The 57,671-nt window shown below is 56.8% G+C and carries 44 protein-coding genes and 1 riboswitch (1 of these 45 running past the window's edge); of the genes, 15 read left to right on the top strand and 29 right to left on the bottom strand.

Annotated elements, in window-relative coordinates; translation table 11 throughout:
• From wcaM to RTU33_RS12245, 20 genes are all read right to left on the bottom strand, one after another.
• A protein-coding gene (gene wcaM, locus RTU33_RS12340) for a colanic acid biosynthesis protein WcaM (RefSeq protein WP_312627701.1) crosses the window boundary here: on the bottom strand, positions 1-917 show its 5' portion. The gene continues 487 nt to the left of window position 1, outside the view; the window shows 917 of its 1,404 coding nt (coding positions 1-917); its start codon is at positions 915-917; its stop codon lies off the left edge, out of view.
• A gap of 10 nt (positions 918-927) precedes the next feature.
• Positions 928-2,148 (bottom strand): colanic acid biosynthesis glycosyltransferase WcaL, encoded by a 1,221-nt coding sequence (wcaL, locus tag RTU33_RS12335; RefSeq protein WP_312627698.1) that lies wholly within the window; start codon positions 2,146-2,148, stop codon positions 928-930.
• On the bottom strand, positions 2,145-3,425 hold the full coding sequence (wcaK, locus tag RTU33_RS12330; protein ID WP_312627696.1) for a colanic acid biosynthesis pyruvyl transferase WcaK: 1,281 nt from the start codon (positions 3,423-3,425) through the stop codon (positions 2,145-2,147). The genes wcaL and wcaK overlap by 4 nt, the downstream gene beginning before the upstream one ends.
• A gap of 146 nt (positions 3,426-3,571) precedes the next feature.
• Positions 3,572-5,050 carry a colanic acid undecaprenyl disphosphate flippase WzxC gene (wzxC, locus tag RTU33_RS12325; protein WP_312627694.1) on the bottom strand — a complete coding sequence of 493 codons (1,479 nt, stop codon included), beginning with the start codon at positions 5,048-5,050 and terminating at the stop codon, positions 3,572-3,574.
• A gap of 9 nt (positions 5,051-5,059) precedes the next feature.
• Positions 5,060-6,454, bottom strand: coding sequence for an undecaprenyl-phosphate glucose phosphotransferase (gene wcaJ / locus RTU33_RS12320; protein ID WP_312627692.1), 1,395 nt, complete (start codon positions 6,452-6,454; stop codon positions 5,060-5,062).
• A 182-nt stretch (positions 6,455-6,636) separates the two neighbouring features.
• Positions 6,637-8,007, bottom strand: a complete 1,371-nt coding sequence (gene cpsG / locus RTU33_RS12315) for a colanic acid biosynthesis phosphomannomutase CpsG (RefSeq protein ID WP_312627690.1) — start codon at positions 8,005-8,007, stop codon at positions 6,637-6,639.
• Positions 8,008-8,153: 146 nt separating this feature from the next.
• A complete protein-coding gene (gene cpsB / locus RTU33_RS12310; RefSeq protein ID WP_312627689.1) occupies positions 8,154-9,590 on the bottom strand; it encodes a mannose-1-phosphate guanyltransferase in 1,437 nt (478 codons plus the stop codon).
• A complete protein-coding gene (gene wcaI / locus RTU33_RS12305) occupies positions 9,587-10,831 on the bottom strand; it encodes a colanic acid biosynthesis fucosyltransferase WcaI (RefSeq protein WP_312627687.1) in 1,245 nt (414 codons plus the stop codon). The genes cpsB and wcaI overlap by 4 nt, the downstream gene beginning before the upstream one ends.
• The gene (locus RTU33_RS12300; RefSeq protein ID WP_312627686.1) at positions 10,828-11,307 is read right to left on the bottom strand and encodes a GDP-mannose mannosyl hydrolase; all 480 of its coding nucleotides are present in this window, start codon (positions 11,305-11,307) and stop codon (positions 10,828-10,830) included. The genes wcaI and RTU33_RS12300 overlap by 4 nt, the downstream gene beginning before the upstream one ends.
• 3 nt (positions 11,308-11,310) lie before the next feature.
• Complete coding sequence (locus RTU33_RS12295) at positions 11,311-12,276, bottom strand: GDP-L-fucose synthase (protein ID WP_312627685.1); 966 nt, start codon at positions 12,274-12,276, stop codon at positions 11,311-11,313.
• A gap of 3 nt (positions 12,277-12,279) precedes the next feature.
• Positions 12,280-13,401 (bottom strand): GDP-mannose 4,6-dehydratase, encoded by a 1,122-nt coding sequence (gene gmd, locus RTU33_RS12290; protein ID WP_312627683.1) that lies wholly within the window; start codon positions 13,399-13,401, stop codon positions 12,280-12,282.
• A gap of 121 nt (positions 13,402-13,522) precedes the next feature.
• Complete coding sequence (gene wcaF, locus RTU33_RS12285; protein WP_312627682.1) at positions 13,523-14,062, bottom strand: colanic acid biosynthesis acetyltransferase WcaF; 540 nt, start codon at positions 14,060-14,062, stop codon at positions 13,523-13,525.
• Between the two features lie 15 nt (positions 14,063-14,077).
• Positions 14,078-14,824 carry a colanic acid biosynthesis glycosyltransferase WcaE gene (gene wcaE, locus RTU33_RS12280; RefSeq protein WP_312627681.1) on the bottom strand — a complete coding sequence of 249 codons (747 nt, stop codon included), beginning with the start codon at positions 14,822-14,824 and terminating at the stop codon, positions 14,078-14,080.
• A gap of 14 nt (positions 14,825-14,838) precedes the next feature.
• Positions 14,839-16,059: a colanic acid polymerase WcaD gene (gene wcaD / locus RTU33_RS12275; RefSeq protein ID WP_312627680.1), complete on the bottom strand. Its 1,221-nt coding sequence runs from the start codon at positions 16,057-16,059 to the stop codon at positions 14,839-14,841.
• Entirely contained in the window at positions 16,034-17,251 is a 1,218-nt protein-coding gene (gene wcaC, locus RTU33_RS12270; RefSeq protein WP_312627678.1) for a colanic acid biosynthesis glycosyltransferase WcaC, read from the bottom strand. Before wcaC ends, wcaD begins: the two co-directional genes overlap by 26 nt.
• Positions 17,248-17,739, bottom strand: a complete 492-nt coding sequence (wcaB, locus tag RTU33_RS12265; RefSeq protein WP_312627789.1) for a colanic acid biosynthesis acetyltransferase WcaB — start codon at positions 17,737-17,739, stop codon at positions 17,248-17,250. Before wcaB ends, wcaC begins: the two co-directional genes overlap by 4 nt.
• Positions 17,739-18,581 (bottom strand): colanic acid biosynthesis glycosyltransferase WcaA, encoded by an 843-nt coding sequence (wcaA, locus tag RTU33_RS12260; RefSeq protein WP_312627676.1) that lies wholly within the window; start codon positions 18,579-18,581, stop codon positions 17,739-17,741. Before wcaA ends, wcaB begins: the two co-directional genes overlap by 1 nt.
• A gap of 146 nt (positions 18,582-18,727) precedes the next feature.
• Complete coding sequence (gene wzc / locus RTU33_RS12255) at positions 18,728-20,890, bottom strand: tyrosine-protein kinase Wzc (RefSeq protein ID WP_312627674.1); 2,163 nt, start codon at positions 20,888-20,890, stop codon at positions 18,728-18,730.
• A gap of 2 nt (positions 20,891-20,892) precedes the next feature.
• Positions 20,893-21,336 carry a low molecular weight protein-tyrosine-phosphatase Wzb gene (gene wzb, locus RTU33_RS12250; protein WP_312627673.1) on the bottom strand — a complete coding sequence of 148 codons (444 nt, stop codon included), beginning with the start codon at positions 21,334-21,336 and terminating at the stop codon, positions 20,893-20,895.
• Between the two features lie 5 nt (positions 21,337-21,341).
• Positions 21,342-22,475 (bottom strand): polysaccharide export protein, encoded by a 1,134-nt coding sequence (locus tag RTU33_RS12245; protein ID WP_312627671.1) that lies wholly within the window; start codon positions 22,473-22,475, stop codon positions 21,342-21,344.
• Positions 22,476-23,147: 672 nt separating this feature from the next.
• Here RTU33_RS12245 and RTU33_RS12240 point away from each other — a divergent pair.
• Positions 23,148-24,734: a TerC family protein gene (locus RTU33_RS12240; protein WP_312627670.1), complete on the top strand. Its 1,587-nt coding sequence runs from the start codon at positions 23,148-23,150 to the stop codon at positions 24,732-24,734.
• A 136-nt stretch (positions 24,735-24,870) separates the two neighbouring features.
• Here the strand turns inward: RTU33_RS12240 and asmA are convergent, their stop codons facing one another.
• The 3 genes from asmA to udk form a co-directional block, all read right to left on the bottom strand.
• Positions 24,871-26,718, bottom strand: a complete 1,848-nt coding sequence (asmA, locus tag RTU33_RS12235) for an outer membrane assembly protein AsmA (protein ID WP_312627668.1) — start codon at positions 26,716-26,718, stop codon at positions 24,871-24,873.
• 25 nt (positions 26,719-26,743) lie between these two features.
• Positions 26,744-27,325 carry a dCTP deaminase gene (gene dcd / locus RTU33_RS12230; RefSeq protein ID WP_312627667.1) on the bottom strand — a complete coding sequence of 194 codons (582 nt, stop codon included), beginning with the start codon at positions 27,323-27,325 and terminating at the stop codon, positions 26,744-26,746.
• Positions 27,326-27,396: 71 nt separating this feature from the next.
• Positions 27,397-28,038 carry a uridine kinase gene (gene udk, locus RTU33_RS12225; RefSeq protein ID WP_312627665.1) on the bottom strand — a complete coding sequence of 214 codons (642 nt, stop codon included), beginning with the start codon at positions 28,036-28,038 and terminating at the stop codon, positions 27,397-27,399.
• 343 nt (positions 28,039-28,381) lie between these two features.
• Between udk and RTU33_RS12220 the strand changes: the two genes are divergently transcribed.
• Entirely contained in the window at positions 28,382-31,705 is a 3,324-nt protein-coding gene (locus RTU33_RS12220; RefSeq protein WP_312627663.1) for a diguanylate cyclase, read from the top strand.
• 226 nt (positions 31,706-31,931) lie between these two features.
• Complete coding sequence (locus RTU33_RS12215; protein WP_312627661.1) at positions 31,932-33,179, top strand: MFS transporter; 1,248 nt, start codon at positions 31,932-31,934, stop codon at positions 33,177-33,179.
• Here the strand turns inward: RTU33_RS12215 and alkA are convergent.
• Complete coding sequence (gene alkA / locus RTU33_RS12210; RefSeq protein ID WP_312627660.1) at positions 33,176-34,018, bottom strand: DNA-3-methyladenine glycosylase 2; 843 nt, start codon at positions 34,016-34,018, stop codon at positions 33,176-33,178. The two genes, RTU33_RS12215 and alkA, sit on opposite strands and share 4 nt — an antisense overlap.
• Positions 34,019-34,154: 136 nt before the next feature.
• On the opposite strand from alkA, the gene yegD reads away from it, so the two are divergent.
• The 8 genes from yegD (at position 34,155) to yegQ (ending at position 48,420) form a co-directional block, all read left to right on the top strand.
• A complete protein-coding gene (gene yegD / locus RTU33_RS12205; RefSeq protein ID WP_312627787.1) occupies positions 34,155-35,507 on the top strand; it encodes a molecular chaperone in 1,353 nt (450 codons plus the stop codon).
• A 328-nt stretch (positions 35,508-35,835) separates the two neighbouring features.
• On the top strand, positions 35,836-37,080 hold the full coding sequence (locus RTU33_RS12200; protein ID WP_312627659.1) for an MdtA/MuxA family multidrug efflux RND transporter periplasmic adaptor subunit: 1,245 nt from the start codon (positions 35,836-35,838) through the stop codon (positions 37,078-37,080).
• Complete coding sequence (locus RTU33_RS12195; RefSeq protein ID WP_312627658.1) at positions 37,080-40,202, top strand: MdtB/MuxB family multidrug efflux RND transporter permease subunit; 3,123 nt, start codon at positions 37,080-37,082, stop codon at positions 40,200-40,202. Before RTU33_RS12200 ends, RTU33_RS12195 begins: the two co-directional genes overlap by 1 nt.
• Positions 40,203-43,280, top strand: a complete 3,078-nt coding sequence (mdtC, locus tag RTU33_RS12190; protein WP_312627657.1) for a multidrug efflux RND transporter permease subunit MdtC — start codon at positions 40,203-40,205, stop codon at positions 43,278-43,280.
• A 2-nt stretch (positions 43,281-43,282) separates the two neighbouring features.
• A complete protein-coding gene (locus RTU33_RS12185; protein WP_312627655.1) occupies positions 43,283-44,698 on the top strand; it encodes an MFS transporter in 1,416 nt (471 codons plus the stop codon).
• Entirely contained in the window at positions 44,695-46,134 is a 1,440-nt protein-coding gene (gene baeS, locus RTU33_RS12180; RefSeq protein WP_312627653.1) for a two-component system sensor histidine kinase BaeS, read from the top strand. Before RTU33_RS12185 ends, baeS begins: the two co-directional genes overlap by 4 nt.
• Positions 46,131-46,853, top strand: a complete 723-nt coding sequence (baeR, locus tag RTU33_RS12175; RefSeq protein ID WP_312627652.1) for a two-component system response regulator BaeR — start codon at positions 46,131-46,133, stop codon at positions 46,851-46,853. Before baeS ends, baeR begins: the two co-directional genes overlap by 4 nt.
• Before the next feature lie 202 nt (positions 46,854-47,055).
• Complete coding sequence (gene yegQ, locus RTU33_RS12170) at positions 47,056-48,420, top strand: tRNA 5-hydroxyuridine modification protein YegQ (RefSeq protein ID WP_312627651.1); 1,365 nt, start codon at positions 47,056-47,058, stop codon at positions 48,418-48,420.
• A gap of 201 nt (positions 48,421-48,621) precedes the next feature.
• On the opposite strand, the gene RTU33_RS12165 is transcribed toward yegQ, so the two are convergent.
• On the bottom strand, positions 48,622-49,263 hold the full coding sequence (locus tag RTU33_RS12165) for a dihydrofolate reductase family protein (RefSeq protein WP_312627650.1): 642 nt from the start codon (positions 49,261-49,263) through the stop codon (positions 48,622-48,624).
• 323 nt (positions 49,264-49,586) lie between these two features.
• Between RTU33_RS12165 and yegS the strand changes: the two genes are divergently transcribed.
• Positions 49,587-50,486 (top strand): lipid kinase YegS, encoded by a 900-nt coding sequence (gene yegS / locus RTU33_RS12160; protein WP_312627649.1) that lies wholly within the window; start codon positions 49,587-49,589, stop codon positions 50,484-50,486.
• A gap of 47 nt (positions 50,487-50,533) precedes the next feature.
• Here yegS and fbaB read toward each other — a convergent pair whose 3' ends face one another.
• Positions 50,534-51,583, bottom strand: coding sequence for a class I fructose-bisphosphate aldolase (gene fbaB, locus RTU33_RS12155; protein ID WP_312627648.1), 1,050 nt, complete (start codon positions 51,581-51,583; stop codon positions 50,534-50,536).
• Positions 51,584-51,832: 249 nt separating this feature from the next.
• Between fbaB and RTU33_RS12150 the strand changes: the two genes are divergently transcribed.
• From RTU33_RS12150 to RTU33_RS12140, 3 genes are read left to right on the top strand one after another with little or no spacing between them, the layout of a single operon-like run.
• Complete coding sequence (locus tag RTU33_RS12150) at positions 51,833-53,116, top strand: nucleoside permease (protein WP_312627647.1); 1,284 nt, start codon at positions 51,833-51,835, stop codon at positions 53,114-53,116.
• Positions 53,113-54,120: an ADP-ribosylglycohydrolase family protein gene (locus RTU33_RS12145; protein WP_312627646.1), complete on the top strand. Its 1,008-nt coding sequence runs from the start codon at positions 53,113-53,115 to the stop codon at positions 54,118-54,120. The genes RTU33_RS12150 and RTU33_RS12145 overlap by 4 nt, the downstream gene beginning before the upstream one ends.
• Complete coding sequence (locus RTU33_RS12140; RefSeq protein WP_312627645.1) at positions 54,114-55,067, top strand: PfkB family carbohydrate kinase; 954 nt, start codon at positions 54,114-54,116, stop codon at positions 55,065-55,067. The genes RTU33_RS12145 and RTU33_RS12140 overlap by 7 nt, the downstream gene beginning before the upstream one ends.
• Here the strand turns inward: RTU33_RS12140 and RTU33_RS12135 are convergent.
• From RTU33_RS12135 to thiM, 3 genes are read right to left on the bottom strand one after another with little or no spacing between them, the layout of a single operon-like run.
• Positions 55,041-55,787, bottom strand: a complete 747-nt coding sequence (locus RTU33_RS12135; protein WP_312627643.1) for a GntR family transcriptional regulator — start codon at positions 55,785-55,787, stop codon at positions 55,041-55,043. The two genes, RTU33_RS12140 and RTU33_RS12135, sit on opposite strands and share 27 nt — an antisense overlap.
• A gap of 36 nt (positions 55,788-55,823) precedes the next feature.
• Positions 55,824-56,624: a bifunctional hydroxymethylpyrimidine kinase/phosphomethylpyrimidine kinase gene (gene thiD / locus RTU33_RS12130; protein WP_312627641.1), complete on the bottom strand. Its 801-nt coding sequence runs from the start codon at positions 56,622-56,624 to the stop codon at positions 55,824-55,826.
• Complete coding sequence (gene thiM, locus RTU33_RS12125) at positions 56,621-57,400, bottom strand: hydroxyethylthiazole kinase (RefSeq protein WP_312627639.1); 780 nt, start codon at positions 57,398-57,400, stop codon at positions 56,621-56,623. Before thiM ends, thiD begins: the two co-directional genes overlap by 4 nt.
• A 35-nt stretch (positions 57,401-57,435) precedes the next feature.
• A riboswitch (TPP riboswitch) is annotated at positions 57,436-57,532 on the bottom strand.
• Positions 57,533-57,671 lie beyond the last annotated feature (139 nt).

Genomic DNA, 57,671 nt, shown 5'->3' with positions numbered 1-57,671 from the left:
TCACAGCCATAAATGGCTACCGTCGCATTATCAATCCCCGCCTTTTTACTGAACTCAGGAGTGATATTACGGGCTTTGACATTCCGGATAATAAAGTGTTTGCCGTTTTCCACATGCACCAGCTGACGGCAGTTGCTGCCGGTGATGTTGGCAACCACAAAGTTCTTCACCGTCTGTCCTTCGGGATAGCCGTTGTCATACGTGCTGCCCGCAAGTCCTATGCCGATGCCCCAGTTGATTTTACCGTTAGTACAGTTGATGTCATCGATGACGTGGTCAGAAATAAGGATGTTCTTGTCGTTGATCGCCACGTTCCATTCGATGGCGTCACCCTGCAACTTCGTGAAGCGTCCGTTGGTGATTCTTACGCCGTCGAATTGATTGTGGAATCCCTGGCGCAGGATGCCGTAATTAGCCTCGGTCACCGTGATGTTATCAATCAGCAAATTGCGCATGGTGCGTTTATCTTTGCCGCCGATAAAAATCTGCGCCAGCGGGCCGTATCCGCTCAGGGTCACCCCCTGAATCACGCAGTCGGACCCGCGAACGTCCAGGCAAAGGTTGTTCAGGCGTCCACCGTTACCGATGATTTTACAGCCGTCCTGGAGCGCAAATCGCCCGCGCCCGTTGCCTTTCAGCACGCCGTCAATTTGCAGGGTTTTGCCCGGTGGAATGATAATACCGGTATTGATGTTGTCGCAGACCACGCCTTGCGGGACCTGCACCACATCGCTCGCTGTGAACGCATCGTTGAAGGCACGAACCCAGTCGTTAGCGGAATTGAAACGACGAATATCCGCAGCAGACGTTTTCTCTACCGCCCGAACTGCACGACTATTGAGGAGTGGCAATACGGCCAGCGCGGAGCCGGAGCCAAGGAAGGCACGTCGTGAAAGGGAGTACTTTTTATCCGTCATGCGACCTCGCTTACAGCGTTTGCAGCAGGCTGGCTAACTGAGAGTTAATCACCTGCTGGTTAAAATCAGCTTCGACTTTGGCGCGCGCTTTGGCGACGACGGGCTGCAACGTATGATCTTCAACCTTACCCAGCACCTGAAGCCTGTCGGCCAGCGCGGCGGCATCATTCTCTGGCACCAGCCAGCCGGACTCCCCTGCATCTATCAGCTCAGGAATGCCGCTGTGTAGCGTTGAGACGACCGGAATGCCGACCGCCATCGCTTCCATCAGCGCCACCGGGATCCCTTCCATATCCCCGTCCGCACCGGTCACCGACGGCAGCAGGAATACATCAGCGTCGTCGAGCATAGCCTTCACCTCATGGCTTGGCTTGAAGCCCGGCATTTCAACCACATCTTCCAGCTGATACTGCTCAATGAGCGTGCGCAGACGGCGCTCCCAGGGCCCAATACCGAGGATCCTGTACTTAAAGCGCATGCCGCGCGATTTCAGCTGACGACAGGCCTCGATTGCCACATGCAGCCCTTTCTTCTCCGTCAGTCGTGCGACGGAAATGATCTGTAAAGTGTCATCCGGCGTTTTCACCGGCCGCAGCGTAAAACGTTCCATATTGACGCCCATGCGCGACACGACAATTTTCTCGTCCGGACAGCCCATCGTGCGCAGGCGTCTGGCCCACAAATCGCTGATTGGCAGCATCACGTCACCGCGATGAAACAGCTGTTGATACTCAGAGGTGTAATGGCTGAGCACATCACGGCTGGAGATATCAATTCCGTGAAAGACGGTGGCGATTTTTCCCCGCAGCACGCCCAGTTCCCTTAGCTTGGCGGCGGTCACGCCCGCCGGGCCAAAGTGGGCGATAAACACGTCAGCCTGAAAAGGTCGGGGATTTTGTGCCGTAATCGACGAAAGGATCAGATGGCGGGCTTCATGCCCGTAGCGGCTGGCGTTCAGCGCCTGCCAGGTGGCTGTACGATACAGCCCCTTCAGGGTGTTAAGCGCCCGGTAGCGTAATTTTGCCAGCTTCCCCACTGGCTCATCCTGCAGCCAGCGGGTTTTCTGCGCCAGGCCGTAGCGCGTAAATGCTTCATGGGTATTCGTCATATCGCCCTTCAGCAGCGCGACAATCTCCACTTCATATCCCATCTCAATGAACGCCACGATCTGGTTTAAAACGAAAGTTTCTGACGACAGCGGGAATTTTAGCAGGAAGAAACCAACCTTCATTTCTCCTCCCCGATTCGGTCAAGCACGGATTTCACCATCTGCATCCCGTTCGCACGTTCAGCCTTCACCGCAATGCGCAGGCGTTCGTTGATGGCCGGAAGCTGACCCAGCGTATCCGCCACCATCGCCTCCAGGCTGCCGTCAAGCAGATGACGAATGTCTATCGCCATTTCAGGCATGCCCAGCTGCTGCATAATCCCGGCGGATTTGTGCTCATAGTTGATGGCAATCGCCGGGGTATTGAAGTTCATCGAGATAATGGCCGAATGCAGGCGCGTACCAACGGTAAGCTCACAGGCCCCCAGGATTTTGCCCATCTCCAGATCGTTGAGTTCATCCATCACCACATGATATTTCGCCGGGTGACTGATGTGCTTTTGCAGGTTCAGCGCCACCATGCGGTCATCTTTGTTGTAGCTGTCAATCCCGGTGCAGGTGGAGAGCGCAATCACCTGATAGCCCGCATCGATAATACGATTAACCACGCCGGCAAACGCTTCTTCATAAGCCTGCTGCGTCGTGCCCAGACGTTTATCAAACGGGGCAAGCTCACGCAGCGTGACCGCAACCGCTTTCTGCTGACCAATTTTGTTCAGCCAGTGTTCAACGGCATAGCTGGCGGTGAAATCATCATCGTGGTGATCGACCAGCCAGGCCGTATCCACGCCCTGCTCAACTTTGGCCGTGGTGATGTCGCTGCGCTCCATCATATTCAGGCTGACGGACTCGCGCAGGATCAGCGCATCGCACTGGCCGAATACGTAGTTAGCCAGTTGGTTAAACTGCGGATCCTGGAACGGCCCGACGCTGTGCCCAATCATGTAGAGCGGTTTTTTCGCCATAAACGTGCAGAGCGCATGCTCAAACTGCGGTGCGCCATAGAGATCGACAAAGAATGAGCCGCCAACCTGAACGATCGCGTCATAGTTACCCAGCAGACGAACAAAATCGGTAAAGCCCTGGGCAATGGCAATATTGCGCAGCTTACCGCTGTCGGTCACCCGGGAAAGCAGCACCTGATGCTGATAACGGCGACGGAGCACTTTTTTCACGCGGCCCATCACGCCCGCGGCGCTGTTGTGCTGTTTCATCTGGGTATAGAGCGGATCGCCCATTACCGGGCGGTTCAGCAGCCACGAAGAGCTGACCGGGTAGCGGCTCATCACGTCCACTTCAGCGTCCGGATTGAGGGTGTGAATGGCATCCAGCAAACCCCTTAAAATAGCGCTGTCGCCGCGGTTACCGCAGGTATGGTTGCCAAGAATCAGTAATTTCATATGTGACCTCATCAAATATTCCCCTCACCCCGCCCTCTCCCCAAAGGGGCGAGGGAGAAAAGACGTTCCGGGCTGCAGGTTAAACGCGTTGCCGGACAGTTCCCTCTCCCCTTTGGGGAGAGGGTTAGGGTGAGGGGCAGAATGCATTAACCTGCACGAAGCAGCATTTTCATTTTTTCACTGCGGCACAGCTGGCGTTTCATCTCCAGCACCAGAGGATGCCGCGAGAAGACAATCATCAGTGCGAACGACGCCGCGCCCGCGGCAATCTGTACCGCCAGCAGCAACGGCAGCGGCAGTTCGCCGTTAAGCGCCACGCCAAGCCCGTAGCTCACCGCCAGCGTTGGCAGCGACAGGTAAAACGGCAGCCACAGGCTCAGGATGTACTCCCGGTAGCTCGATCCCAGCACCGGCTTGATCATCACGAAGTAGCTGAGAACGGTATTGATGATCTGCACCAGCAGAAAGCCGAGCGTCACGCCCAGCGCACCCGCCAGGTGGCCGCCGACGATAATCGCCGGAATAAACAGGAAGGTTTTAAAGACGTTGAACTTGAAGCTGATGTCCACGCGGGCTTTCGCCATCAGCAGCGAGCCAATCGGATTGCCGACCGAGCGCAGCAAGCCCACCACGCACAGCAGCTGAAGAATCGGAATGATGCTGACCCACTTCTCACCGAACACCAGCGGCACCACGTTATTGCTGACCACCATCAGGCCCAGCAACACCGGGAAGTTGATAATTCCCACCACCGACAGCAGCTTGTAAAAGTTCACGCGCAGCTTCGCGGTGTCGTCCTGAATCTTGGCGAACGCCGGGAAAAGCACGCGGGTGATAATCGGGTTGAGCTTCATCGGCGGCACAACGGCGACGTTGTAGGCGAGGTTGTATCCACCCGCCACGCTCGCACCAAGAATGCGCGCCAGCACCAGCGTCGAAAGGTTGGTGTTCACGTAGTTAATGATGCTGTCCGCCGTAAGCCATGCGCCAAAGCGCAGGTTAGACGACACGGAGGCCAGCGAAAAATGCAGCCCCGGACGGTAAATCCGACGCCCGAACCAGCCGAACAACAGCGTGCGCACGGCGCTGTTCACCAGATACCCCAGAATGGCCGTCATCGCCAGCGGCCAGAAATGGGCGCTCACCACGGTAAAGGTGAACCCCGCCAGCACGGCGGAGGTTTCAATCATGCCAATCTTGTTGAACTCCAGCTCCTTTTGCATCAGCGCGCGGAACTGCTGCCCGTGCGGGATCACCACAAAGGCAAACGACAGCGTGCGCATCAACGGCGCCAGATCCGGGTTGTGCAATACGTCTGCGATCGCACCGCTCAGGCTAAACACCAGCACAAACACCACAATGCCGAGCCCAACGTTAAGCCAGTAGAGCGTGGTCAGCTCGAGATGGCTGATTTCTTTGCGCTGGATAATCGAATTGGCGATACCAAAATCCGACAGCGTATCGGCCAGGGCGATGATCACCAGCGACACGGTCAGTAGCCCGAACTGGTGATTGTCGATGATGCGCGCCAGCACCGTCATCTGCACCAGCCCGAGGCCGATGATGATTACGGTCGCCATGGCGGACCACTTCGCCCCGCTGATGGTTTTCTCTCTCAGGCTCATGCCGCTACCTCAATACGCTGCTTTGTTAACAAAGCCTTTGAAAATAGTCAGGAAAACAATACGAATATCGAACCACAGGCTCCATTCGCGAATGTATTCGAGGTCGAATTCGATACGCTTTTCCATTTTCTCGAGGGTGTCAGTTTCCCCGCGCCAGCCGTTGATTTGCGCCCAGCCGGTAATACCTGGTTTCACCTTATGGCGCAGCATGTAGCCCTCAATCAGCTGGCGATACTCTTCGTTGTGCGCCACAGCATGCGGACGTGGGCCCACGATGGACATCCCGCCAGTCAGCACGTTGATAAACTGCGGCAGCTCATCAAGCGAGGTACGACGCAGGAAGTTCCCCACCGGCGTCACGCGCGGATCGTTTTGCGTGGCCTGGGTCACCACCGCATCGTTCTCCATTACTCGCATCGAACGGAACTTCCATACCTTGATCGGCTTGCCGTCCATGCCGTAGCGGGTCTGACGGAAGATAACCGGGCCCGGTGAGGTAAGCTTCACGGCCAGCGCGATGCAGGCCAGCACCGGGGAGATCAGCAGCAAAATCAGCGACGACAGCACGATATCTTCCACCCGCTTGAGCACGCGGTTCAGGCCGGAGAGCGGCGTGTCGTACAGCGGCACCACCGGCACGCCGTTCACTTCATCGATGCGGGAATGGAGAATGTTGAAGGTAAACACGTCCGGAATGAGGATCACCGAGCAGGTGGTATCCGCCAGCTCGCGTACCAGCTCTTTGATGCAGGCTTCTTCCTGCATCGCCAGGGCTATATAGACGTTGTGAATTTTGCCTGCGCGGGCGTCTTCCAGCAGTTGCTCATAGTTCCCGGCCCAGTCCGCGTGCACACCGCCAGGTTTCGGATCGTGATAGCTGCCGACCACTTCAAACCCCAGCCAGGGCTGGTTGCGGAAGCTGTCGAGCAACAGCTGCCCGGCAGGCATATCGCCCGCAACGGCCACCTGGCGAATGTTGTAGCCACGGTTGCGCAGCCAGCCAACGCCGAAGCGGATAAAGCCGCGACAGGCCACCATTCCACAGGTGCTCAGCAGGTACCAGGCAAGCCACAGGGCGAAGCTGTCATTAAAATCAGTGTTGAACGCCAGCACCCCGGCGCAAAGCACCAGCGCTAACGTCCAGTTTTGCAGGAGTAAGAGCAGTTCTGTTGTCATGCGCACGCCGCGCCATGAGCGATAAAAATCTGTCATTCCGCCAATCATCTGAAAAACGACCAGCGCAATCAGCGCCATCAGCAGATGCAGATAGGAAAACGGCAGTGCAGCCCCTTTGCAGACCACCCACAGCCCGCCGAACATAATGGTTATGTCGGAGAACCGCTGCACCATTGAGATTAACGATGCATTCGTTTTGGCTCTCTCGCGCTTTCTTAGAGTTGTCATCGTTGTTCCTGTTGTTGATAGCATTCCCCTCCCCCTCTCCCCTGAGGGTGAGGGGACGGACCGGGACAGGCATCAGGCTTTTTCACTCGTCATGACAGTTGAAAAAGCGAGCCGGAGCATATCCCGGTCTTGACCTTCCCCCTCGCCCCTCCGGGGAGAGGGCCGGGGTGAGGGGCCACACGTTACTGATTCAGCAGCGCCAGAATGTCCTTCGTTCGGGCTTCCATCAGCGAAGCATCGCCGCGCGACTCGACGTTCAGACGCACAACCGGCTCGGTGTTCGACGAACGCAGATTGAAGCGCCAGTCAGCAAACGCCAGGCTGATGCCGTCGGTGCGGTCAATCTCCAGCGCATGTTCGGCGAAATGCTGCTCCACGCGGGCAATAGAGGTGCCCGGGTCCGCCAGCTTGCTGTTGATTTCCCCGCTCGCCGGGAAGGCCGCCATGCGGTCACGCACCAGTTCGCCGAGCGTTTTGCCCTTCAGGCACAGCAGCTCGGTCACCAGCAGCCACGGGATCATCCCGCTGTCGCAGTAGGCAAAATCACGGAAGTAGTGATGAGCGCTCATTTCGCCGCCGTAGATGGCATCTTCCTGACGCATGCGTTCTTTGATAAAGGCGTGCCCGGTTTTCGACATCACCGGCGTGCCGCCCGCCGCTTCAACCACGTCCACGGTGTTCCACGAAAGACGCGGATCGTGGATGATGCGCTCGCCCGGCTGTTTTTCGAGGAAGGCTGCCGCCAGCAGGCCGACGATGTAATAACCCTCAATAAACTGGCCTTTTTCGTCGAACAGGAAGCAGCGGTCAAAGTCACCGTCAAAAGCGATGCCCATGTCTGCTTTGTGCTCGATCACCGCATTGCGGGTATCGTCGCGACACTCCGGCAGCAGCGGGTTCGGAATACCGTTCGGGAAATTGCCGTCCGGGGTGTTGTGCACTTTGACAAACGTTACGGGCACATTCAGCGCCTTAAAGCGGGCTTCAAGCGCATCGATAACCGGCCCCGCTGCGCCATTGCCGGAGTTAATCACCAGCTTCAGCGGCTTCAGGTTGGCGACGTCGATATAGCCGAGCAGATGATCGATATAGGCTTTACGCAGATCGATTTTTTGGTAGCTGCCGCGCTGTGATTCAGAAACCTTCGGGAAGTCGTTAGCTTCCGCAAGGCGCTGTACGTCGCGCAGACCGGTATCACCGCTGATGGGGCGAGCGCCTTCGCGCACCAGCTTCATGCCGTTATAGTCCATCGGGTTGTGGCTGGCGGTAACTTCAATCCCACCGTCTACGCCAAGGTGGAAGGTGGCAAAATAGATCTCTTCGGTACCGGACAGGCCAATATCCAGCACGTCAACGCCTGCATCGCGCAGGCCCTTCGCCAGCGCCATTTTTAAGGATTCGCTGGTCAGGCGAACGTCGCCGCCAAGCACGATGGTTTTCGGCTTCAGGTATTCGCCGTAGGCGCGGCCAATACGCCAGGCAATGTCTTCATTAAGCTCTTCACCCAGCTTGCCGCGAATGTCGTAGGCTTTAAAACAGGTTAATTTATTCATCGTTTTACCCTTCTTCAGGCAGCAGTCAGCCCTGACTCTTCATGAGCCTTATTGATTGATGTGGAATTTATTGCCCGGTGGCGCTCCGTTTACCGGGCCTACGGTCTGTAGGCCGGATAAGCAACGCGCATCCGGCAACTCAGGCGCTACACGCGCCCGTACCTGTCGGCGTAGCGCACGATGTCGTCTTCTTCGAGATACGATCCGGAGCGAACCTCAATCAGGTCGAGCGGGATCTTGCCGGGATTTTCCAGGCAGTGCGTGGCGCCCAGCGGAATGTAGATAGATTCGTTTTCGCCGAGCAGCTTCACTTCCTCGTTGATGGTCACCTTTGCGGTGCCCGCCACGATAATCCAGTGCTCCGCGCGGTGATGATGCATCTGCACCGACAGCCCTTCCCCAGGCTTGACGGTGATGCGTTTCACCTGATAGCGCTCGCCGGAATCGATGGAGTCATATTTCCCCCACGGGCGATAGACTTCGCGGTGAATGTGGTGCTCATGGCGGCCATCGGCCTTGATTTTTTCCACCACTTTTTTGACGTCCTGCACCGCATTGCGGTCGGCAATCAGCACCGCGTCTTTGGTCTGCACCACAACTAAATCTTTTACGCCGACGGTGGTTACCAGCCCGGACTCGGCATACACGTAGCTGTTTTCAGTTTTGTGGCTGATCACATCGCCGTGGTGAACGTTGCCCTCGGAAGTGTGATTGCTGATTTCCCACAGCGAAGACCAGGAGCCCACGTCGCTCCAGCCCGCATCCATTGGCACCACGACGGCATCCGCCGTGCGCTCCATGACGGCATAGTCGACGGACTCTTCCGGGCACGCCAGAAATGCGGCTTCGTCGACGCGGACAAAATCAAGGTCAGGATCCACCACGCTCATCGCCTGCTCGCAGGCCTGAAGAATGTCCGGGCGGAATTTGCCGAGTTCTTCCAGATAGCGCCCGGCGCGGAACAGGAACATGCCGCTGTTCCAGTAATAGTCGCCGCCGGAGACGTAGGCCTGGGCGGTCTCAAGATTCGGTTTTTCAACAAACTGGGCGACATCAAACGCCACGGCATCTTTTTCGCCCGGGCTGACTTCGCCACGCCGAATGTAGCCGTAGCCGGTTTCCGGCAGGTTCGGCACGATCCCGAAGGTCACCAGCTTGCCGCTTTCAGCATACGGCACCGCATTGCGTACCGCCTGACGGAACGCTTCTTCATCCTGAATCACGTGGTCAGCGGCGAGGACCAGCATCAGCGGATCGCCGTTCGGGCAGCTGCGACGGGCAGCCAGCGCCGCCAGCGCAATCGCCGGAGCAGTGTTACGACCCGCAGGCTCCAGAATGATGTTTTCGGTAAGCTTGTTCAGCTTGCGCAGCTGTTCGGCGACGATAAAACGGTGCTGCTCATTGCAGATAACCACCGGGCTTTCGCACTCCACGCCGTTCAGGCGGTTGATGGTGGCCTGCAGCATGGTCAGCTCGCCTTTCAGGCACAGAAACTGTTTGGGATAAAGCACCCGGGAGAGCGGCCACAAACGGCTGCCGGAGCCACCGGCCATCACTACCGGAAAGAGTTGAGTCTGACTCATAACGTAACCCCGACGTCATTAGACGAAATAGCGTTGATAAAGTGTGTCAGCACGTTCGATTTTTCGAGCGTGCGCCCGGCGTACTCGGCCGCAATGGCGTTGTGCTGCGGCATGGCAAGTGCGCGTTCGATACCGTCGACCAGCGCCGTGACCAACTCCGGCTCCACGCAGACCGCAATGCCCGGATGCGCCTCACACAGCTGGCCAAGCTCGGTTTCAGCTTCGGCGGTAATCACCGCATTGCCGCCTACCGCAAGAATATTGGTCAGCTTCGACGGCAGCACCGCGTCCGCTGCGCCGCGCTTCTGGATGACCAGATGACAGTCCGCCATTTTCAGCAAGGCGGGTAACGCTTCGTAAGACTGCAGCGGGAAGAAGCGCACATTGCGCAATCCGCGTTCGGCGACAAGTTTCTCCAGCCGCGCTTTGCCGCCGCCCTGGCCGACAATCACGAACAGCCAGGGTTTATCCTGAAGCTGCTCTGCTGCCGCCACGACGTTTTCCAGCCCCTGCTTTTCGCCGATGTTGCCGGAATAGAGCACAATTTTTTGATCTGCGGGCAGACCGAGCTGCTCACGCAGCACCGCGACCTGGGTTGGATTGACGTCGCGAAAACGCGCCACTTCCGACCAGTTCGGGAAGAAAATGAGTTTGTCCGTCGCCACGCCTTTCTCCTGCGCTTTATTGATCATTGAGCGCGAGATGGTGGAGACGTTATCGACGCCGTGCAGGCCGCTGCGCTCAAAGCGGCTGGCAAGCTTCGCCACCACCCCGCCCTTACCTTTTCCGGCCATGCCGAGGCCAAGCATCGCATCGACTTCATAATCCTGAATATGCAACAGCGTGCGGGCACCGGAAAGTTTTGCCAGCAGGCGCATGCCCGGCGTGCAAAACAGCGTCGGCACCACGCCGATGATGCGGTCCGGCTTCCAGCTGCGCTGCGCCATCAGCGGGAAAAAGCTGCTGAGCGCAAAGCTGCCGAGGTGAATCAGGCGCTTGAGCGTCGAAGGCTGTTTCGGCACGTACAGCGGGCAGCGCCAGACGGTCGCCTCTCCCTCTTCGCGACGATAGCGCCAGGCGGAGTAACGCTCACCGACCTGCCACTGCGGGTAGTAAGGCGGCGCAGTAATGACGCGCACTTCATGGCCCTGCTGCGCCATCCACTCCACCATTTCACCGGTGTATTTGCCGATGCCCGTCAGTTCGGGAGAATAGTTAATGCCGTACACTAAAATTTTCACAGAAGCGGTGCCTCCGTGGTTTTTTCATCATGAAAGTAGGCGCGGCTATTGGCGTGCACATTGTCCGCCGCCAGCAGAGCCTCTTTCGTCAGCCAGCGATAGTCGTTGTGCTGATCGTCAGGCAACCTCAGCGTGCTGCCGTCCACTTTCAGGCGAAAGCCCAGCACCACGTAATGGGTGCTGAAATCCGTGCCGGAAAAGTTGTCGTCATAGAAGTGCTGCCAGACGCCGTAAAACTCGCCCGCAGACATCGGCAGGCTCATGCCCAGTTCCGCTTCGGTCAGGCGCGTAAAGGCATCGGCGAGACGCTCATCTTTCTGCACTCGCCCGCCCGGCACGAACCAGAAGCCCTGTGCCGGACGGTTATTGCGTTTCCCGAGCAGAAATTCGCCCTGGGCGTTCTCGACAATCAAATCAATGGAGATGAGCGGCGTGGAACGCACCACGGTGGCAAAATCTTCTGGCTTCAGAAACATGCGTTACCCCCGGAAGCGATGCTGATTTTCAAGGAACCACTGGTACGTGCTCGCAAGCCCCGCTTCCAGCGTCACTTCGTGATACCAGCCCAGCTGATGCAGGCGGGAAACGTCCAGCAGCTTGCGCGGCGTGCCGTCAGGTTTAGTCGCATCGAATACCACACGCCCTTTGTAGCCCACCACTTTGGCGATGGTTTGCGCCAGTTCGCGAATGGTGCAGTCCACGCCGGTGCCGACGTTAATGTGCGACAGCATCGGCTCGGTGTTTTCCTGCCACACCTCGCGGTCCAGCTCCATCACGTGAATGCTGGCAGCGGCCATGTCGTCCACGTGAAGGAATTCACGCATCGGCGTGCCGCTGCCCCACACCACCACGTCAGCGGCGTTTTCCAGCGTCGCTTCGTGGAAACGGCGCAGCAGCGCGGGGATCACGTGCGAATTACTTGGGTGGAAGTTGTCGTGCGGGCCATACAGGTTGGTCGGCATCACCGAACGGTAGTCGCGGTTATGCTGACGGTTGTAGGATTCGCACAGCTTGATCCCGGCAATTTTAGCGATCGCATACGGCTCGTTGGTCGCCTCAAGGGTGCCCTGCAGCAGCTCGCTTTCCGGGATTGGCTGCTTCGCCATCTTCGGGTAAATGCATGATGACCCGAGGAACAGCAGCTTGTTCACGTTGTGCATGTGCGCTGCGTGAATGATGTTGCTCTCGATCATCATGTTCTCGTAGATGAAATCCGCCGGGAACGTGTTATTCGCCACGATCCCGCCGACCTTCGCCGCCGCCAGATACACCTGGTCGATACGCTGTTCAGCGAAGAAATTGTTCACCGCTTTGCTGTCGAGCAGGTTCAGCTCATCGCGGGTGCGCACAACCAGCTCCACATCACCGCGCTGTTCAAGCAGGCGTTCAATCGCCGACCCCACCATGCCGCGGTGGCCCGCGACGAAAATACGTTGCTTAGTCATTAATCAGGACTCCAGCGCGATGGCTACCTCGTAGCCGTGAGCCTTAAGCAGGGAGTGTTTCTTCGCCGCTTCCAGATCTTTGGCGACCATTTCGCTGACCATTTCCTGCAGGGTGGTTTCTGGTTTCCAGCCCAGTTTTTCGTGCGCTTTGGTCGGATCGCCCAGCAGGGTTTCCACTTCAGCAGGGCGGAAGTAGCGCGGGTCAACCTCAACAATCACATCGCCCGGCTTCACGCCCGGTGCGTCATGGCCAGTCACGGAAACGACGATACCTTTCTCTTCCACGCCGGTGCCTTCAAAGCGCAGTTTGATGCCCAGCTGTGCTGCTGCCATTTCCACGAACTGACGCACGGAGTACTGCACGCCGGTGGCGATAACAAAATCTTCCGGTTTTTCCTGCTGCAGCATCATCCACTGCATTTTCACGTAGTCCTTGGCGTGGCCCCAGTCGCGCAGGGAGTCCATATTGCCGAGGTGCAGCTTCTTCTCCAGGCCCTGAGCGATGTTGGCAATCGCGCGGGTGATTTTGCGGGTCACGAAGGTTTCGCCACGGCGTGGAGATTCGTGGTTGAATAGAATGCCGTTGCACGCGTACATGCCGTAGGATTCACGGTAGTTAACGGTGATCCAGTAGGCGTACATTTTCGCTACCGCATACGGAGAGCGCGGGTAGAACGGCGTGGTTTCTTTCTGTGGGATTTCCTGCACCAGGCCATACAGCTCGGAGGTGGAGGCCTGGTAGAAACGGGTTTTCTTCTCGAGGCCCAGGAAGCGAATTGCCTCCAGCAGGCGCAGCGTGCCGATGGCATCCACGTCAGCGGTGTATTCCGGTGATTCAAAGGAGACCGCAACGTGGCTCATCGCACCCAGGTTGTAGACTTCGTCCGGCTGCACTTCCTGCAGAATACGGGTCAGGTTGGAGGTGTCGGTCAGATCGCCGTAGTGCAGGTGGAATTTCGGGTTGCTGGCGTGCGGATCCTGGTAAATGTGATCCACGCGCTCGGTGTTGAAGGAAGATGCACGGCGCTTGATACCGTGAACTTCATAGCCTTTCTCAAGCAGCAGTTCGGCCAGATAAGAGCCATCTTGCCCGGTAACGCCGGTAATGAGTGCGACTTTAGTCATGATAATTTTCCTCTGTAAATAGTTCAGGTTGCCCTTGCCCCTCACCCCAGCCCTCTCCCCAAAGGGGTGAGGGAGAAAACCGTCCCCTCTTCTCAGAGGGTTAGGGTGAGAGTGAAAGCACTCACGCTCGTTGGCGTATCGTTACTGCGGGATTGCCACGGCAAATCACGTTTGCCGGTAGCGATTTAAAAACGCTGCTGCGTGCGCCCACGACGGTGCCGTCACCGATCGTCACGCCGGGTGCCACAAACACATCCGTTGCCAGCCAGCATTTCTCGCCAATCACAATCGGCGTCGCATTAATGTCAAAGTGCGCGCTCATATAATCGTGACTGCCGGTACACAAATAACACTTCTGGGAAACCACTGAATTTGCACCAATGGTAATTTCACCCAGGGTATATAACACCGCGTCATCGCCGACCCAGGCATAATCGCCCAGCGTTAATTTCCACGGATAAGTAATCTTCACCGATGGACGAACAACTACGTTTTTTCCGATTTTTGCGCCAAACAGGCGTAATAAAAATGCCCGCCAGCGATACAGTATTTGTGGTGACCAGGCAAATAACGTTGCCTGTACCGCCCACCACAGCTGAACTTTAATACCACCCGCCCCCCGAAACCCTTTTGGCACCGAGAAACCCTTTAATTCCTGCATGCGTTATCCTTATATTCAGACTTTGTTATATAAGGCTTTCGTTTTACCCGTCGTGCGCAATCTGAGCATATAAGACATTTCTGCCCAGAAACCCGGAACCCGCAATATCTGGCGCTGCACTTTCTTCGCATCCTGGCACAATTCCAGATTATTTGAGGTTGACACCCCACCCATGGAAAATTCAGACACCAGACCTTTTATGCGTTTAAAGGCATAGCCCTCTTTATACATTCTTGCCGCCAGCGCATAATCGGAAGAGACCCGATACTGCAAATCGTAAGGGTATTTCTGCAATCCACTCAGCGGAAAGAAAATAGCCTGATGGCTTGCCGGCAAGCTGTGGTAGATATACCAGCCATGTTTCGCACTACGACGCACTTTGTGACCTTCGCCAAAATCCAGCATGGCATCACCGATATACATGGCCCGATCGTTTTTGTTCCTTAACTGACGCACGCTCGCGGCAATATCTTCATGGAACACGTCGCCAGAGTTGAGGAAGATGGCGAACTGACCTTGCGCCATGGTTATCCCTTTGTTCATGGCGTCGTAGATGCCGTTATCCTTTTCACTGACATAGCGTAAGCCACAGTCACCGTTGAGTTTTTTTAGAAACTCCTCGGTACCATCCGCAGAGCCGCCATCGACGACAATCCACTCAAACTCTATGCCCGGATCGCGTGCCAGATGAGCCAGTGACGCCCAGGTTTTCACCACGCCTTCATAATTTCGAAATGCAACGGTAATCACACTCAGCAGCATGTTTTGACTCCTTATTAGCTGTCCGTGAGCTTCAGCGCTTTACGCAGAATAAAAGGACAGACAATTAAAAACGCATATTCCGGGCTAAATATCGAACCGGTAAAGAACAGCGACACCGGGAAAAACAGATACAGCTGCACGCGAAAGTTTTGGTTATTACCAAATGCGCTAATCATCATTCTGGCGACTTTCGACATATACCAGGCAGTCAGTAATACGGCGAACCACGAAAAATAAATAATCAGCAGATACAGACCATTGTCTATGGTTTTGCCGACGTCCGCACCGTTAAAGATTCCGAATGATGCGACATATTCATAAAGCGATCCGAAACGCACAACGCCGTCGATATGGGTCAATGAATAACCCACCATGACCAGCGGCCCGATAATACGATAATACGATGACGACCCTTCCGTTCCGAGATCGCCAAGGCGCTCCGATATATACGGAAAGGCAAAAACAAGCCCCACTAAAAATACGGCCAGCGAAATAATTGCCAGCGGCAGCTTTTTGCTGATCGCTTCCTTATTCAGATACTGGAAAGCCCACTCCAGCAAATAAAACAGGATAAAGGTCATCACCCCTGAAAACGATCCTGAGAGAACGATTCCTGCCAGAATCATAGCATCGGTCTTAGGCGTTTTGATACCGAACTGTTTGATGCTGAGCCAAATTGAGATTAGTGCCAGAGCGAAGAATGCCGGTTCGAAATAAAGCGCGGTGGTTCGCTTACCGCCGAACTTGATAAAGTTCAGTACATAGCTGTTGGAGTAAATCAGATATTTCGAAATCGTCTCCATCAGGCTACTGCCGCCGCTGAGGATAATCTGCGCCATTTCCAGTGCCGCCAGCATCACCACCAGCGCAACCACCACATAAAAGAAGCGCAAAATCTTACGATGGTTGTGGGGGGAAACCGTTTTGAAGCGAATACTCCACACCATCCCAATAATGATGACGATGTAGACAAACAGCATGGTCGAGGTGACATACTTGCTGGCATCCAGCGACTGACCAAAAATGTAGTTAAAAAGCGTCAGTCCGGCCCCGGCCCCCAGCGCAATCATCAGCTTTTTCAGGTTGATGCGCTCAACGTAGAGCAATAAAAGCACCGGCAAAAAGGTCACAATGGTAATAGGGAAGCTTTCACCAAGCTGGGCAATCTTGACGTTAACCAGCAGGTAAATCAGCGGCAGCAGCAGATAGCTACAGATTCTGATAGAACGAGACATACTCCTCCAGCATCTGTTGTCCGCTGTACGCCTGGCGACTGCGGTCACGGAACGCCTCAAGCGTGGTGCCAAAAATCGCCTGCGCAATCTCCGCTTTCGGCTTCGTGACCAGCGCCAGCGCTTCTTCTTCAGTGACGGTCCGTCCGCCGGATTTTTCCAGCACTTCCTGCGCAGCCTCGCTTGGGGTGGCGATCACCGGCACGCCGATGGAGAGCGCTTCGCATAAAATCAGCGGGTAGTTATCAACCCGTGAGGTGAACAGCAGTGCGTCAAGCTGATTGAGCTCACTCATCAGCTGGCGCTTGTTGGTCAGAAAGCCGTGGTTAATGACGTTGCGCCCTTCAAAGGGTGAAAACTTGCCGAAGGTGTGCACTTCCACCGCATCGCCGAGCGCCACGATGTCGCGCACCAGCTGCTGATTCGTTTTTCCGTCATAGCGCAGGTCATGGGCAACAACGGCAATTTTCGGTTTGCTTCCCGTCACGCTCTGTGGCGCCAGCTCGGCGAGAATCGCTTCGGTCGCCACATCAATGCCGTTGTTAATGATCTGGCAGTGGCCTTCCCCATACAGACGGTTAAAGGCATCGGCAACGTGCTGGCTCGGAGAGATAAACTGACAGCCCAGCGCGATCATCTCGCGAAACAGCTGACGCTTACCGCTCACCAGCTGGCTCGCGCGGTCGATTTTTACCGGCGGGTAATTGGTCAGCGTCGGGCATTTTCCGCAGCCGCTTTTCCACTCCTCACAGCCGTCGAGGAACGCACAGCGCCCGGTCACACTCCAGTGATCGTGGAGCGTCCAGACAAATCGCACATCCCGCTTGTGCTCTTTCAGCTTGTGGCAGAAATCCACCACCTCTTCCAGATTCAGCCAGTAGCTGTGCAGCACGTGAAAATGCAGCACCACCGGCCCGGCGGTACGGGTTACGGTGCGGTACAGATTGTTGAGGTTGCCGAACACATCGCGATTGAACAGGCGAAACAGCGCCAGATTCGCCATTGAGGTCACGCGTGACGTTTGTTTAATGACGTTCGGGTAGTCGTCATGGCTGACGCTTTTCTTGCCGCCTTTGCCATAGCCGTACACAAAACGCGACGGCAGCCCCTTTTGCAGCGCCCGCTGGTGCAGATCCAGCGCCACGCCTGCCGCCCCGCCTTCCGCGAGACGGACGTTAAATTGCAGAATATTCATTTAATTACCTTTACCCGCGCTTTTTCACCTACCACCAGCGCGTTGTCCGGCACGCTCTCCAGCACCACGCTGCCCGCCCCAACGGTGACGTTGTTGCCGATGGTGATATCACCAATCATCACCACGTTGGCACCCAGCTCTACGCCGTTGCCAATAACCGGACACACCAGGCTATCCGGCCCGCGATTACCAATCGTCACGCCGTGGCGAATGGTGAAATCATCGCCCGCCACCACGAATTTATTGATAACGACGGCATAGCCGTGATGAATGGTGAAGCGGCGACCAATGGTGGCAGCCGCCTGAATTTCGTAGCCGAACAGGCATTCGGTGATAAAGCGGTACATCAGCAGGATCGGAGCAGCCCAGAGGTTGTTGATGACGCTTTTCTTGCGCCACACCGAACAGAAGTGGGCGATGCGATAGCTGACCACCATACAGCACGGGCGCAGGCTCCAGCTGTTAGCGCGTAGATCTTCAAGCCACATCATTTCCCCCGCAGGCCGTCGGCCAGGCGTTTGCCGTTGCGCACGGACAATAAGGTCAGCAGTGTGCGCCAGTTCATGCGCTTATTGCGGATCTGGTAGAGCGTGAAAAGCTGATACTTTTTGCTCGCCCGGTCGAACTTGTCTTTGTGCTTGCGGTAGAAGTGGAAGTAGCCGGAGAACTTCTTCGGCGACGACGTTATCTGCATTTCGCCATGATTGATGTGCAGAATTTGGGTCGCCTCTTCTACCTTCCACGGTTCGCCGTATTCCGTGACCATGCGCAGGAAAATGTCGTAGTCCTGCGCCGCCTTCAGTTCGGTATCGAACAGGCTCTCTTTGAAGCGCCAGGCCCAGCTGAACACCTGATTGCCGATGATGTTGCGCTTAAAGAACAGCTTGCGGGAGAACGGTGATTTCGGGTACAGCGGCAGGCTCGCCGGCTGGGAGTAGACTTCCCCTTCGCAGACGTAGTCGTTAGCGTACAAAAAGGCATGTGTCGTCAGCTGATGTTTGTGTTCGAGGAAGACCGAAAGACGATTCGGTGTCCACTCATCGTCGTCGTCGATACCGGTAATAAACTGCCCCCTGGCCTGCAAAATGGCCTGGTTACGCACCGCGCAAGCGCCAGAGTTAAAGTCGTTGCGAACGTAGCTGATACGCGCGTCGTCCAGCCCCGCGACAAACTGCTCCAGCTGTTCAAAGGAAGAGGAGCAGTCGTCAACAATGATCATTTCCCAGTGCGGATAGTCCTGGCGCAGCACCGATTTGATGGCGCGAATGGCCAGCTGCTGTCGGTTCCAGGTCGGCATATAAATGGAGATCAAAGGGTTTGCTGTTGTCATTGTGTTCCCCTAAAGTGGCTTGCCCCTCACCCTAACCCTCTCCCCAGAGGGGCGAGGGGACAATCCGTAGACGTATTGACGTCTTGTTACTCCGGGCGTCTTTCTCCCTCTCCCTTTCAGGGAGAGGGTCGGGGTGAGGGTAACGGTTATTTACTGTCGGACTTGTACTCGTACTCGTAGTAGCCGTAATCCTGGTAGCCGGTAGCCCGGCGGAAGATGGAGTTGAGGATCACGCCTTTCACCTGAATACCGTTTTGCTCAAAGCGGCTGAGGCTGGTTTCCACTTCCTTCAGGGTATTGACCGCATAACGAGCCACCATCAGCGTGGTGCCCGCATGGCGACCAATTATGCCGGCATCGGTTACCGCGAGGATTGGCGGCGTATCGATCAGCACCAGGTCGTAGTTTTTGCTCGCCCAGTTCACCAGCTCGCTGAAGCGATCGCTCATCAACAGCTCAGACGGATTCGGCGGCACCTGCCCGCGGGTCACCAGGTCGAAGTTAGTAATGGACGTGCGTTTAGCACAGTTCGCGATATCCGCTTTGCCGACCAGCACGTCTGACAGGCCGCTCTCATTCGTCGTTCCCAGCAGTTCGTGGGTATAACCCTTACGCATATCGCAGTCGATCAGCAGCACACGCTTGCCGGTCTGGCTGATCACCGCCGCCAGGTTGGCGCAGACGAACGTTTTACCGATTGACGGGCTGACCCCGGTTAACATCAACACGTTGTTGCTGGCCTGCATCATGGCAAAGTGCAGGCTGGTACGCAGGCTGCGCACCGCTTCAATCGCGAGGTCCGTTGGGTTACCCACCGCCAGCAGCTGGCTCTGCTTGAAGCGCTTAACGCCCTTAATCGTTTTGACCTGATCGCGCTGCTTCTGCCACTCAGAGAGCGGAATGCTGGCATAAACGTTGATGCCGTTATCCTCCAGCACCTGCGGGCTTTCAATGCCGCGGTTAAACAGCGAGCGCAGCAGCACGCCGAGAATGGAGAGCATCAGGCCGAGAATAATGCCGCCGAGGATAATCAGCGCCTTTTTCGGCTTCAGCACGCCCGGCTGGGTGATCGCCGGGTCAACGATGCGCACATCGCCGACGGTGCTCGCTTCTTGAATCTTCAGCTCCTGCTGTTTGTTCAGCAGCTGCATATAAACCTGCTGGCCGGACTCTACGTCGCGCGTCAGGCGTACGATTTCCTGCTGGGTTTCCGGCATCGCGGTGATGCGTTTGTTCAGATTGGCCTTCTCTTCTTCCAGCGTGCGGCGTTTTTCCAGCAGCGTGCGGTAGGCAGGATGCTTTTTGGTGTAGAGCTTGGAAATCTCCGCTTCGCTGAAGGTCAGCTGGTTGAGCTGAGCATCAATGTTCACCACCGAATCAAGAACGGACTTCGCTTCCAGAGACATATCCACAGAATCTTTCTGCTGGCGGTAGGCGTTGAGCTTGTTTTCAGCGGAATCCAGACGCTCACGCACTTCCGGCAGCTGCTTCGCGAGGAAGCTCAGGCTGCGGGAGGCCTCTTCCGATTTGCGCTCCACGTTCTGCGCCAGATAGTTCTGCGCAATGCTGTTGAGAATTTCGCGGATCTGGTTTTTATCTTCACCTGTATAGGTCAGGCTCAGGACGCCGGTGTCTTTACCGTTTTCCGTCACGGAAAGGTTGTTTTGCAGCGTGTTGATCATGCCGAGCGTGGAGTATTTGGTGACGGTAAACTCACCGCCCGCCTGCGCGTGAATGGCGCTGACCAGCAGGGTAACACCCGACTTACTGAGCGGCTGGCCAACTTCACCGCGCGCACTGAATCCGCCGTCGCTGGTCAGCTGGTAGCGGTTATGCCCGAGTACTTCAAGAGTGAAAACCTGGTCATGCATGCCCGCCGGAACGGTGAACGTTTCAACACTGACGCTTTCGTTCGCGCGCCCCATCAGGCGCTCCCAGCCCGCACCAAACACCGGCATCGTGTTTTTGGTGACCGCGATATCCAGATTCAGATCGTCCACCGTTTTGCCGAGCACCATACGCGACTGAATCAGTTGGATCTCCGCGTCGGACGCGGGGGGTTTGTTGCTCAGGGCCGAATTTAAATCCTGCACCAGCGAGCTGCTGGTGTCCTGCTCAATCTGCACCAATGCATCCGCACTGTAGATAGGCGTGGCGAACAGGGTATAAATCACCGCTGCGGCGGCAAACAGCGAGGTAATGCCAAGCACCCACCATTTGGCCTCCACCACCGTACCGACCAGGCGGCCAATATCAATTTCATCACTGCCCGACGCGTGCGGGTGCGCCTGTTTTACGTTATCTGTCATTGTTATCCCTGCTGTACTTTCAGTGCCTGCGCCCACTGGCGCGCAGACTGATCGAGTAAGTGGTAAACCGCTTCAAAGGCTTCACGACTCTTGCGATAAGGGTCGGGGATTTCACGCTCATTGTCCCAGTGACCAAACAGCATCACTTTGCCGCGCATCTCCGGTGCGATCTCACACAGCCGGGCAATGTGGCTTTTTTCCATGGTCAGAATGAGATCGTATTCGCGGCACATCTTGCCGGAGAGCTGACGGGCGCAGTGCCCGTCCAGGGAAATCTGGTGTACCGCTGCCACGCTTGCGGCGGATTCATCTGCCCCTTTACCGACCAGTGCGCCCAGGCCCGCAGACTCGACGCTAAGCGACGGAAGATAATTTTTCAGCAGCCGCTCCGCCGTCGGGGAGCGGCAGATATTGCCGACGCATACCACCAGAATTTTGTTGAACATAAGGGTTACCAGGTATGGATATCTTTCGCCGTATCCGTCATGTAGCGAACGCCACTGATGGTTGGCAGCAGTTGGTTGATAAGCCTGTTCCAGCGCGCGACCGGCGCGGTAGTAACGTACACCACGTCGTACGGCTGCAGCGTGAAGTTGGTGGCCATGACCAGCGACGTCGCATCGGACATATCCAGCTGATAGACGCTAGCAATCTTGCCGCTCTTGTCGTTTTTCAGTGGACGGATCACGAAGATGCCGCTGGCGTTGGAGGCGGTCATATCGATACCTTCCGCCTGGCCCAGCGCCTCGGTCAGCGTCATACCGCTGAAGTCCATTTTGAGGGTGCTCTGTTTTTTCACTTCGCCCATCACGAAGACCTTCAGATCGTCGTTGCGCGGCACGAAGAGAATATCGCCCGGGTAGAGCAGGCGGTTCTGGCTGAGGTCGCCGTTTTGCATCAGCGCCTGCAGAGAAATGCGCTCTTCTTTACCGTTGTGCGTCAGCACGACGTTGCGCCAGTCGGCCAGATCGGTCATGCCGCCGGCGTTGTTGATGGCGTCCAGCACGGTCAGCGGCACGTTGGTGATGGCCTGCTGCCCGGATTTATTCACCTGGCCTGAAACGTAGGCCTTTTGCGAGCGGAACGCCGCCACGTTCACATCCACCTGCGGATCGGTGATATAGGTCGCCAGGCGACCCGTGATCATGCTGCGGATTTCAGAGAGCGTTTTCCCGGCCACCTGCACGCGGCCGATGTACGGATAGAAAATCGAGCCGTCAGGCTGCACCCAGTTACCGGTGTCGCTGGAGCTGCGGTACTGGCCCGCCGGAGTGGTAAGCTCCGGGTGATCCCAGACGGTTACGCTCAGCACGTCACCGGGGCCCACGCGGTACTGATAATTGCTTAACTCCTGATCCAGCGACATATTCGGTTGCGCCACGTTTGGACGCGGACGCAGTTGTTCAATCAGTCGCGGGGTCAGCGGATAAACATTCACCATCCGGTCGATGTCAAAATCAGCATCCTGCTGCTTAATCACATCTTTGCCGAAGGTCGACATATTGCTGCCGGGGAGAACCGTGCAACCGCTCATCAGGATTGCAGACACCAATAATGGCATCAATTTCAGTTGAGATTTCATCATTGATTATTTTTCACTTTGGCGGAGAAATTATCCTGTGCGAATAAAACAAACCAGAATGCATTCCGATCATTTCGATTGAGAATGCCGTTAACCGAAACGAAATATAACTGGTATCATTCCTAAAAGACCGTTATCGATCCAGCAGCAGTTGACAGAATAATTCAGGCTAATTTCGCGGCCATCAGGCACGCTACCGCCCTTGGCTTTCAGTTACCAATCCACTGCTTAATCATAATGTTATACAGAGTTCCGGTGATAATTCCGCCCAGAACAATGTGAGATGGCATATAAAACAGACATGCCCAATATCGCTTCAGAAATAAAGTGTAAGTGGCATGCTGATAACGTTTATTTATGCATGTGAATTGTTGCAGTAACCGTTATTTTCGACAAGGACACAATGCCTGACAGGCCTGCTTTTAGGATAAATATTAAGAAAGCCAGATTCTTTTTAGGATTATCTTTATATTGACAGAAATGACATAACGTTCCCGAACAAAAACAGACATAACAAAGTGACAATATAATTAATAACAGAAACAATATGGATAATATGTTGTTGAGCAATAACTTCAATTTAAGATTATCCTCAATATACATTGCAATTCCGTCCACCGTTATCCATGATCCTGGTGTGACAATTTTCATATCGCAGAAGGTGTTAAACAACATATGGAATGGATTGCCGATCCCTCAATCTGGGCAGGCCTCATTACTTTAGTGGTTATCGAGCTGGTGCTCGGGATCGATAATCTGGTTTTTATCGCGATTCTCGCGGAAAAGCTGCCTCCGGCAGAGCGCAACCGGGCGCGTATCACTGGCTTGATTCTGGCCATGGTGATGCGCTTGCTGCTGCTGGCCTCGATTTCCTGGCTGGTGACCCTCACCCGCCCACTCTTTAGCTTCCGCGATCTTAGCTTCAGCGCGCGCGACCTCATTATGCTCGGTGGCGGTCTTTTTTTGCTGTTTAAGGCCACGGTAGAGCTTAATGAGCGGCTGGAAGGTAAGAACAATGACGGCCCGACGCAGCGCAGGGGCGCGAAGTTCTGGGCGGTGGTGGCGCAAATTGTGGTGCTGGACGCCGTTTTCTCTCTCGATTCAGTGATCACTGCCGTCGGCATGGTCGACCATCTGCTGGTGATGATGGCGGCAGTCGTTATTGCCATCTCTATGATGCTCTTCGCCAGCAAAGCACTGACGCGCTTTGTGAACAGCCACCCGACCATCGTCATCCTGTGTCTGAGCTTTTTGCTGATGATTGGCTTTAGCCTCGTCGCGGAAGGGTTTGGCTTCTACATTCCGAAAGGCTATCTGTACGCAGCGATCGGCTTCTCGGTGATGATTGAGGCCCTGAACCAGCTGGCGAACTTCAATCGTCGCCGTTTTTTGTCCGCTAACCAGAGCCTGCGCAGCCGAACGACGGAAGCCGTTATGCGGCTGCTGAGCGGGCAAAAAGAGGATGCGGAACTGGATGCGCAAACCGCCTCGCTGATTGCCGACCATAAAGATGAGCCCGTGTTCGAGCCGCAGGAGCGACGCATGATCGAACGGGTGCTGAACCTCAATCAGCGCAGCGTCAGCAGCATCATGACCTCCCGTCACGATATTGAGCACATCGACCTCAGCGCGCCGGAAGAGGAAGTGCGCGCCCTGCTGGAAAAAAACCAGCATACCCGCCTGGTCATCACCGGCGGAGAAAACGAAGAGGAACTGGTGGGCGTGGTGCACGTCATTGATTTGCTCGCACAGTCGCTGCGTGGCGACCCGCTGGATTTGCGCGCGCTGCTGCGCCAGCCTCTGGTTTTCCCGGAAACGCTGCCGCTTTTGCCCGCTCTGGAACAGTTTCGTAATGCCAGAACACACTTTGCCTTTGTAGTCGATGAGTTTGGATCCGTGGAAGGGATTGTGACACTGAGCGACGTGATGGAAACGATCGCCGGTAACCTGCCGAACGAAGCGCAGGAAACAGATGCCCGCCATGATATTCAGAAGAATGCCGACGGCAGCTGGACGGCCAACGGGCATATGCCGCTGGAGGATCTGGTGCAGTTTGTGCCGATGCCGCTGGACGAGAAGCGGGAGTACCACACCATTGCCGGGTTGATTATGGAGCATTTACAGCGAGTGCCGCAGGCAGGTGAAAGCGTCGAGGTAGGTGGTTTTATGCTGAAAACGCTGCAGGTGGAAAATCATCGCGTGCAGCGGGTACTGGTTATTCCACCACAGCGCGATGAAGATGAATTGAATTACGAAGTGTAATGAAGCGGCCGGTAAACGGTACAGAGGCTCTTTTTGCCCGGTGGCGCTGATGCCTTATCCGGCCTGCCGAACCCTGCAGGCCCGCGCAAACGAATTGCCGCCGGGCATTCACACCCGGCGTTAAGATTAAGCGGACTTACAGTTTGTCGAGCAGCTTTTTAACATCTTTGCCGGACTGACTGTCCTGGTTTTTGTCCGCCCAGGCTTTCAGACGATCGCGGGCTTCGCTTTGCAGCTGTTTACGCAATACCTGGTCAACCTGAAGGCTGTAGTTAAGCGCATCCCACTTGCCGTAGACCCGAAGTGGAATGGCGGTGTTTTTCAGGGTATCGATCAGCTTGCTTTCCCCCTGCCAGCCCCCCAGCACTGTTACGTCAAAGCGCATATCAGCATCTTCCTTCACCAGATCCATCGCCCCTTTGCCGCCAAGGGCCATCATCGGCGATTTTCCGCTCATGTCATTCAGCGACAGGGTGCCATTATCCAGCGTCATGCTGCTGGTAAATTCGTCAAGCCGGGTCGCGCTCTCCAGGCTTTCCTTTGCCTTCACGTTAGTACTGCGTTCCACCGCCTGCTGCACCAGTTGCTGGAAGTTAAGCCCTTCCGCACGGGAATCCAGTAGCGTCAGCTTCGCCTGCCCCTGCCAGCTGCGGCGGAAGCTGTCGGCGTCAATTTTGCCGCCCTCAAACTCACCGGTCAGTGAAAGTTTGCCAGTCAGGTTGATGGAGTAATTAAACGCTTTCAGCAGCGTGCCAATCTGAATGTTGTCGAGCTTCGGTTCAAACGCAGAAACCGGCATGCTCTGCCGCGCATCCAGTCTGCCGGGCAGCGACAGCGTGCCGCCATCCAGCTTGCCCTGAAGCTCAGCAAGAGTAAGCAAGCCGTAGTTGTTAGTGGCCAGCACGTTGACGTCGGTGAAGTTCATACCACGCCAGAGGATCTGGCCGGCTTTCAGCTGCAGCGCTGCACTGAATGCGCGCAGGCTGCTGTAATCCGGCTGATTCGTGCTGTCGGCAATCACCGGGCGCTGCTGGCGAGGCTGACTCTGCCCCTGCTGGCTGACCGCGCTGTCCGCGCTGGGGTTCGCCTGCGAAAGTAAATTGTCCAGATTCAGCTTGTCGGAATGCACATTGAGCTGCCACTGAGGTTTATCGCCGAGCAGCACGCTGCCCTCGCCGCCCAGCGTGCTGTCGTTGGCGGTCAGCTGCAGCTGACTGAAGCTCAGACGCTTCTGCTCTTCGAGCCACTCAGCCTGCAGGGATGCCTGCCCGGCAATGCCCTGTGGCGGCAGATCGGCGCCCTTAAGCTGCCAGTTGAGCTGGCTGAAGCTTGCGGTCAGCGCGTGTGGGTATTCCCCGGCGTTGACTTTTGCGGTGAAGGAGAGATTCAAATCCCGCTGATCGCGGTTGATACGACCAGAGAAATCAACGTTGGCCTGATAGTGATCGTCCTGATCCATTTGCAGCTTGATATCGCGGACGGTGACCTGTTCGTCGTCCTCATGCTGGAACACCAGCACGCTGTCAGCGACCTGCAACTTCGCGATATCGAAGGACCAGCCCCGATCTTCGGGTGCCTGCGGCAGCGTATTCTCGCGAGGTGCTACCGGTGCCTGAGCGTCCTTGATGGCTTCGGTCGCCGGGGTCAGTTCGATGACCGCCCCTTTTAGCATCACCTGGTTGACCTTCAGTTGGTGAGACAGCAGCGGCATCAGCGCCACATCAAGGCGCATGTTGTCGGCCTTCACCAGCGGCGCGCTGGCACCCGGCTCCGTCAGGGTCATTCTGCCGGACAAAATACTGAGCTGCGGCCAGACGTGCCAGCGCAGCGGTCCATCCAGCTGAAGCTGATAGCCGCTGCGATCCGCCACCTGGCGGACCAGGTAGTCACGAAAATCGTTCGGGTTGACCAACAGCACCAGCGCCGACAGGCCGGCCACAATCACGACCAGCAAAATCATCAGCGTTGTCAGAATTCGTCTCATGATGTCTCCGGCGCGTTCGTTACGCTCAGTCTTTGTCAATACGACTGGCTACCGCGCCCTGCTGGTCACGGTACTTGGCGTCTTCACGGCGGTTGTAAGGGCGAGCCGCCGGGCCGGAGAGCGGTTCAAAGCTCAGGGCGCCAATCAGCATTCCCGGACGCAGCGCCAGCGGCAGCTTGCCCGAATTATAGAATTCAAGCACGATGCAGCCGGACCAGCCTGGATCGATGCGGTGCGCGGTAACGTGAACCATCAGGCCCAGTCGCGCAAGAGAGGAACGACCGTCGAGCCAGCCCACCAGATCGGCAGGAATAGTGACGGATTCCAGGGTGACGGCGAGAGCCAGCTCACCCGGATGAAGATAAAACGCATCGCCCTCGGCAAGCACGATTTCTTCGCTCATCACTTTGTCGAGCGCGGCGCTGACTTCCGCTTTCGGGCCGCTGAGATCGATAAAGGCCGCCGTGTGCCCGCTAAAGGTACGGAATTTATTGCCGAGGCGCACGTCCACCGTCGCACCGTTGATGCGCTCCACCGGAGGGCGTGGGGAAATTGCCAGTCGGCCTTCGTCCAGCCAGGCTTCAATATCTCGGTCACACAGACGCATGCGCTATCTCCTTTAATGCCGTAAGCCCGGCCTCTGCCGGGTCATAGTGCACAGTACATAATTCAGGGGAATTATTCAAAAAACTGACTGATTTTGGCCTTCAGAATATCGATGGCAATGCGGTTCTTCCCACCGCGCGGCACGATAATATCGGCGTACTGTTTGGACGGTTCGATAAACTGCAGGAACATCGGGCGCACCGTTTTCTGATACTGCGCCATCACGGAGTCCATCGAACGCCCACGTTCGTTCACGTCACGCTTGATACGACGCATCAGGCAAATATCCAGCGGCGTATCAACGAAAATGGAGAAGTTCATCTCTTCACGCAGACGAGCATCCGTCAGCAGCAAAATCCCTTCAAGGATGATCACTTTCTTCGGCTTGATATGCACCGTCTGCGGCATACGGGTATGTTCCACATAGCTGTAAACCGGCAGTTCGATCGCTTCACCGCGCTTGAGCATCTGCAGGTGCTGATACAGCAGGCTGTGATCCATGGCGCTTGGGTGGTCATAGTTCGTTTTGACGCGATCTTCCATCGACAGATGACTCTGGTCTTTGTAATAGCTGTCTTCGGGGATGACGCCAATATGTTCATCGCCAACCTGTTCACGTAATTCGCGGTAAAGGGTGCTGGAGATGAGACTTTTACCCGAAGCCGATGCGCCGGCGATGCCTATAATGACGCACTGATGAGACTTATCAGTCATAAGTTTTTGCGACCTGATTAACCTGGATGTGAGGAAGGGTGACGCCTGAGCGCCAAACGCCGCAATTATAGGTATTTCAGCCCCCCGATACCAGTCGAAAACGACATTCCCGCGCGTTGGGATAAAAAGTGACTATTCGCAAATTAATATGTTCACTTTTCCGACGCTCCTGACCGTTTTTGCGCAAACTGCGAATTTATCTCTCAATGCTGTTAAATAATGAGCAGATGGCATAGGAAATGTAAATTGTTTGTACTAGCATGATCCCATTTACAATCCTAATGAATTCAGGCCAATTCCTCGTGAAAAGTCGCGGCCGGAAGGCCCTGGCGGAAAGCGGTAAATGAAGATATCCGAAAATAGAGCATCCGAGTCCCCTGGTCACCCGCTGTTGCGCATGGCAAGCCTTGGGCTTCTGACCTTTATCTTTACGCTTTTCTCACTCGAATTAACGCGTTTTGGAACAATTCTAGCACCTTTATGGTTCCCCACTTCGATCATGATGGTGGCCTTCTACCGTCACGCCGGGAAAATGTGGCCGGCCATCGCCGTGGTCTGTTCGGTTTCAAGCGTATTGGCCTCAATGGTGCTGTTCCCCTTCAGCGACGCCAATCTGATTTTCACCGGAATTAATCTCGTGGAAGCCGCCCTGGGCGCGCTGCTGCTGCGTAAATTTTTACCAGGCTATAATCCGCTGCAAAACCTGCACGACTGGATTCGTCTGGCCGTAGCCTGCGCCATAGTTCCGCCCCTGGTTGGCGGCGCTCTGGTCATCATCCTGGCACCCGGCGATAACTGGCTAAACACCTTGTTGCTTTGGGTGCTGTCTGAGTCTATCGGCGCACTGGCGCTGGTACCGCTGGGACTGCTCTACAAAAATCACTATCTGCTACGCCACCGTAACCCGCGTTTGCTGCTGGAAACGCTGCTGACGTTGGCGGTCACCCTGGCCCTGAGCGCAATAGCAATGTTGTGGCTGCCGTGGCCGTTTACCTGTGTCATCGTGCTTCTGATGTGGAGCGCCGTCCGTCTACCACGCATGGAAGCATTCAGCATCTTTCTGATAACCGTGATGATGGTGTCGCTGATGATGGCTACCCATCCCGTCACCCTGGTAACACCGCAGGCCTATGCGATGAGCAACGCGCCGTGGCTGCCGTTCCTGATGATGCTGCTGCCCGCCAACGTAATGACGATGGTGATGTACGCCTTCCGCGCCGAACGCAAGCACATCACCGAAAGTGAAGAGCGTTTTCGCAACGCGATGGAATATTCGGCCATCGGCATGGCGCTGGTTAGCACGGAAGGTCAGTGGCTACAGGCAAACAAAGCGCTGTGTAATTTCCTCGGCTACAGCCAGAACGAACTGCGCGCCATGACTTTCCAGCAGTTGACCTGGCCGGAAGACCTCGATAACGATCTTGCCCAGCTTGAGCAGCTTGTCAGCGGCGAAATCAATACCTACACCATGGAAAAACGCTACTACACGCGTAAAGGTGACGTCGTATGGGCGCTGCTGGCGGTTTCACTGGTGCGGCACGCCGATGGCACGCCGCTCTATTTCATCGCCCAGATTGAAGATATCAACGACCTGAAGCACACCGAATGGGTGAATAAGCGCCTGATGGAGCGAATTACGCTCGCTAACGAAGCGGGGGGAATCGGCATTTGGGAATGGGAGCTGGGGCCCGATCTGATCTCCTGGGACAAGCGGATGTTCGAGCTGTATGAAATCCCGTCTCACCTTAAACCCACCTGGCAGCTCTGGCACAATTGTCTGGTAGAAGAAGACAGAGAGCAGGTGGAGCAGGTGATCCGCAACGCGCTGCGCGCCCGTTCACCGTTCAAGCTGGAATTTCGCATTAAGGTAAAGGAGGGTATTCGGCATATCCGTTCGCTGGCTAACCGGGTGCTGAACAAACAGGGCGAAGTGGATCGCCTGCTCGGCATCAATATGGACATGACCGAGGTCAAACTGCTCAACGAGGCGCTGTTCCAGGAAAAAGAGCGCCTGCACATCACCCTCGATTCCATCGGCGAAGCGGTGCTCTGTACCGACGTCGACATGAACGTCATCTTTATGAATCCGGTAGCGGAAAAGATGAGCGGCTGGAATCAGGACGAAGCGATGAAGCAGCCGCTGCTGCACGTGCTGCGTATCACCTTTGGCGACAATGGCCCGCTGATGGAAAACATCCACAGCGGTGATATCTCCCGAACCGATATCGAGCAGGACGTGGTGCTGCACTGTCGCAACGGCGGTAGCTACGATATTCATTACAGCATTACTCCGCTCAGCACCCTGGACGGGCAAAACATCGGCTCAGTACTGGTGATTCAGGACGTCACCGAATCGCGCAAAATGCTGCGCCAGTTGAGCTACAGCGCCTCGCATGACGCCCTCACCCACCTGGCAAACCGCGTGAGCTTCGAGCATCATCTCAAGCGCCTGCTGCAGACCGTCCAGGAAACCCATCAGCGTCACGCGCTGGTCTATATCGATCTCGATCGCTTCAAGGCGGTGAATGACACTGCAGGTCACGCGGCGGGCGATGCCCTGCTGCGCGAGATCTCTTCCATGATGCTCGGGATGCTGCGTACCAGCGATATTCTCGCCCGTCTGGGTGGAGATGAATTCGGGCTGCTGCTGCCTGACTGCAACGTCGAAAGCGCCCGCTATATTTCCGGGCGTATTGTTCAGGCGATTAACGATTACCACTTTATGTGGGAAGGCCGCCTGCACCGCATTGGTGCCAGCGCCGGGATCACCCTGATTGACGAAAGCAATAATCTGGCCTCAGAAGTGATGTCTCAGGCGGACATTGCCTGCTATACCTCGAAAAATAACGGGCGTGGGACTATCAGCGTCTATGAGCCGCAGTTAGACAGGCTTCACCAGCAGCGCAGTATGATGTCGCTCGATGAGCAGTGGCGCATGGTACGCGACAACCATCTGGTATTGATGGCGCGCGGCGTGGCCTCTCCCCGCGTGCCGGAAAGCAGTCATTTCTGGCTGCTTTCTCTGCGTTTATGGACCAGCGAAGGGGAAATGGTTGAGGAGCAGGCTTTCCGTAAGGGGCTGGCCGATCAGGAGCTCATCCATGCGCTTGACCGCCGTATCTATCAGGAGTTTTTCCGTAACTGGGCACACATTGTTGCCGCACGCGGAATAAGCATCACGCTACCACTTTCGGCGGCGGGGCTCACCGGGCCCGTACTGGTCAACGAAATCCTTGATGGCCTGACCCACAGTACGATGCCCGCGCGCCTGCTGCATCTGGTCTTCAGCGCAGAAAGCCTGTTACAAGCGGGCGTGCAGGAAGGGTTGAGTCAGTTGCGTAAAGCGGGCTGTAAAATCATCATCAGCCAGGTCGGCCAGGATCTGGAGCTGTTTGAGCATCTTTCCGTCGGCAGCGCCGATTACGTCATGCTGGATCCGGAAATCATCGGCAACGTCCATACCAGCCTGATGGATGAAATGTTGGTGACCATCGTCCAGGGCCACGCCCAGCGTCTTGGAATGAAAACCATTGCCGGGCCAACTCACCAGGCATTAATGATGGATACCCTCTCCGGCATCGGCGTGGATCTGATTTACGGCGACATTATTGCCGTCAACCAGCCGCTCGACGTGGCGCTCAACAGCAGCTATTTCGCCATCAACTGACACGTTTATACCTCTCCGCCTGCGGCATCTGTCGCAGGCCATGTCTACTTATTACGACGCTAATGCTTACAAAATTTAACCATTAACCTGCTAATCAATTATTCTTTACATGTAATATACAAAAGAACAACAAAAATACTCTTCCGGTGACAGACCCGTCGCAGTATGCCGCGCCTCGCCTGCCTGCCCCACGCTGTCTCAGCACAGCTTTATCAGGACACCGACTATGAATACGCTTTTTAACTGGAGCACGACTCAGAAACACGTCGCTGTCGCCAGCTTTTCCAGCTGGATGCTCGACGCTTTCGACTTTTTCATCCTCGTTTTTGTACTCAGCGATCTGGCCAACTGGTTTCACGCTTCGGTCTCCGAGGTATCCATTGCCATTATGCTGACCCTGGCCGTAAGGCCGATAGGAGCGCTGCTGTTCGGGAGAATGGCGGAAAAGTTTGGTCGCCGCCCTATCCTGATGCTCAACATTCTCTTCTTCAGCATCTTCGAACTGCTTTCGGCATGGTCCCCCTCTTTCACCGCCTTCCTGACATTCCGCGTGCTTTACGGCATCGCCATGGGCGGGATTTGGGGCGTGGCATCTTCTCTTGCGATGGAAACCATTCCTGACCGTTCACGTGGACTGATGTCGGGCATCTTCCAGGCCGGATATCCCTGCGGTTATCTGCTGGCTTCCGTCATCTTCGGGCTGTTTTACAGCACCGTCGGCTGGCGTGGCATGTTCCTGATTGGCGCGCTGCCAATCTTCCTGCTGCCGTATATCTGGTTCAAAGTACCGGAGTCGCCCGTATGGCTTGCGGCGCGTGAGCGTCAGGAGAGCACTGCCCTGCTGCCCATTCTGCGTAGCCACTGGAAGCTGTGCATTTACCTCGTGTTGCTGATGGCCTGCTTCAACTTTTTCAGCCACGGTACGCAGGATTTATACCCGACCTTCCTGAAAGTACAGCACGGATTTGACCCGCATACCGTCAGCCTGATCGCCATCAGCTACAACATTGCCGCCATGATCGGCGGGATCTTCTTTGGCTCCCTGTCCGAAAGGATTGGCCGTAAAAAAGCGATGATTATCGCCGCATTTCTCGCCCTGCCCGTGCTGCCGCTGTGGGCGTTCTCGACTGGCTCATTTAACATTGGGCTTGGCGCTTTCCTGATGCAGTTTATGGTGCAGGGTGCCTGGGGCGTGGTGCCAACCTACCTCAACGAGCTGGTGCCCGCCAACGCGCGCGCCGTGCTGCCGGGCTTTGTCTATCAGTTGGGGAATCTGCTGGCTTCGGTGAATGCAACGCTACAGGCACGCATCGCTGAAGCTAACGGCGGCAACTACGGGATGGCAATGGCGCTGGTAGCGGGGACGGTGGCAATCCTGATTTGCCTGTTTGTGGCTTTCGGTCGCGAAACCCGCGGCGTGGTCATTTCTGGCCACCAGCCGCAGGGTACAACCCGCGAGCAGCATACGCACTAGTCGGGCTGAAATGCGTCGCTGTACCAGATGTGCAGTAGCGCATAGGAGCGCCACGGCTGCCAGCGCTCCGCATAGCGACGGATTTGCGCAGGCGTCATGCCGGAAAAGCGCTGTTTGATCAGATAGTCGTCCGGCAGAAAGACGTCTTTCGCCTGCCAGCCGCGCAGTGCAAAGTAGTTCGCAGTCCAGCGGCCAATGCCGGGGAATGCCTGAATGGCCTTCATCGCCGCCTCAATGTTTTGTGGCGGCGTTAAAGGCAGCTCACCGGCGATTGCGGCCTGCGCCAGGTGAACCAACGCTTCGGCGCGTTTGATCGGCATCCCAAGCGCTTTTAACGTCAGCGGATCCGCAACGACCAGCTGCTGCGGCGTGGGGAAGCAGGTAAGCCCCGACTCATCATCAAGCGGCGTACCGTAAGCCATTGCTACCCGGCTGGTGAGCTTCGCGGCCATCGCCACGCTGACCAGTTGCCCGAGAATCGCCCGCACGCCCTGCTCAAACGGATCGACACAGCCCGGTAGCCGCAGGCCCGGGCGGGCCGCCGCCAGCTCACCGAGCGCCGTTGAAATCTGCTGTGGTTCGCAGCGTAAATCGAACAGGTTCTCAAGTCGGGCAAGGCAATGTGCTTTTACCGTCAGCAAGCCTTCAGAGAGCACTACGTCCAGAGTCTGCGTTTCAGGATTTGGCGTGGCGCGTAGCCAACCGTGATGCTGACCTACGGAAAGGCTGCGGACGTAAGCATCTGCCTCAAAACGCTCAACGCCTTCGACGGTACGCGCTGCCAGAAAACCGAACATCCACTCCCAGTCGTAGGGAGCCTGCCACGCTAAACTTAACATCTTTTCTCCTTAGTAAGTCACTACAGCATAACGGCTTCGCGGACTTCTCGCCTTGCTTTCATATTTTGGCTTGTCCCTCGCGCAGCATTCGGCTAAAGTCGTCGCCCTTTCTTCACTGGCATGGGGAAGTTACACGGTGTTTATTGGTTTTGACTACGGCACGGCAAACTGCTCAGTGGCCGTGATGCGCGGTAATTCACCGCAGCTTTTAACCCTTGAAAATGGCAGCACGCTGCTGCCCTCAATGCTTTGCGCCCCTACGCGCGAGGCTGTGAGCGAATGGCTGTACCGTCAGCATGACGTTCCGGCAACGGGCGAAGAGACGGAAGCCTTACTGCGCCGCGCTATCCGCTTTAATCGCGAAGAAGATATCGACGTGCAGCATAACAGCGTACAGTTCGGCCTCTCCTCGCTGAAGCAGTACATCGACGATCCGGAAGAAGTCTACTTTGTTAAATCGCCAAAATCGTTTTTGGGAGCCAGCGGGCTGAAACCGCAGCAGGTGGCGCTGTTCGAGGATCTGGTTTGCGCCATGATGCTGCACATCAAGCAGCAGGCAGAAACTCAGCTCAGCGAGAACATTACCCAGGCGGTGATTGGTCGCCCGATTAACTTCCAGGGCCTCGGCGGCGATGACGCCAACGAACAGGCGCAGGGAATTCTCGAACGCGCTGCACAGCGCGCCGGATTTGCGGACGTGGTATTCCAGTTCGAACCGGTTGCCGCAGGTCTGGATTTCGAAGCAACGCTGACGGCTGAAAAACGCGTCCTGGTGGTCGATATCGGCGGCGGGACGACCGACTGCTCCTTATTGTTGATGGGCCCGCAGTGGCGCGAACGTCGCGAGCGTCAAAGCAGCCTGCTCGGCCACAGCGGTTGCCGCGTGGGCGGGAACGATCTGGATATCGCACTGGCATTCAAATGCCTGATGCCGCTGCTCGGCATGGGCGGTGAAACCGAAAAGGGCATCGCTCTGCCGGTACTACCGTGGTGGAATGCTGTCGCCATCAACGACGTTCCTGCTCAGACCGATTTTTACAGCACGGCTAATGGTCGACTGCTGCGGGATTTGGTTCGTGATGCACGCGATACAGACAAAGTCGCCCTGCTGCTGAAAACCTGGCAGCAGCGCCTGAGCTATCGCCTGGTGCGCAGCGCAGAAGAGAGCAAAATTGCGCTCTCGGATAAAACGAATGTGACTACCACGCTGCCGTTCCTCAGTCCTGAGCTGGCCGCTGACATCAACCAGCTGGGGCTGGAAGCCGCACTCAATCAGCCGTTAACGCGTATTCTTGAGCAGGTACAGCTGGCGCTGGATAACGGTCGTGAAAAACCGGACGTTATCTATTTAACCGGCGGCAGCGCCCGTTCACCGCTGATCAAAAAAGCGCTGGCGCAGCAGCTGCCGGGCATTGAGATAGCCGGTGGCGATGATTTTGGCTCGGTCACCGCAGGGTTAGCCCGCTGGGCGCAGGTGATATTTGGCTAACTCCTTTATTGAAGCCCTTAACAGGGCTTCAGATTAATGACAAACCTCGTCCTCTTTCTGCCGGATGGCGGCGTAAACGCCTGATCCGGCCTACAACTTCCTTCAATTCCAGTCTATTGCCTGAATCCTGTAGGCCTGATAAGCGTAGCGCCATCAGGCAACTGAAGTTTGTCATTAGCCTCTGTTTTTACTTTCACGACCCTCGCCTTTCCTGCCGTCATTCAGACGTTTCCAGACAGTCTTTCATATTTCCTCCATTATTCCGGGGTGTTCCGTTACTAAACTAGTATCATTCCGCGAAAGGTTTCAGGACGAGATACGTATAACGATGAAAGGCAGCAATAAATCCCGTTGGTTAAGCGCGCTGGGCGTAGTGGCGATCGCAGGCGTCGCCGTGTATTTCTGGCACAGCAGCGGCACGTCCGAATCGGGCGCTGCTCCCGCAGCATCTCAGGGTCAGCATGCCGGAGGGGGTCGTCACGGTGGGCGCTTCGGCGGCGCATTAGCCCCCGTTCAGGCGGCAACTGCCACCAGCGAAGCCGTGCCCCGCTACCTGACCGGTCTTGGCACGATCACAGCGGCAAATACGGTTACGGTTCACAGCCGCGTTAACGGCCAGCTGCTGGCGCTGCATTTCCAGGAAGGCCAACAGGTGAAAGCGGGCGATTTACTGGCGGAAATCGATCCGAGCCAGTTCAAAGTGGCGCTCGCTCAGGCACAGGGTCAGCTGGCAAAAGATAACGCCACGCTCGCCAACGCACGCCGCGATCTTGCTCGCTATCAACAGCTGGTTAAAACCAATCTTATCTCTCGCCAGGAAATGGATACCCAGCAGTCGCTTGTCACCGAAAGTCTCGGCACCGTGAAAGCGGATGAAGCCGCCGTTGCCAGCGCACAATTGCAGCTCGACTGGACGCGCATCACCGCCCCCATTGATGGCCGCGTGGGCCTGAAACAGGTGGATATCGGGAACCAAATCTCCACCAGCGATACCACGGGCATTGTGGTATTAACCCAAACTCACCCGATTGATCTGGTCTTCACCCTGCCGGAAAACGATATTGCAACGGTGGTCAAAGCGCAAAAAGCCGGGCAAAACCTGGCGGTAGAAGCATGGGATCGGACCAATAAGCAGAAGCTCAGCACCGGCGCATTACTGAGTCTGGACAACCAGATAGACACCACCACCGGGACCATCAAGCTGAAAGCGCGTTTTAACAACATGGACGACGCGCTGTTCCCGAATCAGTTCGTCAACGCTCGCCTGCTGGTGGATACCGAACAAAACGCCGTGGTCATTCCTGCCGCCGCCCTGCAGATGGGCAACGAAGGCAACTTCGTCTGGGTACTGAATGACGAAAACAAAGTCAGCAAACACATCGTCGTGCCGGGCATTCAGGACAGTCAGAAAGTGGTTATCAGCGACGGCCTGTCGGCAGGCGATAAGGTCGTCACAGACGGCATCGACCGCCTGACCGAAGGGGCCAAAGTTGAGGTGGTTGAAGCCCATACCTCCACCTCCGATCAGAAACCGGCGGCTGAGCACAGCGGCAAAAAAGGAGCCCGCTCCTGATGCACGTTTTACCTCCCGGCAATACGGGCGGGCCATCCCGCCTGTTTATCCTGCGCCCGGTCGCCACCACGCTCATGATGGTGGCCATTATGCTGGCGGGAATTATCGGCTACCGTTTTTTGCCGGTCTCTGCGCTGCCTGAAGTCGACTATCCGACTATCCAGGTGGTTACGCTCTATCCTGGTGCCAGCCCGGATGTGGTGACCTCTTCCATTACCGCCCCGCTTGAGCGCCAGTTTGGGCAAATGTCCGGCCTGAAGCAGATGTCTTCCCGGAGCGCAGGGGGCGCATCCGTGGTGACGCTGCAGTTCCAGCTTGAGCTGTCGCTCGACGTTGCCGAACAGGAAGTTCAGGCCGCCATTAACGCCGCCACAAATCTGCTGCCGAGCGATTTACCGAACCCGCCGGTCTACAGCAAGGTCAATCCGGCGGATCCGCCGATCATGACGCTCGCCGTCACCTCTTCTGCCCTGCCGATGACGCAGGTGGAAGACATGGTAGAAACGCGCGTGGCGCAGAAAATTTCTCAGGTGTCCGGCGTCGGCCTGGTAACGCTTGCGGGCGGCCAGCGTCCTGCCGTACGCGTGAAGCTTAACGCGCAGGCTATCGCCGCAATGGGGCTGACCAGCGAAACCGTACGCACCGCCATCACCAACGCCAACGTTAACTCAGCGAAAGGTAGCCTCGATGGCCCGACCCGCGCGGTCACGCTCTCCGCCAACGATCAAATGCAGTCCGCCGCCGACTATCGCAAGCTGATTATCGCCTATGTGAACGGATCGCCCGTCCGCCTTGGCGACGTCGCCACCATTGAGCAAGGCGCAGAAAACACCTGGCTTGGCGCGTGGGCCAATAAACAGCAGGCGATTGTGATGACCGTTCAGCGCCAGCCCGGCGCGAACATCATCGCCACCGCCGACAGCATCCGCCAGATGCTGCCTCAGCTCACCAGCAGCCTGCCGAAGTCCGTGCAGGTGAAGGTATTGTCTGACCGCACCAACAATATCCGCGCATCCGTCAGCGACACCCAGTTCGAGCTGATGCTGGCCATCGCGCTGGTTGTGATGATCATTTACGTCTTCCTGCGCAACGTCCCGGCAACGATTATTCCCGGCGTGGCGGTGCCGCTGTCCCTGGTTGGCACCTTTGCGGTCATGGTTTTCCTCGATTTTTCTATCAACAACCTGACGCTGATGGCACTGACTATCGCCACGGGCTTCGTGGTCGATGACGCCATCGTGGTTATCGAGAACATCTCACGCTACATCGAAAAAGGCGAGAAGCCGATGGCGGCGGCGCTCAAGGGCGCAGGCGAAATCGGTTTTACCATCATCTCACTGACCTTCTCGCTGATTGCGGTACTGATTCCGCTGCTGTTTATGGGTGACATCGTCGGGCGTTTATTCCGCGAGTTTGCGATTACTCTGGCGGTGGCGATTTTAATCTCCGCCGTGGTGTCGCTGACGCTGACGCCGATGATGTGCGCGCGCATGCTGAGCCATGAATCGCTGCGCAAACAGAACCGCTTCTCCCGTGCCAGCGAGCGCTTTTTCGAACGCGTGATTGCCGCTTACGGGCACATGCTGGCTAAAGTACTGAACCACCCGTGGCTGACGCTTGGCGTGGCGCTCAGCACCCTGGCGCTGTCGATTATGCTGTGGATCTTTATCCCGAAGGGCTTCTTCCCGATTCAGGATAACGGCATCATTCAGGGTACTTTACAGGCACCTCAGTCCGCTTCGTTTGCCAGCATGGCCCAGCGTCAGGAGCAGGTTTCCGACATCATCCTGAAAGATCCGGCGGTTGAAAGCCTGACTTCCTTCGTCGGCGTCGATGGCACTAACCCGGCGCTCAACAGCGCACGCCTGCAAATCAACCTCAAGCCGCTGGCAGAGCGCGACGACCGCGTACAGAAAGTGATTCGTCGCCTGCAGCAGGCGATTGACCGCGTACCTGGCGTCGAGCTTTATCTGCAGCCGACGCAGGACCTGACCATTGATACCACCGTCAGCCGCACGCAGTACCAGTTCAGCCTGCAGGCTAATTCGCTGGATGCCCTAAGCGAATGGGTGCCGCAGCTCATGGCGGAGCTGCAAAAGCTGCCGCAGCTCGAAGACGTAAGCAGCGACTGGCAGGACAAAGGCCTGTCGGCCTATGTGAACGTTGACCGCGACAGCGCCAGCCGGCTTGGCATCAGCATGGCGGACGTCGATAATGCGCTGTATAACGCCTTCGGTCAGCGGCTAATTTCCACCATTTATACGCAATCCAACCAGTACCGCGTAGTGCTGGAGCACGACACCCGCGAAACGCCGGGGCTGTCGGCGCTGGATAACATCCGTATCACCAGCAGCAGCGGCAACGTTGTACCACTGAACGCCATTGCCAAAGTGGAAGAACGCTTTGCCCCCCTGTCGATTAACCACCTCGATCAGTTCCCGGTGACGACCATTTCCTTTAACGTCGCCCAGGATTCATCGCTGGGCGATGCGGTACAGGCCATCACCGATGCGGAAAAAGCGCTGAACCTTCCGACAGATATCCGTACCGAATTCCAGGGCAGTTCTCTGGCCTTCCAGGCCGCGCTCGGCAGCACCGTCTGGCTGGTTCTGGCTGCTGTCGTGGCGATGTATATCGTACTCGGCATTTTGTATGAGAGTTTCATTCACCCGATCACCATTCTCTCCACGCTGCCCACCGCGGGCGTCGGTGCGCTGTTGGCGCTATGGATTTCGGGGAGTGAACTCGACGTTATCGCCATCATCGGCATCATTCTGCTTATCGGTATCGTGAAGAAAAACGCCATCATGATGATCGACTTTGCGCTTGCCGCCGAACGGGAACAGGGCATGCCACCGCGTGAGGCGATTTATCAGGCCTGCCTGCTGCGCTTCCGCCCAATTCTGATGACCACGCTTGCCGCGCTGCTTGGGGCGCTGCCGCTGATGCTGAGTACCGGCGTTGGCGCTGAGCTGCGTCGCCCGCTGGGAATTGGCATGGTTGGCGGTTTGCTGGTGAGCCAGGTGCTGACGCTGTTTACAACACCGGTTATCTACCTGCTGTTCGATCGTCTGTCGCTGACCCTGAAACGCCATCTGCCATCGCGTGAAGAGGAGGCGTAAGTGAAGTTTTTCGCCCTCTTCATTTACCGGCCGGTGGCGACGATTTTAATTTCGCTCGCCATCACCCTCTGCGGCGCGCTGGGCTTCCGGTTATTGCCGGTGGCCCCGCTGCCGCAGGTGGATTACCCGGTGATCATGATCAGTGCCTCGCTGCCGGGCGCTTCGCCGGAAACCATGGCTTCATCGGTCGCCACGCCGCTTGAGCGCTCACTCGGCCGCATCGCCGGGGTCAACGAAATGACTTCGATGAGCTCGCTTGGCAGCACGCGCATCATTTTGCAGTTCGACTTTGACCGCGATATTAACGGTGCCGCACGCGACGTGCAGGCGGCAATCAACGCTGCGCAAAGCCTGCTGCCAACCGGTATGCCAGGCCGCCCTACTTACCGCAAAGCAAACCCGTCGGATGCACCGATCATGATCCTGACGCTGACCTCAGACACTTACTCTCAGGGCCAGCTTTACGATTACGCGTCAACGCAGCTGGCGCAAACCCTTTCGCAGATTGACGGCGTCGGCGATGTCGACGTCGGCGGCAGTTCCCTGCCCGCAGTGCGCGTCGATCTTAACCCGCAGGCGCTGTTCAATCAGGGCGTGTCTCTGGACGATGTACGTACGGCGATCGGCAACGCCAACGTACGTAAACCGCAGGGCGCCATTGAGGACAACAGCCAGCGCTGGCAGCTCGCCACCAACGATGAGCTGAAAACCGCCGCGGAATACAAGCCGCTGATAATCCACTACAACAACGGTGCCTCGGTGCGCCTGAGCGACGTTGCCAACGTCACCGACTCGGTGCAGGACGTCCGCAACGCCGGGATGACCAACGCCAAACCGGCTATCTTGCTGATGATCCGCAAACTGCCGGAAGCCAACATCATTGAGACCGTGAACGCCATTCGCGCCCAGTTGCCGGAGCTGAAAGAAACCATTCCGGCGGCCATCGATTTGCAAATCGCTCAGGACCGGTCGCCCACCATTCGCGCCTCGCTTGATGAAGTGGAACAGGCGCTGGTGATTTCGGTCGCGCTGGTGATTCTGGTCGTGTTCCTGTTCCTGCGCTCGGGCCGTGCGACGCTTATCCCCGCCGTCGCCGTACCGGTATCGCTGGTCGGCACCTTTGCCGCGATGTATTTGTGCGGGTTCAGCCTCAATAACCTGTCGTTAATGGCGTTAACCATTGCCACCGGCTTTGTAGTGGACGACGCCATCGTGGTGCTGGAAAACATTTCTCGCCACGTGGAAGCAGGCATGAAGCCAATGCAAGCCGCACTCCAGGGGAGCCGGGAAGTCGGGTTTACCGTCCTGTCGATGAGCCTGTCGCTGGTCGCCGTTTTCCTGCCGCTGCTGCTGATGGGCGGATTGCCGGGGAGACTGTTGCGGGAGTTTGCCGTGACGCTCTCCGTCGCTATCGGCATTTCGCTTGCCGTATCGCTCACGCTGACGCCGATGATGTGCGGCTGGATGCTTAAATCGTCCCGCAAGCACCAGCCAACGCGCGATCGGGGCTTTGGTCGCGTGCTGGTCGCGATGCAACGTGGTTACGGCAAATCCCTGAAATGGGTGCTGAACCATGCCCGCCTCGTTGGCGTGGTGCTGCTTGGCACTATCGCCCTGAACGTCTGGCTCTATATCTCCATTCCGAAAACCTTCTTCCCGGAGCAGGACACCGGGGTGGTGATGGGCAACATTCAGGCGGATCAGAGCATCTCTTTCCAGGCGATGCGCGGCAAACTGCAGGACTTCATGAAAATCATTCGTGAAGACAAAGCGGTAGATAACGTCACCGGCTTTACCGGTGGTTCACGCGTAAACAGCGGAATGATGTTTATCACCCTGAAGCCACGCGACGAGCGCAACGAAACGGCGCAGCAGGTCATTGACCGGTTGCGTAAAAAGCTCGCCAAAGAGCCCGGCGCAAACCTGTTTCTGATGGCGGTGCAGGACATCCGCGTGGGCGGACGCCAGGCGAATGCAGGCTATCAGTACACGCTGCTGTCCGATAATCTCGCCGATCTGCGGGAGTGGACGCCGAAAATCACCAAGGCGCTATCGGCGCTACCCGATCTCACCGACGTGAACTCTGACCAACAGGATAACGGTGCGGAAATGGATCTGGTGTATGACCGGGAAACCATGTCGCGGCTTGGCATCAGCGTCGAAGACGCCAATAGCCTGCTGAATAACGCCTTTGGTCAGCGGCAGATTTCCACTATTTACCAGCCGCTCAACCAGTACAAGGTGGTGATGGAGGTCGACCCGGTTTACACCCAGGATATCAGCGCCCTTAACCAGATGTTCGTGATTAACAGCGAAGGCAAAACCATTCCGCTTTCTTACTTCGCGAAATGGCAACCGGCTAATGCGCCGCTCTCCGTCAATCATCAGGGCCTGTCGGCGGCCTCAACTATCTCCTTCAACCTGCCGACGGGCAAATCCCTGTCGGAGGCGAGCGATGCCATCGACAGAACGATGACGCAGCTTGGCGTGCCGCAAACTATCCGTGGCAGCTTCGCGGGGACGGCGCAGGTATTCCAGCAGACCATGAACTCTCAGGTGATCCTGATTATTGCGGCGATCCTGACGGTGTATATCGTGCTGGGGATGCTGTATGAGAGCTACGTTCATCCTTTAACGATCCTCTCCACCCTGCCGTCAGCGGGCGTCGGCGCGCTGCTGGCGCTGGAGCTGTTTGGTGCACCGTTCAGCCTGATTGCGCTCATCGGGATCATGCTGCTGATTGGTATCGTGAAAAAAAATGCCATCATGATGGTCGACTTTGCGCTGGAGGCGCAGCGCAACGGCGATCTGGCGCCTGAAGACGCCATTTTCCAGGCCTGCCTGCTGCGCTTCAGGCCAATAATGATGACCACTTTGGCGGCGTTGTTTGGCGCTCTGCCGCTGGTGTTGTCCGGCGGAGACGGCTCAGAGCTGCGTCAGCCGCTGGGGATAACCATCGTCGGCGGTCTGGTGATGAGCCAGCTTCTGACGCTGTATACCACCCCGGTGGTGTATCTGTTCTTCGATCGCCTGCGGCTGCGTTTCACGCGTAAATCTCATCAACCGGTAACTGAGTAACTATGGAAGAGCTGCCCGCCAGCGTACGCTGGCAACTGTGGATTGTGGCGTTTGGCTTCTTTATGCAGGCGCTGGATACCACCATCGTCAACACCGCCCTGCCCTCAATGGCGAAGAGCCTCGGGGAGAGCCCGCTGCATATGCATATGGTCGTCGTTGCCTATGTACTGACGGTGGCGGTGATGCTCCCCGCCAGCGGCTGGCTGGCGGACCGCGTTGGCGTACGCAATATCTTTTTCACCGCCATCGTGCTGTTCACCGCCGGGTCGATATTCTGCGCCGGGGCCAACACCCTGAATGAACTGGTGATGGCCCGCGTGTTGCAGGGATTTGGCGGCGCCATGATGGTGCCGGTCGGCAGGCTCACGGTGATGAAAATCGTGCCACGCGAACAGTACATGGCAGCGATGACCTTCGTCACGATCCCGGGCCAGGTCGGACCGCTGGTTGGCCCGGCGCTCGGCGGTATTCTGGTGGAGTACGCCTCCTGGCACTGGATTTTCCTGATTAACATTCCGGTGGGCATCATCGGGGCCATCGCCACGCTGTGGCTCATGCCGAACTACACCCTGCAAACCCGGCGCTTTGACCTTTCCGGATTCTTTATGCTGGCACTGGGCATGGCAACCCTGACCCTGGCGCTGGACGGCCAGAAAGGCCTTGGCATTTCACCTATGATGCTGGCCTTATTGATTGTTGCGGGCCTGCTGGCGCTGCTGTTCTATCTCTGGCATGCCCGCAATAATGAGAATGCGCTGTTCAGCCTTCATTTATTCAAAACCCACACTTTCTCGCTCGGCCTGGCGGGCAGCTTCGCCGGACGCATCGGCAGCGGCATGCTGCCGTTTATGACGCCGGTTTTCCTGCAAATTGGCCTCGGCTTTTCGCCGTTCCACGCCGGGCTGATGATGATCCCGATGGTGCTGGGCAGCATGGGGATGAAGCGCATGGTGGTGCAGGTGGTTAATCGTTTTGGCTATCGCCGGGTATTGATCAGCGCCACGCTCGGGCTCGCCGCCATCAGCCTGCTGTTTATGACGGTGGCGCTGATGGGCTGGTACTGGCTGCTGCCTCTCGTGCTGTTCCTGCAAGGGATGATCAACTCCAGCCGTTTCTCCTCGATGAACACCCTGACGCTGAAGGATTTGCCGGACGATCTCGCCAGTAGCGGCAACAGCATGCTGTCGATGGTGATGCAGCTTTCAATGAGTATCGGCGTGACGGTAGCCGGCCTGCTGCTCGGCATGTACGGCCAGCACCATATCAGCATCGACAGCGCGGTTTCCCATCAGGTCTTTTTGTACACTTACCTCAGCATGGCGGCGATCGTTGCGCTTCCGGCGTTGATTTTCGCCCGCGTGCCTGACGACACCAGTAAAAACGTAATCATTGCACGACGCAAAAGGAGCGAACCGTGAAAGTCTGGCGCCCAGGCATTACCGCGAAGCTGTTTCTCGCCATTCTCACCACCTGCATCGTGCTGCTGATCAGCATGCACTGGGCGGTGCGCCTGAGCTTTGAGCACGGATTTATCGATTACATCAAGCGCGGCAACGAGCAGCGTTTACAGCTGTTAAGCGATGCGCTTGCCGAGCAGTACGCGACGCACAATAACAACTGGCGCTTCCTGCGCGGCAATGACCGCTTTATCTTCCAGATCCTGCGCTCGTTCGAACATGACGGCCCTGATGATAAACGCGGTCCAGGAGCAGGCCCGGACGATCGTCGCGGCCCGCCTGAAATGCCCCCCCACGGCTGGCGCACCCAGTTCTGGGTAGTTGACCAGAATGCCAAAGTGCTGGTTGGCCCACGTTCACCGGTGCCAAAGGATGGAACCCGCCGCGGCATCGTAGTGAACGGCATCGAAGTTGGCGCCGTCATCGCTTCACCGGTGGAAAGGCTGACCCGCAATACCGACATTAACTTTGACCGTCAGCAGCGCCGCACCAGCTGGCTTATTGTGGCACTGGCAACCTTGCTGGCTGCTCTCGCCACCTTCCCGCTGGCGCGTGGGCTGCTCGCCCCGGTAAAACGTCTTGTGGAAGGCACCCACCGGCTGGCCGCAGGAGATTTCTCGACTCGTGTCGCCGCGACCGGAACCGATGAACTGGGGCGTCTGGCGCAGGACTTTAACCAGCTGGCAAGCACGCTGGAGCGCAATCAGCAGATGCGCCGCGACTTTATGGCAGACATTTCCCACGAGCTGCGCACCCCGCTGGCCGTGCTGCGCGGCGAGCTGGAAGCTATTCAGGATGGCGTGCGGAAATTCACCCCGGAATCGGTGGCTTCGCTGCAGGCAGAAGTTGGCACGCTTACCAAGCTGGTGGACGATCTCCATCAGCTGTCGATGTCCGACGAAGGCGCATTGGCCTATCAGAAAACCTCGCTGGACATCATCTCGCTGCTGGAGATGGCTGCGGGCGCTTTCCGCGAGCGCTTTGCCAGCCGCGGGCTGAATATCAGCCTCAAGCTGCCGGAACGCGCGATGGTGTTTGGCGACCGGGATCGCCTGATGCAGCTGTTTAACAACCTGCTGGAAAACAGCCTCCGCTATACCGATCCCGACGGCCAGCTGCAAATCTCGGCGGAAAGAACGGGCCATAATCTGATCCTGACCTTCGCCGACAGCGCCCCTGGCGTCACCGATGAACAACTGCAAATGCTCTGCGAACGTTTCTACCGCACTGAAGGCTCACGCAACCGCGCCAGCGGTGGCTCGGGCCTGGGGCTTGCTATCTGCGTGAACATCGTCGCCGCCCACGGTGGCCAGCTTCGCGCCGTGCATTCGCCTTTTGGTGGGGTTAGCATTAAAGTAGATTTACCTCTGGACCGCGACTTACCGGGAACCGTATGACCGAATTACCGATTGATGATAAAACCCCGCGCATCCTGATTGTTGAGGACGAGCCAAAACTGGGCCAGCTGCTGATTGATTATCTGCTGGCCGCCAACTACGCGCCGACGCTGATTAATCATGGCGATAAGGTGCTGAATTATGTCCATCAGACGCCGCCGGATCTGATCCTACTCGATCTGATGCTGCCGGGCACAGACGGGCTGACGCTGTGCCGTGAAATCCGCCGCTTCTCCGAAGTACCCATCGTCATGGTGACCGCTAAAATCGAGGAGATTGACCGCCTGCTGGGGCTGGAAATTGGCGCAGACGATTACATCTGCAAACCTTACAGCCCACGAGAAGTGGTGGCGCGCGTCAAAACCATTCTGCGCCGCTGCCGCCCTCACCGTGAACTGCAGGCCATGGATGCGGAAAGCCCGCTTATCGTCGATGAAAGTCGCTTCCAGGCCTCATGGCGAAACAAGCTGCTGGACTTAACGCCGGCGGAGTTTCGCCTGCTGAAAACGCTGTCTCAGGAGCCGGGCAAAGTCTTTTCGCGCGAACAGTTGCTCAATCATTTATATGACGACTACCGTGTGGTGACCGACCGCACCATCGACAGCCACATCAAAAACCTGCGCCGCAAGCTCGAAGCACAGGATGCCGAGCAGTCTTTTATTCGCGCGGTGTACGGCGTGGGCTATCGCTGGGAAGCGGATTCCTGCCGTTTTGCTTAGGTTTTGCCGGGAGGCGCTGACGCTTACCCGGCCTACGATTTTCTGTAGGCCCGTGCAAATGAAGTGCCGCCGGGCATAGCCTCAAAGCAAAAGGTTTACTCCCCTGCCCCGCGGCGCTACAATTCCCGCCCTTAATGTAGGGGAACCTCCCCGCCCGCTCCGTCCGTGAGCGAGTCTGACCTGTCATCAGAACGAGAAAATCATGTTTAAACCGGAACTCCTTTCCCCGGCGGGAACGCTGCAAAATATGCGTTACGCTTTCGCCTATGGCGCCGATGCTGTTTACGCGGGCCAGCCGCGCTACTCCCTGCGCGTGCGCAACAACGAATTCAACCACGAGAATTTGCAGCTGGGTATCAACGAAGCCCACGCGCTCGGTAAAAAATTCTACGTCGTGGTGAACATTGCGCCGCACAACGCAAAGCTGAAAACGTTTATTCGCGACCTGCAGCCGGTGGTGGAAATGGGGCCGGATGCGCTGATCATGTCTGACCCTGGCCTGATCATGCTGGTGCGCGAGCACTTCCCTCAGATGGATATTCACCTCTCCGTACAGGCGAACGCCGTCAACTGGGCGACCGTGAAGTTCTGGAAACAGATGGGCCTGACCCGCGTGATCCTCTCCCGCGAGCTGTCGCTGGAAGAAATCGAAGAGATCCGCACCCAGGTCCCGGACATGGAGATTGAAATCTTCGTCCACGGCGCGCTGTGCATGGCCTATTCCGGCCGCTGCCTGCTTTCCGGCTATATCAACAAGCGCGACCCGAACCAGGGCACCTGCACCAACGCCTGCCGCTGGGAATATAACGTTCAGGAAGGCAAAGAGGACGATATCGGCAACATCGTGCACAAGCATGAGCCGATCCCGGTGCAAAATATCGAGCCGACCCTTGGTGAAGGCCAGCCGACCGACAGCGTATTTATGATTGAAGAAGCCAAGCGTCCGGGTGAATACATGACCGCTTTCGAAGACGAGCACGGCACCTATATCATGAACTCCAAAGATCTGCGCGCCATCGCGCACGTGGAGCGCCTGACGCAGATGGGCGTGCACTCCCTGAAAATTGAAGGCCGTACCAAATCCTATTACTACTGCGCCCGCACCGCGCAGGTGTATCGCAAGGCCATCGACGATGCCGCTGCGGGTAAGCCTTTTGACGAATCATTGCTGGAAACCCTCGAAGGGTTGGCGCACCGCGGCTACACCGAGGGCTTCCTGCGCCGGCACACCCATGACAGCTATCAGAACTACGAGCATGGCTATTCCGTATCCGAGCGCCAGCAGTTTGTGGGCGATTTCACCGGCGAGCGCAAAGGCAACCTCGCCGCCGTGGCGGTAAAAAATAAGTTCCTCAAAGGCGACAGCCTGGAGCTGATGACCCCGCAGGGCAACGTGAACTTCGTGCTGGAGCACATGGAAAACAGCAAAGGCCAGCCGACCGACGTCGCGCCAGGCGACGGTCATACGGTGTGGATCCCGGTCCCGGAAGAGATCAGCCTCGACTATGCGCTATTGATGCGCAACTTCGTGGGACAGCAAACCACCGTGAATCCTCACGCGAAGTGATTTAGCATAGTTATTTTTTCGTTGTGGGAAAATTCTTAGAATCGGATCACATACCGCTTCGCTTGATAAGGGTATTATCCGAGGCGCTGAAAAACATAACCCATAAATGCTAGCTGTACCAGGAACCACCTCCTTAGCCTGCGTAATCTCCCTTACGCGGGCTAATTTTTTTGTTTTAACACGATGGGCCGTACAGCTGCGCTAGCGCTGAAATGTGATGTGAACAGTTCCGCTCTCAGCCGTTTGCGAAGTGACCTTATAACCGGCCTCCAGACCACGCAGATCGTCCCACAGACGTATGCCACCTCCGAGAAGAATGGGAGTAATGGCAACGTGAAGGCGGTCGATGAGTCCGGCTCTGAGATAGTCGCGAACAATTGTCGGTCCGCCACCTATGCGAACATCCCTGCCCCTGGCGACTGCTGCTGCACGCTTCAGCGCATCGGCCGGCGATGCCGTAATGAAGTGGAAAGTGGTTCCACCGCTCATTTCAATAGCAGGCCGTGGCTTGTTTGTCAGGACGAAGACCGGATAGTGAAATGGAGGCTCATCTCCCCACCATCCCTTCCAGTTCGGATCGTCGGGATAGTTGTGCAGTCCAAACTTACCGGCTCCCATGATCTCTGCCCCGACGTTCTCAAAGTAGTCCTTCGCATAATCATCGTCCAGGCCAGTAGTGCCCTGGCCACTGGTGTCATGGAGAACGCGCTCCCGAAAAGTCCGGGTAGCAACATAAGCCCCCACCAGGCGCGACCAGTCCTCGCCGAAGGGCTTTTCTGGAGTTTGATCCGTCGTGGTGGCGAAACCATCGAGCGAGATTATAAGATCAGCACGAACCAACATATAAATCCTCCAGGTATTAAGGTTAATGTTACGTAAAGATTCTCCCGGCACTGCTACATTCAGCCTGTGCGATCGCCATGAGAATTTCAATGCCTCGGGCACTATTTCCAGCCCTTCCTGATGATATAAAAATCAATCCCCAAAATAATGACAGAGGGTTGCGTCCTCCTTGTTTAAGGATAGTGTTGCATCGACCCATTAACTCACAGCCCTTGGCGGGCTTATTTTTTTGTCTGCTATTCAGCCCCATTTCAGCCTATTCCCCAGGCGCATCCCTGCTTCCTGCGTTACACTTTTATCATGTTGAATAAATGGATAAAAAGATGACTGACTTTCCACCTGGCTTACTGATCCTGAACGGCAAAGGCGCGGGCAATCCAGAGCTGCGCGAAGCCATTAACCAGCTTCGCGATGAGGGCGTGGAGATCCACGTGCGGGTGACATGGGAGAAAGGGGATGCCGCTCGCTATCTTGAAGAAGCCTGTGAGCTGGGCGTGGCGACGGTGATCGCAGGCGGCGGCGACGGCACGATCAATGAAGTGGCGACGGCGTTAATTCACTGCAAACACCCGCATACGCCGGCGCTCGGCCTTTTACCGCTAGGCACTGCCAACGATTTTGCCACCAGCGTCGGTGTACCTGGCGAACTGGATAAAGCGCTGAAGCTGGCGATGGCGGGAAATGCCGCGGCTATCGATATCGCCCGGGTGAACGAAAAAACCTGCTTTATCAATATGGCGACCGGCGGTTTCGGGACGAGAATTACCAGCGAGACGCCAGAAAAGCTGAAGGCAGCGCTGGGCGGCGTCTCTTATCTGATTCACGGTCTGATGCGGCCTGATACGCTGAAAGCCGACCGCTGTGAAATTCGTGGAGAAGGATTCCACTGGCAAGGCGACGCACTGGTGATAGGCATTGGCAACGGGCGTCAGGCCGGAGGCGGCCAGCAGCTTTGCCCGGACGCACTCATTAATGACGGCCTGCTTCATCTGCGCATCTTTACCGGCGAAGAACTGCTTCCGGCTCTGCTCACCACGCTTTCAAGCCCGCAGGAGAGCCCTAACCTGATTGATGGCGTGTCGTCGTGGTTTGAAATTTCCGCCCCGCACGACATCACGTTTAACCTGGACGGCGAGCCGGTGAGCGGCCGGGAATTTCGTATCGAGATTTTGCCGCACGCTCTGAAATGCCGCCTGCCGCCAGGCTGCCCTTTACTGCGCTAGCGGCGAAAAAAGCCTCCCAAATTCAGGAGGCTTTTTTCAGCAGGCGATCAGGCGATGGTGACTTTTTCGTCCAGATAAACATCCTGCACCGAGTTTATCAGCTTCACGCCCTCAGCCATCGATTTCTTAAACGCTTTGCGACCAAGAATAAGTCCCATACCGCCCGCACGTTTATTAATCACCGCCGTGCGAACCGCGTCGGCCTGATCATTATCCCCGGCAGCACCGCCGGAGTTAATTAACCCGGCGCGCCCCATATAGCAGTTTGCCAGCTGGTAACGCACCAGATCGATAGGATTGTCGGTGGTGAGCTTGCTGTAAACGCGCTCATCGGTGTAGCCGAAATTGACGGCCTTGTAGCCACCGTTATTTTCCGCCATTTTTTGCTTCACGATATCGGCGCCGATAGTGGTCGCAAGGTGGTTGGCCTGTCCGGTCAAATCCGCCGAAACGTGATAGTCGACGCCGTCTTTCTTAAAGGCAGAATTTCGCAGGTAGGCCCACAGTACCGTCACCATCCCCAGCTCGTGCGCACGTTCAAAGGCGGCTGAAATCTCCTCAATCTGGCGACGAGACTCTTCCGAACCAAAATAGATAGTCGCCCCAACGGCCACCGCGCCCATGTTAAAAGCCTGCTCGACGCTGGCATAGAGGGTTTGATCGAAGGTGTTCGGGTAGCTCAGCGTTTCATTGTGGTTGAGCTTCACGAGGAAAGGAATGCGGTGCGCATAGCGGCGCGATACGCTCGCCAGCACGCCATAAGTGGAGGCCACACAGTTACAGCCTGCCTCAATCGCCAGCTCGACAATGTTTTTCGGGTCAAAATAGAGCGGATTTGCCGCAAACGATGCGCCCGCAGAGTGCTCAACGCCCTGGTCTACCGGTAAAATAGAGAGATAGCCGGTGCCCGCCAGGCGGCCGGTGTTGTACAGCGTCTGCATGTTCCGCAGCACGGCAGGTGGGCGGTTATTGTCGATCATCACGCGGTCAACATAATCGGGACCGGGAAGATAAAGCTGCCCGGACGGAATGGTCATACAACGATGCTGTAAAAGGCTGTCGGCGTCTTTGCCAAGCAACTGCGCAATATCAGTCATAGCGATAACTCCCGTAAGTGCCCGTAAAAACGAGCATGAATGTCCTGGGCCTGATTTCAGGCAACCCTAAGCCTGGACCTCTGGACCTGATTTTTCCAGCCTATTCGTGCGCTTTTAAGCACAATCCGCTGGCACGATTCAGGTGCAGAAAAGTGTTAAGTCGCTCAAGGAATCATCTCAAAGGTATTTTAAAGGTATTATTCAATGGTAGTGTGCAGGCGTACCTTACCTGTCATGAAGGATTTAAAGATGAAAACTACGGTAAAGCTGTCGTTCATGATGTTCGTAGAGTGGTTTATCTGGGGCGCATGGTTCGTGCCATTGTGGCTGTGGCTCAGTAAAAATGGCTTCAGCGCCGGGGAAATCGGCTGGTCTTACGCCTGTACCGCCATCGCCGCGATCCTCTCGCCTATCCTCGTCGGCTCGCTGACGGACCGCTTCTTCCCGGCGCAGAAAGTGCTGGCCGTGCTGATGTTCGCAGGCGCCATCCTGATGTACTTCGCCGCACAGCAAACCACCTTCAGCGGCTTCTTCCCGCTGCTGCTGGCCTACTCGCTCACCTATATGCCGACCATCGCTTTGACTAACAGCATCGCGTTTTCCCACGTGCCGGACGTCGAGCGTGACTTCCCGCGCATCCGCGTGATGGGCACCATCGGCTGGATTGGCTCGGGGCTGGTGTGCGGATTCTTACCGCAGATGATGGGTTATAACGATATTTCGCCAACCAGCATTCCATTGCTGATTACCGCAGGCAGCTCCGCGCTGCTCGGCGTGTTCGCGCTGTTCCTGCCGGATACGCCACCGAAGAGCACCGGCAAGCTGAGCCTGAAGGTGATGCTTGGCCTGGACGCGCTGGTCCTGCTGCGCGATAAAAACTTCCTCGTCTTTTTCTTCTGCTCTTTCCTGTTCGCGATGCCGCTGGCGTTCTATTACATCTTCGCCAACGGCTATTTGACGGAAGTGGGCATGCATAATGCCACCGGCTGGATGACCCTCGGTCAGTTCTCCGAGATCTTCTTTATGCTGGCGCTGCCGTTCTTCACTAAACGCTTTGGTATTAAAAAGGTATTATTACTGGGCTTAATCACCGCAGCGATTCGCTATGGCTTCTTCGTCTACGGTGGCGCAGAACATTACTTCACCTACGGCCTGCTTTTCCTCGGTATTTTGCTGCACGGCGTGAGCTACGATTTTTACTACGTCACGGCCTATATCTACGTGGATAAAAAAGCGCCGGTGCAGATGCGCAACGCCGCGCAGGGCCTGATTACGCTCTGCTGTCAGGGCTTCGGCAGCCTGCTCGGCTACCGTCTGGGCGGGGTGATGATGGAAAAAATGTTCGCCTATAAGGAGCCCGTTAACGGACTGACCTTTAACTGGGCCGGAATGTGGACCTTCGGTGCGGTGATGATCGCGGTGATTGCCGTGCTGTTTATGATGTTCTTCCGTGAATCGGGCAAAGAGATTACCGCCATCCACGTCGACACCGACGAACGCGATATGGCGATGACACATGAGGAAGTGAAATGAAACACCAACGAATTCTCGGCGCCCTCTATGGGCAGGCGTTAGGCGATGCGATGGGTATGCCTTCTGAGCTGTGGCCGCGTTCCCGCGTGAAGGCGCACTTCGGGTGGATTGACCGTTTTCTCGATGGTCCGGCGGAAAATAACGCCGCCTGCTACTTCAAACGCGCAGAGTTTACCGACGACACCTCAATGGCGCTGTGCCTGGCCGACGCGCTAATCGAATGCGACGGTGAAATCGTCCCGGACGTCATCGGTCGCCACATCCTGGCATGGGCTGAGGGCTTCGACGCGTTCAATAAAAACGTGCTCGGCCCGACGTCAAAAATTGCGCTGAATGCGATCCGCGACGGCAAGCCGGTCAGCCAGCTTGAGAACAACGGCGTGACTAACGGCGCGGCGATGCGGGTTTCCCCACTCGGCTGCGTGCTGCCAACGGCAAATCTGGATGCCTTTATTGATGATGTCGCGCAGGCCTCCAGCCCGACGCACAAATCCGATCTCGCCCTCGCTGGCGCCGTGGCCATTGGCTGGGCGGTTTCCCGCGCGATTGACGGTGAAAGCTGGCAGAACATTGTCGATGCGCTACCGTCCATCGCCCACCACGCACAGGAAAAACGCGTCACCACTTTCAATGCTTCTCTTGCGATGCGCATTGAGCTGGCGCTTAAAACGGTGCGTGAAGCCCACGGCGTGGAATCCGCCTGCGAGCAGCTCTACCAGCTGGTTGGCGCGGGCACCAGCACCATTGAATCGGTAGCCTGTGCAATTGCAATGGTGGAGCTGGCCGAAACCGATCCGAACCGCTGCGCCATCCTCTGCGCAAACCTCGGCGGCGACACCGACACCATCGGCGCAATGGCAACCGCTATCTGCGGCGCGCTGCACGGCATCGGCGGCATTGACCCCGCGCTGAAGCGAGAGCTGGACGAAGTGAATCAGCTCGACTTTGGCCGCTACGCCGATGCCCTGCTGCAGTTCCGTCAACGGCGGGAGGAAAAATGCTGAGTGACAAACTGAGTCAGCTTCGCCAGCAGCGCCCGGTGACGGTGATCGGCTCGGCGGTGATTGACGTCATCGCCGACGCCTACGCCCTGCCCTGGCGCGGCTGCGATATCGAGCTCCGGCAGCAAAGCGTGAATATTGGCGGCTGTGCATTGAACGTCGCCGTGGCGCTGAAGCGTCTGGATATCGATGCCTGCAATGCCCTGCCGCTGGGCCAGGGCGTCTGGGCTGACATCGTGCGTAACAATCTGCACAAGCAGGGCATCACCAGCGTGATTGAAACCGACAGAGGTGATAACGGCTGGTGCCTGGCGCTGGTTGAACCCGACGGTGAGCGTACCTTCATGTCCTTTACCGGCGTGGAAAACGCATGGACGAATGAATGGCTGGCACGCCTGCCGCGCCATGCCGACGGTCTGGTTTATCTTTCCGGCTATCAGCTCACCGCCTCCTGCGCGGATTTGCTGATTGGCTGGCTGGCGTCGACGCCAGGCGTCACTGCGCTTATCGATTTCGGGCCGCGTATTGCTGATATTCCACCGGAGCGCTTCGCCCGCATCATGGCCTGCAAGCCGCTTATCACCCTGAACCGTCAGGAAGCGGAGATCGTGGCTGAACTTTACCAGCTTCCCGACGAGACTGAAGCGCTGGGCAAAGCGTGGCTGGAACGCTGGCATGCCCCGCTGATTGTCAGGCAGGACAAAGATGGCGCGTGGTATTTCAGTGAGAAAGGCTGCGGGCAAGCAGCGGCATTTCCGACGACGGTGGTCGACACCATCGGGGCGGGTGACAGCCACGCGGGCGGCGTGCTGGCCGGTTTAGCGGCGGGCTGGTCTTTAAACGAAGCGGTGACGCTGGGCAATGCGGTGGCATCGTGGGTGGTAAGCCATCGCGGCGGCGACTGTGCGCCGACGCGCGACGAACTACTCCTCACACACAAACACATATAAATCACTGCGGCAGTAGCTGATGCTGTACTCAATCGGCCGCTGCTGCTGGTCCAGCGCCACCTGTTTAATCACCAGCACCGGAATTTTGTCATCCATTTTGATGTGCGACTGAAACTCGGCGTCCGGCATCCGGGCGCTGACCCGCGAGCGGGTACGCTGCGGATAAATATGCTGGCTGTGGAAGTAGTCATAAAGCGAAATGCCGATCTCGTCTGCATCCGCAATCAGATGCGACGGCACCCACGACTCCTCAATGGACACCGCCTCTTCATCGACATAGCGAATGCGCTTGAGTAGAAACACATCGCTTTTTGGCTCTATCGCCAGTTGCTCAGCCACTTCAGCCGGGCATTCCACCACGCGCTTGTTGACCCACAGCGTATCCGGCTTTTTCCCGCGCAGCACCACCTGCTGAGAAAACCCGCGCGCCTCTTTCAAAGAATACTCAAAGATGTTGTTGATCTGCGTACCATAGCCGCGGGCACGCGTCACCACGCCCTCGTCTTCGAGAGTCTGCATCGCCTTGCGCACGGTGATGCGCGATACCCCGGTGAGCTGGCTGAGATCGCGCTCGCCGGGCAGAATATTGCCGTGCTCCAGCCAGCCGCTGCGCACTGCGTTCTTCACCGTTTCGGCAAACTTCAGGTACAGCGGCGTGTTGTCGGCGGCGGCGATGCGCTCATTCAGTTGAGCAAGAAGCCGGGTATGCGCTTGTTCCATCTCTGATAATCCTTGCAGACAGTTTCAGCCAGTATACTACCACCAGGCGTGAAAATGATGCACCGGACCGATCCCATTCCCCACCTCCAGCGAGTCGGCTTTTGCGAGCGCCGCAGAGAGCCAGCGTTTCGCCTCCGGCACCGTTTCCAGCCAGCCTGAATGTCGTGGACGCAGCGCGGCTAACGCCGCTGACAAGGTACATCCGGTCCCATGGGTATTTTTCGTTGGTACTCGCGGTGCGGTGAAGCGATGTTCCCCTTCGGCGGTAAACAGCCAGTCCGGGCTTTCCGCATCGTCCAGATGCCCGCCCTTCATCAGCACCGCCTCGCAGCCCAGAGCCCGCAGCGCACGTCCCTGCTCCAGCATCTCCCGCTCGTTTTGAGCGTGTGGCGCATCCAGTAACGCAGCGGCTTCCGGCAGATTCGGCGTGATTAGCGAAACCTGCGGCAACAGCCTTTTACGCAGGGTTTCAACCGCCGATTCAGAGAGCAGCGGATCGCCGCTTTTCGCCAGCATTACCGTATCCAGCACCACGTTCTGGATCTGGTATCGCGCGAGCCTTTCCGCGACGGCTTCCACAATATCGGTTTCCGCCAGCATCCCTATTTTGGTGGTGTCGATTCGCACATCGCTGAGCACCGAGTCGAGCTGTGCGGCGACAAAGTCAGGTTCAATACGGTACACCGACTGCACACCACGGGTGTTCTGCGCCACCAGCGCAGTAATGACCGAACAGCCATAAGCACCCAGCGCTGAAAACGTTTTAAGATCGGCCTGAATACCCGCGCCGCCGCTCGGATCCGTGCCGGCGATAGTTAAGGCGTTAATCCGCTTCATGCCTGGCCCTCCCCATACAGCGCATCAAGGAACACAGCGACAAAACTTCCCGGCCCGGCGCTGTTTTCCGTCGCCAGGCTTCCGGCCCGTTTCATTATTCCGCAGGCTGCTGCCACGTTGTCGAGCCTGTCGCCCGGCAAAGCGCAGCTTGCCACCACTACCGCTGATAAAGCGCAGCCGGTACCGACCACGCGCGTCATCAACGACGAACCTCCGGTAACCATCAGCGTTCGCCGTCCGTCGGTGACGTAATCCACCTCACCCGTTACCGCCACAACGGTAGAAATTTGCCGGGCCAGCGCCTGTGCCGCGGGCAATGCCGCCGCCGCGGTGTCCGTGGTATCTACACCCCGTCCGCCCAGGCTCATCCCTGCCAGCGCCATAATTTCAGAAGCATTGCCGCGAATCGCCGCAGGTTTCAGTGCCAGCAGCTGATGGCAAAATTCAGTCCGCAGCGCCAGCGCGCCAACGGCAACAGGATCCAGCGTCCAGGGTTTATTGTTCGCGCTCGCACTTTCCACAGCAAGACGCATTGCCAACGCACGTTCTTTCGTCAGCGTGCCGACGTTAATCAGCAACGCATCCGCCATTGCGACAAACTGGCGAGCCTCATCAGCGTCAATCACCATCGCCGGAGAAGCGCCGATAGCCAGTAAAACGTTGGCGGTAAAAGTCTGCACGACGTCATTGGTCATACAGTGAACGAGCGGCGAGCGGGAACGAAAAAGGTGTGAAGTATGCGCAACGAGCGCGGGGTTTAGCAGGTCAGCTTGCATGGTTCGCTCCTGCCAGACGGTGAAGAAGCGATACCCGATGAGGGTTCTGACTTCCCTACGCTGGCATTATCCAGATCAGGTAATACGGGTATTTCTCAGCCCATCAGCGATGGGGCACCCCGAGTCATGAAGATTGAATCTCTATACTTTTTGCCAGCTTAGGGGAAGTTGCTTGCTGACGCAAGCCCGCCCATACGCTCCTCCTATGCTCAAACTTGGACTGACCCCACGCCCGTAGACAAATTCTGTCCTCACGACGAGGCCTGTTCGA

This window comes from Scandinavium sp. (genome assembly GCF_032012665.1).
Lineage (GTDB): Bacteria > Pseudomonadota > Gammaproteobacteria > Enterobacterales > Enterobacteriaceae > Scandinavium.
This window is presented reverse-complemented; position numbering and strand designations above follow the sequence as displayed.

What these genes read in the sequence shown, in the direction of transcription:
- wcaL (WP_312627698.1), bottom strand. Translation starts at nt 2,148, where the DNA reads ATGAAGGTTGGTTTCTTCCTGCTAAAATTCCCGCTGTCGTCAGAAACT.
- wcaK (WP_312627696.1), bottom strand. Translation starts at nt 3,425, where the DNA reads ATGAAATTACTGATTCTTGGCAACCATACCTGCGGTAACCGCGGCGAC.
- wzxC (WP_312627694.1), bottom strand. Translation starts at nt 5,050, where the DNA reads ATGAGCCTGAGAGAGAAAACCATCAGCGGGGCGAAGTGGTCCGCCATG.
- wcaJ (WP_312627692.1), bottom strand. Translation starts at nt 6,454, where the DNA reads ATGACAACTCTAAGAAAGCGCGAGAGAGCCAAAACGAATGCATCGTTA.
- cpsG (WP_312627690.1), bottom strand. Translation starts at nt 8,007, where the DNA reads ATGAATAAATTAACCTGTTTTAAAGCCTACGACATTCGCGGCAAGCTG.
- cpsB (WP_312627689.1), bottom strand. Translation starts at nt 9,590, where the DNA reads ATGAGTCAGACTCAACTCTTTCCGGTAGTGATGGCCGGTGGCTCCGGC.
- RTU33_RS12300 (WP_312627686.1), bottom strand. Translation starts at nt 11,307, where the DNA reads ATGTTTCTGAAGCCAGAAGATTTTGCCACCGTGGTGCGTTCCACGCCG.
- RTU33_RS12295 (WP_312627685.1), bottom strand. Translation starts at nt 12,276, where the DNA reads ATGACTAAGCAACGTATTTTCGTCGCGGGCCACCGCGGCATGGTGGGG.
- gmd (WP_312627683.1), bottom strand. Translation starts at nt 13,401, where the DNA reads ATGACTAAAGTCGCACTCATTACCGGCGTTACCGGGCAAGATGGCTCT.
- wcaF (WP_312627682.1), bottom strand. Translation starts at nt 14,062, where the DNA reads ATGCAGGAATTAAAGGGTTTCTCGGTGCCAAAAGGGTTTCGGGGGGCG.
- wcaE (WP_312627681.1), bottom strand. Translation starts at nt 14,824, where the DNA reads ATGCTGCTGAGTGTGATTACCGTTGCATTTCGAAATTATGAAGGCGTG.
- wcaD (WP_312627680.1), bottom strand. Translation starts at nt 16,059, where the DNA reads ATGTCTCGTTCTATCAGAATCTGTAGCTATCTGCTGCTGCCGCTGATT.
- wcaC (WP_312627678.1), bottom strand. Translation starts at nt 17,251, where the DNA reads ATGAATATTCTGCAATTTAACGTCCGTCTCGCGGAAGGCGGGGCGGCA.
- wcaB (WP_312627789.1), bottom strand. Translation starts at nt 17,739, where the DNA reads ATGTGGCTTGAAGATCTACGCGCTAACAGCTGGAGCCTGCGCCCGTGC.
- wcaA (WP_312627676.1), bottom strand. Translation starts at nt 18,581, where the DNA reads ATGACAACAGCAAACCCTTTGATCTCCATTTATATGCCGACCTGGAAC.
- wzc (WP_312627674.1), bottom strand. Translation starts at nt 20,890, where the DNA reads ATGACAGATAACGTAAAACAGGCGCACCCGCACGCGTCGGGCAGTGAT.
- wzb (WP_312627673.1), bottom strand. Translation starts at nt 21,336, where the DNA reads ATGTTCAACAAAATTCTGGTGGTATGCGTCGGCAATATCTGCCGCTCC.
- RTU33_RS12245 (WP_312627671.1), bottom strand. Translation starts at nt 22,475, where the DNA reads ATGATGAAATCTCAACTGAAATTGATGCCATTATTGGTGTCTGCAATC.
- RTU33_RS12240 (WP_312627670.1), top strand. Translation starts at nt 23,148, where the DNA reads ATGGAATGGATTGCCGATCCCTCAATCTGGGCAGGCCTCATTACTTTA.
- asmA (WP_312627668.1), bottom strand. Translation starts at nt 26,718, where the DNA reads ATGAGACGAATTCTGACAACGCTGATGATTTTGCTGGTCGTGATTGTG.
- dcd (WP_312627667.1), bottom strand. Translation starts at nt 27,325, where the DNA reads ATGCGTCTGTGTGACCGAGATATTGAAGCCTGGCTGGACGAAGGCCGA.
- udk (WP_312627665.1), bottom strand. Translation starts at nt 28,038, where the DNA reads ATGACTGATAAGTCTCATCAGTGCGTCATTATAGGCATCGCCGGCGCA.
- RTU33_RS12220 (WP_312627663.1), top strand. Translation starts at nt 28,382, where the DNA reads ATGAAGATATCCGAAAATAGAGCATCCGAGTCCCCTGGTCACCCGCTG.
- RTU33_RS12215 (WP_312627661.1), top strand. Translation starts at nt 31,932, where the DNA reads ATGAATACGCTTTTTAACTGGAGCACGACTCAGAAACACGTCGCTGTC.
- alkA (WP_312627660.1), bottom strand. Translation starts at nt 34,018, where the DNA reads ATGTTAAGTTTAGCGTGGCAGGCTCCCTACGACTGGGAGTGGATGTTC.
- RTU33_RS12200 (WP_312627659.1), top strand. Translation starts at nt 35,836, where the DNA reads ATGAAAGGCAGCAATAAATCCCGTTGGTTAAGCGCGCTGGGCGTAGTG.
- RTU33_RS12195 (WP_312627658.1), top strand. Translation starts at nt 37,080, where the DNA reads ATGCACGTTTTACCTCCCGGCAATACGGGCGGGCCATCCCGCCTGTTT.
- RTU33_RS12185 (WP_312627655.1), top strand. Translation starts at nt 43,283, where the DNA reads ATGGAAGAGCTGCCCGCCAGCGTACGCTGGCAACTGTGGATTGTGGCG.
- baeR (WP_312627652.1), top strand. Translation starts at nt 46,131, where the DNA reads ATGACCGAATTACCGATTGATGATAAAACCCCGCGCATCCTGATTGTT.
- yegQ (WP_312627651.1), top strand. Translation starts at nt 47,056, where the DNA reads ATGTTTAAACCGGAACTCCTTTCCCCGGCGGGAACGCTGCAAAATATG.
- RTU33_RS12165 (WP_312627650.1), bottom strand. Translation starts at nt 49,263, where the DNA reads ATGTTGGTTCGTGCTGATCTTATAATCTCGCTCGATGGTTTCGCCACC.
- yegS (WP_312627649.1), top strand. Translation starts at nt 49,587, where the DNA reads ATGACTGACTTTCCACCTGGCTTACTGATCCTGAACGGCAAAGGCGCG.
- fbaB (WP_312627648.1), bottom strand. Translation starts at nt 51,583, where the DNA reads ATGACTGATATTGCGCAGTTGCTTGGCAAAGACGCCGACAGCCTTTTA.
- RTU33_RS12150 (WP_312627647.1), top strand. Translation starts at nt 51,833, where the DNA reads ATGAAAACTACGGTAAAGCTGTCGTTCATGATGTTCGTAGAGTGGTTT.
- RTU33_RS12145 (WP_312627646.1), top strand. Translation starts at nt 53,113, where the DNA reads ATGAAACACCAACGAATTCTCGGCGCCCTCTATGGGCAGGCGTTAGGC.
- RTU33_RS12140 (WP_312627645.1), top strand. Translation starts at nt 54,114, where the DNA reads ATGCTGAGTGACAAACTGAGTCAGCTTCGCCAGCAGCGCCCGGTGACG.
- RTU33_RS12135 (WP_312627643.1), bottom strand. Translation starts at nt 55,787, where the DNA reads ATGGAACAAGCGCATACCCGGCTTCTTGCTCAACTGAATGAGCGCATC.
- thiD (WP_312627641.1), bottom strand. Translation starts at nt 56,624, where the DNA reads ATGAAGCGGATTAACGCCTTAACTATCGCCGGCACGGATCCGAGCGGC.
- thiM (WP_312627639.1), bottom strand. Translation starts at nt 57,400, where the DNA reads ATGCAAGCTGACCTGCTAAACCCCGCGCTCGTTGCGCATACTTCACAC.